This window comes from Rhodococcus sp. 14-2470-1b (assembly GCF_002259415.1).
Taxonomy (GTDB): Bacteria; Actinomycetota; Actinomycetes; order Mycobacteriales; family Mycobacteriaceae; genus Rhodococcoides.
The window spans coordinates 57,672-115,342 of record NZ_NPFY01000031.1 but is presented as its reverse complement, the minus strand read 5'-3'; the positions used below and the strand labels follow the sequence as shown (position 1 = coordinate 115,342).

Below are 57,671 nucleotides of genomic sequence, written 5' to 3'. Positions count from 1 at the left end.
GATGGACGGTGCGGTGCGCGGTGGTCTTCGAACTTACCGAGCGGTAGCGTCGCAGGAATGAAACCAGGAGATCGTGTAGAGAACTTCACGTTGCCGGACCAGAGCGGAACCCCGCAATCGCTCGACACGCTGCTGCAGAACGGGCCCGTGGTGCTGTTCTTCTACCCCGGCGCCCTCACGCCGGGCTGCACCGTCGAAGCCTGCCACTTCCGCGACCTCGCGGCCGAGTTCGCCGAGGCGGGTGCTACTCGCGTGGGAATCAGCACCGATGCAATTGCCAAGCAGGCCGAGTTCGCCGACGTGAAGTCCTTCGACTATCCGTTGCTGTCGGACGAGTCCGGCGCCGTCGCCACGCAGTTCGGGGTGCGACGCGGTCTGCTCGGCAAGCTGTCCCCGGTCAAGCGGGCCACGTTCGTCATCGACACGGACCGAACCGTACTCGATGTCTTCACCAGTGAATTCAGGTTCGAGGCACACGCCGACCACGCGCTGGAGTTCGTGCGAAACCGCTCGAAGGCATAGCTTCCGCACGGGGCGATAACGTGAACCTTCAATCGAGTGAAACACTGTGTTGACTACAACCAACTGTTCGCTCGAAAGAAGGGTTGCCCCGCGATGGCCGAGTCGGTAGACCACTCCGAACCACGCTGGCTCACCGACAGCCAACAAGAGGCCTGGCGCTCCGTGGTCGCAATCATCACCCGGCTCCCGGCTGCTCTGGACACCCAGCTCCAGCGTGACTCCTCGCTGACACACTTCGACTACTTCGTGCTGTCCGTGCTGTCCGAGGACCCGAACCGGAGAATCCAGCTGCGCGACCTCGCCAAGTTCGCCAACGCGTCTCTGTCGAGACTGTCCCACGTGGTGACCAAGCTCGAGAAGATCGGCTGGGTACGTCGCGAAAGCATCGAGGGCTCACGAGGCAGCTACGCAGTCCTCACGGACGCGGGAATGGACAAAGTCGTCGAATCGGCACCGGGCCATGTCGCAACAGTCCAAGCCCTGCTGTTCGAAGGACTCGACGACGACCAGGTCGCCGCGCTCGGCCGTCTCAGTGCCACCATCGTCACCCAACTCGACAAAGGAATTGCCGAAGGCACAGGCAAAGCCTGAGAGCTCTAGCTCAACAGCACATCGGCATCGAAGCAGGTGTGGTCGCCGGTGTGACACGCTCCGCCTTGTTGATCGACGACGAGGAGGATCGTGTCTCCGTCACAGTCGAGTCGAACTTCGTGGACGTACTGCGTGTGGCCGGACGTCTCGCCCTTCACCCAGTACTCCTGCCGCGAGCGCGAGTAGTAGGTTCCCTTGCGCGTTTCCAGCGTCCGAGCCAAGGCTTCGTCGTCCATCCAGGCGACCATCAGAACGTCACCGGATGACTTCTCCTGAGCTACGGCGCTGACGAGACCCGCCTCGTTGCGCTTGAGGCGTGCCGCGATGGCGGGATCGAGACTCATGACAACCGTTATACCTTTCGAACGTTATAGGTCTCGAATCGGCAGCGACACCCGCGGCACGACCGAAGGGTGTGTCACCTGACGACGATGCCGTCGCTGCGCATTGCGTCCTTGACCTGGGAGATCGTGAGATCACCGAAGTGGAAGACACTGGCCGCGAGGACTGCGTCCGCGCCTGCCTCGACCGCGGGGGGGAAATGCTCGACCAGTCCTGCTCCGCCGCTGGCGATCACGGGCACGTGCACAGCTGCACGAACCGCTGCGATCATCGGCAGATCGAAGCCTGCCTTGGTTCCGTCCGCGTCCATCGAGTTCAGCAGAATTTCACCGACACCCAGCTCGGCACCGCGAACTGCCCACTCGACAGCGTCGATGCCCGTGCCGCGCTTTCCACCGTGCGTCGTCACTTCCCACCCCGACGGTGTGTTCTGCCCGCCGGTCGGCACGGTCCTCGCGTCCACCGACAGCACGATGCACTGCGATCCGAACCGTTCGCTCAGTTCACGGAGAAGCTCCGGGCGCGCGATGGCGGCAGTGTTCACGCTCACCTTGTCCGCGCCTGCACGCAGCAGCCTGTCGACGTCCGCGACGGTGCGGACTCCTCCGCCGACGGTCAGCGGAATGAACACCTGCTCCGCGGTTCGGCTGACGACGTCGAGCATCGTTGCGCGGTCCGATGTGGACGCGGTGACGTCCAGGAACGTCAACTCGTCGGCACCTTGGGCGTCATAGGCCGCCGCGAGTTCCACGGGATCGCCTGCGTCGCGCAGGTTCTCGAAGTTCACGCCTTTCACGACGCGGCCTGCGTCGACATCGAGGCACGGGATGACTCGTACTGCGACGCTCATCGCACTCGTCCTTCCAGGAAATCGGCGGGATCGCCGAGGTCGGTGATGACCTTCAGCAGTTCGTCGTGTGCTCCGGGAGAGGCGGCGAGCACCGACGTCGAATCGACGGTCCACGGCTCACCCGCCAGGTCGGTGACCACACCGCCTGCTGCCTGTACCAGCAGCGCGCCCGCCGCGTTGTCCCACGCACGGTGGCCGAACACGACGCATCCGCCGAGCACTCCGCTCGCCGTGTAGGCGAGGTCGACGCCGGTGGCACCGTGCATGCGCAAGCGCGAGGACACCTTCGACAGCTCTTCGAGGATTCGCACCCGGTACAGGCCTGGCGTGCGGCCTCGGCTGGCGATGTTGAACGCACCGAACCCGATCATCGAATCCGACAGTGCGCGACTGTCCAGTCTCGGCAATGCCTCACCGTTCAGGTGCACCTGCCCGCCGGCTGCCGCTGCGAACCGATGCCCGACGAGCGGGAGCCAGGTCAACCCGAGCACCGGCACGCCGTCGTGCAGCAACGCCAACAACGTTCCGGCCGAGGGCAATCCGGCCGAGTAGTTGAACGTCCCGTCGATGGGATCGAGGACCCACACCGTGCCCGTACTCAGATCCGGCCCGCCGAACTCTTCACCGTGAACCGCAATTCCGGTGTGCTCGAACAGTTCTGCGGACAACCGCTTCTCCAGTTCGAGATCCACCGCGGTCGCGAAGTCGTCCGGCCCCTTCTGCACCGCGCTCGGAGCACCGACGCCCGCGACGAAACGGTCGTGGGTACCGTCGAGCAATCGACCGGCGATCTCCAGCAACCGTTGCGGGTCCTCGGGCAGGCTCATCGATGAAATGTCTCTCGTCTTCCGGTACTAGCGGGACACGGCCGCGAGGGCGTCGGGCAATGTGAATCGGCCCGCGTACAGCGCTTTACCGACGATCGAGCCTTCGACTCCCTCGGGTACCAGCGATGCGATTGCGCGGAGGTCCTCGATCGTGGAGACGCCTCCGGATGCGATGACCGGCTTGTCGGTCTTCTCGCACATCTGGCGAAGCAGATCGAGATTCGGTCCGGTGAGTGTGCCGTCCTTCGTCACGTCGGTGACGACGTACCGGGAGCATCCGTCGCGCTCGAGCCGCTCGAGAACCTCCCACAGATCACCGCCGTCGCTGACCCACCCGCGGCCACGCAGACGGTTCTGCCCCTCGACGATCAGCACGTCCAGTCCGACGGCGACCCTGTCACCGAACTCGCCGATCGCACGCGAGCACCACTCCGGGTCCTCCAACGCAGCGGTTCCCAGATTCACACGCGCACAGCCAGTTGCCAGCGCTGCGCGAAGGGACTCGTCGTCGCGGATTCCGCCGGACAGTTCCACCTTCACGTCGAGTTCGCCGACGACCTCGGCCAGCAATTCACGGTTGGATCCACGACCGAACGCGGCGTCGAGGTCCACGAGATGGACCCATTCAGCACCGTCGTTCTGCCATGCGAGGGCGGCGTCACGAGGCGATCCGTACTTGGTTTCGCTTCCCGCCTCTCCCTGAACGAGACGGACAGCTTCGCCGCCTGCGACATCGACAGCAGGCAATAAGACCAGGCTCACGTGCGATTATGCTACTGCCATCGACGACGCCGTCAGCGCTCAGGGTCTCCGCTGCCGTCCTCGGCCGAACCCTCTGCTCCCAGACCGCGGCGAGTAATGCGTGTCGACACCACACCCATCGCGGTGATCGCCGCAGCGATTCCGACGGCAACGATCGCGAGCCCGACTCCTGGCCCCGGTCGCACGACGGCGACGATCGCGGTGGTGACGACGAGAACCAGCGTCGCGCTCCCGAGGGAGGCGACGGCCAGGCGCCCGAACGAGAACTCCCGGTCGCTCACCTAGGCCGTGCTCACAGCGAGTCGATCCAGTTCTTCAGCAGCGCAGCCCCCGCGTCACCGGACTTCTCCGGGTGGAACTGCGTAGCGGACAACGGACCGTTCTCGACGGCGGCGAGGAAATCACCGCCGTGATCGGCCCACGTCAGCAGAGGTGCGGCAATAGTGTCGCCGACGTCCATCTCCCACTTCTGGGTTGCGTAGGAGTGCACGAAGTAGAACCGCGTGTCGGCGTCGATACCGTCGAATAGAACGCTCTTCTCCGGTGCTCGGACGGTGTTCCAGCCCATGTGCGGCAGCACGTCCGCCTGCAGTCGTTCGACGGTCCCCGGCCACTCACCGCAACCAGCGGCCGACGTTCCGAATTCAACGCCACGGTCGAACATGATCTGCATTCCGACGCAGATGCCGAGGACGGGTCGACCACCGGCGAGACGTTGACCGATGATCCGGTCACCTTTGACTCCCAGGAGGCCCTCCATGCACGCAGCGAACGCGCCAACGCCGGGCACCACCAACCCGTCGGCCGCGAGCGCGATCTTGGGATCGGCGGTGACGGTGACGTCTGCGCCCACCCGGTCGAGGGCCCGTTTCGCGGAATGCAGATTGCCCGAGCCGTAATCGAGCAGCGCGACAGACTTCATGCCGCCAGTCTATCCAGGCCTCCGCCACGAGTAGATCGCGACCACCGCGGCCATCGCGAGCGCCACCGACGCCGCCGTCGCGAATCCTGTGGCGTAACCGACCGTCCCGACGATCACCCCGAGGGCCATCGCGCCTGCCCCGGTCCCCGCGTCGAACCCGATGTTCCATGCGGCACTGGCCTGACTGAATCTCTCCGGGCCGGCTGCACGGAACGTCATCACCAGGCTGTCGTTCTGGGTCGCTCCGTAGCCGAGGCCGAACAGTACGGCCGCGGCGATGAAGACAGCCGCGGGGTTGCGTTGTGCGACGGCGACAGCGAACAACGTTCCCCCACCGAACACCAGCAGCAGCGCTGGTGCGAGAGAGCGCCCGATGCCGAGACGATCCGCCACTGCGCCCGCGCCGTAGCGTCCGATCAGCATCGAACCGCTGATCACGGCGAGGGAGACACCGATCATCGACTCCCGGCCGGGCTCGGCGATCGGCAGCAGACTGGACAACCCACCGAACGACGCAGATGCCGCCGCGACGGCAAGACACGGAATCACCAGCGCGCGTGCCGACGATCGTCCGTCGGACTTGTCCCGACGCGGCGGAGCCATCGGCCGCACCGCCGGCAGAAAAACGATCGCGAACAGCCCGCTCACCGAGACCAGCGCCCCGACGACGAACACTGCCGTCGGGGACACGGAGAACAGCACGAGGCCGAGCGGCAACGTCACCATCTGCGACAGCGCCACCGCGATGCCCTGCGCTCCGGTGGCGCGCCCCAGCAGGGCGGGCGGGGCCAACTCCGCCACCAACGCCGCACCGGCGACGGTCAACAGCCCGAAACCCACTCCGCGCACAGCGGATACAGCCAGCGCGGGCACCACGGCAGCCGACGCCACGAGGACGAGCGCAGGCACTCCGAGCAGGACGCATCCCGCCGCGAGCACCGGCCGGTGACCGAAGCGAACGAGCAGCCTGGGAACGAAAAGTTGGGTGAGAACCGTCGTTGTCATGAACAAGGCCGTGGTCGCCCCGGCCACGGCCGTGGATCCGCCTCCGACCGACACTGCCAACGGAACGACGGGCAGGAGCAGTCCCCAGCCACCGAACGCGGCCGCCCCCATGACCATCGCCGCGGGCAGCCCCTCGATCTTCAGGAGCCGAGAAGTCAAGCCGGCGTCACAGACTGCCCTTGGTGGACGGAATTCCGGTGACCCGCGGGTCGTACTCGACCGCCTGCCGAAGTGCCCGGGCAACGGCCTTGAACTCGGCCTCGGTGATGTGATGCTGATCGCGTCCGTACAGAACCCGCACGTGCAGAGCAATTCTCGCGTTCATCGCCAGAGACTCGAACACGTGACGGTTGATGACCGCGTGATACGGCACGCCCGGATACCCACCGATGACCGAATGCACCATGTAGTCCGGCTCTCCGGTGTGCACGCAGTAGGGCCTGCCGGACACGTCGACCGACGCGTGGACCTGAGTTTCGTCCATCGGAATGAAGGCGTCACCGAAGCGAGTGATGCCGGACTTGTCCCCCAGAGCCTGACCGAGCGCCTGCCCCAACACGATCGCGGTGTCCTCGACGGTGTGGTGAGCATCGATCTCCACGTCTCCCTTGGCGTGCACCGTCAGATCGAATCGGCCGTGCGTACCGAGTGCGGTCAACATGTGGTCGAAGAACGGCACACCGGTGGAGATGTCCACGATGCCCGTGCCGTCGAGGTCGAGCTCGACGGTGATGTCCGATTCCTTCGTCGTGCGCTCGATGCGCGCGATCCTCGGTGCTCGCTCTGCTGCAGTCATCGGTGTGCCTCTGCTCGGTCGGTGTTGTCCAGTTGTTCGTGCGCGAGTGCCGCGCTGACATCGAGGAATCGATCGTTCTCGGCATCGAGGCCGATCGTGGTGCGCAGGTACCCGGCGATACCGACGTCGCGAATCAACACTCCGTCGTCGAGGTACCGCTTCCACGCCGCGCCCGCGTCGGAGAACCGGCCGAACAGAACGAAGTTCGCGTCGCTGGGAACGACGTCGAATCCGAGCTCGGTCAGCCGTGCCATCACCCGATCCCGCTCCGCGGACAACTGCGCCACGCTCGCGAGGGTTTCCGGCGCATGGCGCAGCGCGGCCAGCGCGGCGGCCTGCGTGACGACCGACAAGTGATACGGCAAGCGCACCAGGAACATCGCGTCGACGATGGCGGGCGCGGCGACGAGGTAACCGAGCCGCCCACCGGCGAATGCGAAAGCCTTGCTCATCGTGCGGCTCACGACGAGTTTGGACGGATACTCGTCGATCAGACCGATTCCGCTGAGCTGTGCGGAAAACTCCGCGTACGCCTCGTCGAGAATCACGATTCCGCGTGCCGCGTCGAGAATCCGACGCAGGTCCCCGGAAGCGATACTGTGCCCGGTCGGGTTGTTGGGGCTGGTCACGAACACGACGTCCGGGTCGCGCTGGGCGATGGCGTCGACGGCACGATCGATGTCGAGCGAGAAGTCCTCGCTCCTGTGCATCTCGAGCCATTCCGTCTGTGTCCCGGACGAGATGATCGGATGCATGGAGTACGACGGCACGAAGCCCAGCGATGTCCGGCCGGGTCCGCCGAACGCCTGAAGAAGCTGCTGCAGAATCTCGTTGGACCCGTTGGCGGCCCAGACGTTGCTGACATCGACGTCGAAGCCGGTCTGACCGGTCAGGTAGTTCGCCAATGCCGTACGGAGTTCGACGGCATCGCGATCGGGATACCGATGCAGTTCGGCAGCGGCAACCCGGACGGACTCCGCGACGTCGTCGACGAGCGCCTGCGTCGGAGGATGCGGATTCTCGTTCGTGTTGAGCTGCACCGGAACCGACAGCTGCGGCGCTCCGTATGCCGTCTTGCCTCGCAGACTCTCCCGCAACGGCAACTCGTCCATCGAGACGCTCGATCCGACGACGCCGCTCACTTCGACAACCCTTCGAATCGCAACCGGACCGCCTCGCCGTGTGCCGGGAGATCCTCGGCGTTCGCGAGGGCGATCACGTGGCCTGCAACATCCTTCAACGCCGCCTCCGAGTAGTCCACGACGTGAATTCCGCGCAGGAACGTCTGCACGCTCAAACCCGACGAGTGACGCGCGCAACCCGCGGTGGGCAGAACGTGATTGGACCCGGCGCAGTAGTCACCGAGACTGACCGGCGACCAGGCACCGACGAACACTGCGCCTGCGCTGCGCACACGAGCAGCCACGGCCCGGCTGTCCTCTGTTTGGATCTCGAGGTGCTCGGCTGCGTACGTGTTCACCACGGCCAATCCCTGATCGATGTCGTCGACGAGCACGATGCCGGATTGCTTACCGGACAGCGCCGTCGCGACGCGCTCTGCGTGCGTGGTGAACTCCAGCTGGGCGTCGAGCGCACGATCCACCGCATCCGCGAGTTCGGTGCTGGTGGTCACCAGCACGCTGGCCGCCATGACGTCGTGCTCGGCCTGGCTGATCATGTCCGCCGCGACGTGCACCGGATCGGCAGTGGAATCGGCCAGCACGGCGATCTCCGTGGGACCTGCCTCGGAATCGATGCCGATCAGAGAACGGCACAGGCGCTTGGCTGCCGTGACGTAGATGTTGCCGGGACCGGTGATCAGGTCGACCGGTTCCAGTTCGGTGCCGTCCACGTCCGTGCCGCCGTACGTGAGCAAGGCGATTCCCTGGCCGCCGCCCACGGCCCACACCTCTTCGACACCGAGCAGTTGCGCGGCAGCGAGGATCGTGGGGTGTGGCAACCCACCGAACTCTTTCTGCGGTGGGGACGCGACCACCAGCGAACCGACACCTGCGGTCTGAGCCGGAACGACGTTCATCACCACCGACGAGGGGTACACCGCGTTTCCGCCGGGCACGTACAGACCGACGCGCTCGACCGGAACCCACCGTTCGGTGACCGTTCCGCCCGGAACCACCTCGGTGGCCGTGTCGGTGCGACGCTGGTCCGCGTGCACGATTCGAGTGCGCTCGATGGCCACTTCCAGCGCCGCACGAACCGCAGGGTCGAGTTCGGCCAGTGCCTTCTCCAGAGCCGCGGCGGGAACGCGCACACGCTCCGGACGAACACCGTCGAACTGTTCGGAGTACTCGAGCGCCGCCTCGACGCCGCGCTCCCGCACCGCCTCGACGACGGGACGAACCTGATGCAACACCGCATCGACATCCACTCCACCTCGTGGAAGCGCGCCGCGTAGTTCGGCGGTGGATGGAGTTCGGCCGCGTAGATCCACGCGGGCGAGCTCGATGCGGGCAGGCATAAGGACTCCTTGCGAAACGACGAGAAGTGACGGTTGTCGATCCTCAAGGATAGTGCCGGTGCCAATCGGTTATCCCCGCACGTCCTGCAGACGGTGACGAGGTGCTCGCGTCAGGCGTACTTGCGGGCAAGCTGTGCAAGCGTCGAACTGATGCCTTTCGCATTCTTCTGCGGCATCTTGAACACCTCGAGCAGCTTCGGAGCCTTCGCCGTGCTGTAGTCGAAGGACTCGGTCACAGCGGAACGACCCGGCTCGGTCTCCTCGAACTGCCAACGCCACGTGTGCCCCATCGGATGCTGCCACTCGATGACCTTGACGTCCGCGTCATCGCGAAAATCCGTGACCGTGCTGGTGATCCGATACGGAACTCCGAACTGCTTCATGCCGACGGAGAACTTCGCTCCGGGCGTCAGACGGCTCGGCCCGCGGACCGTGTCCTTCACGGTGCCGGACCCGTCCAATTCGCCGTGCCGATGCGGATCCGCGACGAGAGCGAACAACTCGGACGAAGGCGCATTCACGACGGTGCGACGAGCCACGACGCGGTCACCTTGATCGATCGTTTCGATGGAAGCCATACCGGTTCAGTACCCACGATCGCCGCAACCACTCCTGATGTTCAATAGTCCCATGAGCATGCACGTCTGGTTGGCGTTCCTCGGCGCGGCAGTAGTGATCAGCCTCTCGCCCGGCGCGGGCGCCATCGCCTCGATGTCCACCGGCCTCCGCTACGGACTGGGACGCGGTTACTGGAACATCGTCGGTCTGCAGATCGGGTTGCTGCTGCAGATCGGAATCGTCGCGGTCGGCCTCGGCGCCGTCCTCGCGGGGTCGGCGGTGGCGTTCTCGGCGATCAAGTGGTTCGGCGTCGCCTATCTCGTCTACCTCGGAATCAGGCAATGGCGGGCGGGTCCGACCGACATCGACAACGCCCCCGGCGTCGCCGACCGGGGCGTCGCGATGCTCGGACGAGGCTTCCTCGTCAACGCCTCGAACCCCAAGGCAGTGGTGTTCATGCTGGCCGTTCTCCCACAATTCCTCGACCCGGCACATCCACTTCTGCCGCAGTACATGATCATCGCTGCCACGATGGTTGCCGTGGACATGCTCGTGATGACCGGCTACACCTCACTCGCGTCGCGAGTGCTGAAGCTGATGCGCTCGCACCGTCAGCAGGTCGCCATGAACAGGACGTTCGCCGGCCTGTTCTTCGTCGCAGCCACGTTCCTGGCCACCATCCGCAGAGCCAACCCGATCTGAAGGCAGGAGTCAGCACCATGAGGAAGTACCAAGTGCTCATGAAATCACCCGACGGCGACACCGTCACGGCGCTCGGGACCTTCGACACGCTCCTCGAAGCCAACACCTGGATTCGAGACGAAGGTCACCGCGACGAACACGAACTGGGCACCTACGACGTCGCCGTGGTCGACGAGTGAGCACCACCTGCACCTGCCTCAGCGGCGACCTGCTCGACGCCTGCTGCGGGCCGTTTCTCGCAGGAATCACACACGCACCCACCGCCGAACGACTGATGCGGTCGCGGTACACCGCATTCGCCGTCCGCGACCCCGAGTACCTGCTCCGAACGTGGCACCCGACGACCAGGCCCGCCGAGCTCACCCTGGACGACGAGCAACGTTGGTACCGGCTGGACATCGACGACACCAGCTCCGGTGGATTACTCGACTCCGATGGGGTCGTGGCGTTCAGTGCCTTCTACCGGCATCCCGACGGAAACGGCGTCCTGCACGAGCGCAGCCGATTCGTTCGCGAACACGGACACTGGCTCTATCTCGACGGTGTCCTCAGCCCGTAGTCAGTTCAGCGAAGCTTCTGCAACTTCGGTCAGCGGAGCTTCTGTTCCTCTGGTCAGCGAAGCTTCTGTACCTCTGGTCAGCGGAGCTTCTGCGGCCGATTGGAGGCCGCGCGGCGGGCTTCTTCCTTCGCCTTGACGCGTTCGGCCTCGGCGCGCACTTCCTTCTGCAGCCGCTGTTCCTTCACGAGCCAGTCCGGCTTGTCGGCGAGCAACGTCTCGATCTGTTCCGACGTCAGCGCCTCGGTCACGCCGGACCTTCCCAGTCCTGCGATGGAGATCCCGAGCTTGCGCGCGATGACGTCCTTCGGGAACGGGCCGTGCTGCTGAAGGTCCGCCAACCACTGCGGCGGATTCTGCCTCAGCGCGTCGAGCTCGGAGCGGCTCACGGGAGTCGCCTGGAACTCCTGCGGAGTAGCAGGAAGGTAGATGCCGAGCTTGTTCGCCGCGGTCAGGGGCTTCATGTTCTGCTGATTCTTCTCCGGGCTCACCCGCACAGCCTATCTTCCCCACGCAGCGCCCGATGCCACCGTCCGGACACCCGCCGGTTCTCGCATAGTGTTGACCATGTGAATTTCGACGTGCAGATGCTCCGCTGGTACATCGCCGTGGCCGAGGAACTGCACTTCGCACGCGCCGCGAAGAAGCTGAACATCGCCAGGACGAAACTCAGCGCGGCTGTCATCGACATGGAAGCCGAACTGGGGTACCCACTGTTCAGTCCTGGCGTGAGCCCGACCCAGCTGTCCGCCGAAGGCCGGGAGTTTCTCGTCACCGCCCGTGCGCGCGTCGCCGAGGACGAGGTACGACTCCGCGCCGAGGCCGCGCGCACAGCCGCCCAAGCCGCCACCCTCACTGTCGGGTTCACCGAAGGCGTGACCCCGACGAAGTGGAGCCGGATCTGGGCCGAGCGATTCGAAGACATTGCCCTAGAACTCGTCCCTACCACCGTCGACACCCAACTCGACTTGCTTCGCAGCGGCGCCGTCGACGCCGGCTTCGTTCGCCTGCCGGTCGATCGTGACGGGCTGAGTGTCGTTGCACTGTACGAGGAAGTCCCTGTGGTCGTCGTCCCCAAGGATCACGCGGTGGCCGCGTTCGACCGGATCGCGGTGACCGATCTGGCCGACGAGCACCTCCTGCAGTCGCCCGAGGACATGCCGGAGTGGGCAGCCGTCGCCACCGAGATCGCCGACGGCAGGGCCCTCCCGATCCCGGACATCTCGTCCAATTCGGAACTCGTCGAATACGTCGCTGCGGGTCTGGGGCTCGCCATCGTCCCTCAGTCCATCGCGCGACTGCATTCTCGCAAGGATCTCGTGTATCGGCCGGTGGACGGGGTGGCCGGATCCACGGTCGCGCTCGCCTGGCCGAGCGAGAAGAACACCGAGAACGTCGAGGAATTCTTCGGCATCGTCCGCGGCAGGTCGACGCGCAGTTCACGAGGCAAAACAGCGGACCAGACCCGAAAGCCGAATCAGGTCAAGAAGCCCGCAGCGCCGAGCGGCAGGACGCAGAGCGGGAAAGCGCAGAGCGGGAAAGCGCAGAGCGGGAAAGCACCGCGCAAGGCGGGGCCGCGCAAGCGTCCGAAGCGCTGAACGCGGTCAGCCTCCGTGGTGGCGCTCGAGGTCCCGCACACGATCCAGGCCGCGCAGCTTGTCCAGGTCGCGCAGCTTGTCCAGGTCGCGGCGGTCCCGCTTGGTCGGCCGTCCGGCGCCTCGGTCACGTCGAGGTTGTGAGGCCAGAATTTCCTTCGGCGGCGGGGGCGGACTGCGGTCGAGCATGCATTCCGCGGCCACCGGCGCTCCGACGCGTTTGGCGATCAGGCGGGTCACCACCACGATCTTCTCCAGACCGTCCACCCGTAGTCTGACCTCGTCGTCGACGCCGATACGCAGACCGGGTTTCGCCGGAGTCCCGTTCACTCGAACATGACCCGCACGGCACGCGGCGGCCGCTGCCGACCGGGTCTTGAACAACCGGACCGCCCAGATCCAGCTGTCGAGGCGGACGCTCTGTATCTCTGACATCGGATTCGAATCTACAAGACGGCCACCGTCTACATATCCAGCCCGAGATCCAGCACCGTCACCGAATGCGTCAACCCGCCGACCGCGAGAAAGTCCACTCCGGTCTTCGCGTAGTCGCGGGCGACGTCGATCGTCAGACCACCGGAGGACTCCAACTTGGTCTGCGGAGACAGTGTGCCTCGGCGCTGGACGGCCATCTGCGTCTGCCACAGGGCGAAGTTGTCCAGCAGTACCAACTGGACGTTCTCGGCAAGTACCTGATCGAGTTGTTCGAGGCTGTCCACCTCCACCTCGCACTCGATGTCGGGCGCTGCATCACGGACGGCCTGCAACGCCGCGACGACCGACCCCGCGGCTGCGACGTGGTTGTCCTTGATCAAAGCCGCGTCACCCAAACCCATTCGATGGTTCACTCCCCCGCCTGCGCGCACCGCGTACTTCTGCAGAGACCGTAAGCCGGGCAGCGTCTTTCGGCTGTCTCTGATCTTCGTGTCGGTGTCGGCAACCTCGCCGACCCATGCTGCGGTCGCGGTCGCGATTCCGGACAGGTGACACACCAGGTTCAACATCGTGCGCTCGGCGGTCAACAGACCCCTCGTTGCCGCTGTGACGGTCAGAACCGACTGTCCGGGAACAACTTCGGTGCCGTCGGTGACGCGTTCCTCGACCGTGTACCCGCCTACGCCCAACACCTCGTCGAGGACGAGAAGACCCACGTCGATTCCCGCGACGGTGCCCAGTTGCCGGGACACCACTTTCGCCGTCGCGCGCGCGTCTGCGGGCACCGTTGCCGTCGTGGTCACATCTGGCCCGTACCTGAGATCCTCCGCCAACGCGGTGCGGACGATCGACCGGATCTCGTCGGGATCGAGTCCTTGTTCGATCAGCGCGTTCACTGTCAGCTCACCCCTGTCGTCACGTGCGAAAGGCGGGCCTCGAACGTCGATTCGAGCACGCCCTCCTCGTTCCTGGAAATTCTGAAACTGCCCAGCAGATCGTCCCGGACTTCGGGATGGTCCGCCCGCGTGTGGCACCCCCGACTCTCGGTGCGCTGGTTCGCCGCGAGAACGAGTGCCGACGCCGCCGCTGTCAGCGCCGAGTCCTCGAGCGCCCTTCCGTCGACCACGTCGCGGGTGGTGGATTCTCGAAGAACCTCTGCGGCGATGCGAAGACCACCTTCGTCACGCACCACACCGACGCGCTCGGTCATCACCTTCTGGAGTCGATCACGTGGAACCGCAGCGACGTTCGGAACGGACACGTCAACCTCGGGGGTCGGTGACCCGAGTCGTTCCACCGCTGCTCGTCCGACGCGCTCACCCACGACAAGACCCTCGAGCAGGCTGTTCGACGCGAGGCGATTGGCTCCGTGCAACCCTGTCCGCGCCACCTCACCGGCCGCGTACAGACCGGTCACCGACGTGCGCCCCCACACGTCGGTGACAAGTCCTCCGCACGAGTAGTGGGCCGCCGGTGCGACCGGAACGAGGTCGTGGGCCGGGTCGATTCCCGCGGCGAGGCACGAAGCGGTGACCGTCGGGAAACGAGCATGGAAGTCCCGAATCGTCCTGGCGTCCAGCAGAACATGGTCGGTACCGGTGGCGTGCAGTCGCTCGGCGATCGCACGCGACACGACGTCACGCGGAGCAAGATCGCCCATCGGGTGGCTTCCGGCCATGAAGCGCACACCCTCCTGATCCACCAGAACAGCACCCTCACCTCGCACGGCCTCGCTGACGAGCGGCCTGCGCCCGGTGCTGCCCGCGGCAAACAGCACCGTCGGATGGAACTGAACGAACTCCAGATCCGCCGCGTCCGCGCCGGCATCGAGACCGAGTGCGATTCCATCGGCCGTCGCACCGGCCGGGTTGGTGCTGCACGAGAACAGCTGCCCCAGACCGCCCGTCGCGAGCAGAACCGCGGGCGCGTGGACGACGCCGTAGCCTCGATCGGACAACACGAGCGCCCCGACGACGTGCTGCGACACAGTGAGAACGCGAACCACTCGTCCGGACAAGACCACGTGCCCTTCGGCTTCCCGACTCGACATCGTCAACGCTCGTTGGACCTCGGCACCCGTCGCGTCTCCCCCGGCGTGCACGATCCGCCGGACCGAATGCCCACCCTCACGTGTACGCGCAGGCAGACCGTCGGCACCGCGGTCGAACACGGCACCCCACTCCTGCAGCGTCGCAAGGGCGTCACGACCGCTCGCGACGATGGACCGGACGGCCTCGACGTCACACAGTCCGCCGCCCGCGTCGCATGTGTCGCGCACGTGCGAGTCGATCGCTCCTTGCCCGTCCGCTCCGGGAACGGCTATTCCGCCCTGCGCGTACTGGGTCGCGGTCCCGGGCGGGCCGTCCTTGGCGATCGTGAGCACACGTAGGCCGCGCCTGCTCGCCGACAGTGCCGCACTGAGACCCGCGACGCCGCCCCCCACGACGACGAGGTCCGCCGAGGCCTCCCAGGACCCGATGTCGGCAGAGGCCTCCCAGGACCCGATGTCGGCAGAGGCCTCCCAGGACCCGATGTCGGCCGAGGCCTCCCATGCAACCCCCGAGGGTGTCGTCACTCGCCGCCGCCCGGCGTGCCGATCTCGATCATCCGCTGGACGGACTTGCTCGCCACGTGCGCCGTGTCGAGGTCGACGTGCACCTCGTCCTTCCCTTCGACGAGGCAGCGCAGCAACGCGGCAGGAGTGATCATCTTCATGTAACCGCACGATGCCCGGTCGTTGACCGCCTGGAAGTCGACTTCCGGTGCAGCGCGACGCAACTGATGCAGCATGCCGATCTCGGTGGCCACCAGAACCTGCTTGGCGCCGGTTGTACGGGCGGCGTCCAGCATGCCACCCGTGGACAGGATCTTGACCTTGTCCTCGGTGACGAAGCCTTCACCCGCGAGGTACAGAGCCGACGTGGCGCAACCGCACTCGGGGTGAACGTACAACTCGGCGTCGGGGTGAGCCCTGGACTTCTCCGCCAGTTCGTCACCGTTGATGCCCGCGTGTACGTGGCACTCACCTGCCCAGACGTGCAAGTTGTCACGCTTGGTCACCCGCTTGACGTGAGCTCCGAGGAACTGATCGGGCAGGAACAGAATCTCGCGACTCGGATCGATGGACTCGACCACCTCGACGGCATTCGACGACGTGCAGCAGATATCGGTGAGGGCCTTGATCTCGGCCGTGGTGTTGACGTAGGACACGACGACGGCGTGGGGGTAATCGGCTTTCCACTCGCGAAGCTGGTCTGCGGTGATGGAGTCGGCCAGCGAGCATCCGGCACGCTGATCCGGAATGAGCACCGTCTTCGAAGGGCTGAGGATTTTCGCAGTCTCGGCCATGAAGTGGACACCGCAGAAGATGATCTCCTCTTCGGGAACCTCGGCGGCCATCCGAGACAGCGCAAGGGAGTCACCGACGTGGTCCGCGACATCCTGGATGGCAGGAAGCTGGTAGTTGTGCGCAAGAATCGTCGCACCGCGTTGCTTCGCCAGACGCTTCACCTCGGCCGCCCACTCCTCGGTGGGTTCCACGCCGCTGTAGCCGCCGGGGCCGTCGACTATGCCGGCAGCGCCTGCCCACAGAGCCCTGGTGGCGGTGGCATCCATCACGGCAGAATTCATCGCTGCCGAATCCGTCACTGCCGAATCCATCACTGCCGAACCACTGGCCCCGAGCCCGTTCGTCCTGCTCGCCATGGCGGTACTCCTTCATCGATCGTCCGGCCGAGGTGGTGCCGCCGGTGTTTCCGGCGAACGTGTCGGTCCGGCGTACTTCGTCCGGTTTTACTTGGTTCAGGTTTTCGACTTACAATCGAAAACATGCATCATCGTAGCACCGTCCACGAAGTTCTCATCGCGGTATTCCAGGTTCGGAGCTTTGCCGCAGGCCAGGCACCCGAGCTGGCAGTACTGCTGTGGCAACGAGCTCTCGATCCGCAGAAAGGTTCGTGGTCGCTTCCGGGCGGCGTGCTGAGCGATGACGAAGACCTCCCCACCTCGGCGCGAAGGCAACTCGCCGAGAAGGTCGACGTGCGCACGGTGGCGCACCTCGAGCAACTGTCGGTGTTCAGCGACCCGGAGCGCGTACCGGGCGACAGGCGGATCGCATCCAACTTCCTCGGACTTGTCCCGATCGTGTCCGACCCCCGACTGCCGCCGGATACCGCATGGCACCCCGTGGCCCGTCTACCGGAGACCTCGTTCGACCACGGCACCGTCGTCCGACACGCTCGCAATCGACTCGTCGCCAAGCTGTCCTACACGAACATCGGCTTCGCCTTGGCGCCGGTCGAATTCGCGATGTCCACGCTGCGCGAGATCTACACCGCAGCACTCGGATACAACGTCGACGCCACCAATCTCCAGCGCGTACTCGGCCGACGCAAAGTGATCGAACCGACCGGACGAACGTCACCGTCCGGCCGAACGGGGGGTCGTCCTCCCGCCCTGTTCCGGTTTGCGGAGTCGTCCATACGAGTCACGGACGAATTCGCGGCCTTACGGCCGCCTACCTGATCTCAGGCTCGATCGCGCTCGAGGAGGAAATCGCTCTCGGAAGTCCCGGCCGGGTCGCCGCTGCCCTCGCTGCCGTCGGGGTCGCCGTCGTGATCCAGTGGAGTGAACCTGAGATTGTCGTGCGGGTTCATCGCAACCAACAGGAGCACGACCAACGACGCCACGAGCGGCTGCACCACCAGCAGCAACGGCGTTTCGAATCCCGGTGCGACGGCGACGACGGAGCCCGTCGCCGGATCGTCGGGTCTGGGATGAACCCACCGTGCGACAGCGATGCCGACGCCGAGCATCGCCCCTGATCCGAGAATCGAACCGATGAGGATTCCCGCGAATTGCAGCGGACCTCGAGCTGCCGTCCACGCCCAGACGGCAACAGGCAGAACGATTCCCGCAGCAACCGCCGCACAGGCCGCCATCGCCAGCGCATCGAATCGATGAAGGCTCTCACCGGTGAGCGCGGCTCCGCGGCCCGGTGCAACCACGACGAACCTCTCGGCCGGAGCAAGCAACGCCCAGACGATCCCGACGAGGACACCGACTGCGACCGACACCGCAATCGGAGCACCGAGCACCCGCCACCTCGCAGTCGTCGGCACGTCGGGCCCGCCCGTCACGGTCAACGCCTGCCCAGCAACGTCGAATCGGTGACACCGTGCCGGGAGCATTCCGCGGTCCATCCGTCGGGCACCACCTGGACCACCATTCGACGCCCGCACTCCACGCAGAATCGCGGGGGCTCGAGGCCGAGGGCGACCGCCGGCGAGAGCGCGGGTGAGACACCCGGCACCACAGGCCGCCCGGTGTAGGCGTCGAACTGCGCGGCACTGATCACCCCGTCCACCTTAGATGGTCGAGTTCAGTGCCTTGATCGGCATCTGCAGCGAATCGAGAAGGTCGAGATCCTGTTCGGCCGGTCGGCCGAGGGTGGTCAGATAATTGCCCACGATCACCGCATTGATTCCGCCGAGAATCCCCTGCTGCGCTCCCAGGTCGCCCAGAGTGATCTCGCGACCACCGGCAAACCGCAGAATCGTCCTCGGTAGAGCAAGACGGAACGCGGCAACGGCACGCAGCGCCTCGGACGCAGGGAGTACGTCGAGATGTCCGAACGGGGTGCCCGGACGCGGGTTGAGAAAATTCAACGGAACCTCGTCGGGCTCCAGTGCCGCAAGATCGGCGGTGAACTCGGCCCGCTGTTCCAGCGACTCCCCCATCCCGAGAATCCCACCGCAGCAGACCTCCATCCCCGCGGCGCGAACCATGCGCAGTGTCTCCCAGCGTTCCTCCCAGGTATGCGTCGTCACCACGTTGGGAAAATACGACCGCGACGTCTCGAGATTGTGGTTGTAGCGGTGAACCCCCATACCGGCCAACTGATCGACCTGACCCTGGGTCAGCATGCCCAGCGAGCACGCGATGTCGATGTCGACCTCGTTCCTGATGGCCTCGATCCCTGCGGCGACCTGCGCCAGCAGCCTTTCGTCCGGCCCGCGGACCGCGGCGACGATGCAGAACTCGGTCGCGCCCGTCTTCGCGGTCTGCTTCGCCGCCTCGACCAGACTCGGAATGTCCAGCCGTGCCGCGCGAACCGGCGACTCGAACAATCCGCTCTGCGAACAGAAGTGGCAGTCCTCGGGGCAACCACCCGTCTTGAGGCTGATGATTCCTTCGACCTCGACCTCCGGTCCGCACCACTTCATTCGGACGTCGTGCGCGAGAGCAAGAAGGTCTTCCAACTGCGATTCCGGCAGTCGCAGAATCTCGAGCACCTGAGCTTGCCCCAACCCGATACCGTCTCGCAGCACCTGCATCCGCGCGGTCTCCAGAACGTCCGTCCTACCGGATGACTCCTGCAGTCTCGACCCCGCGCCTACCGAATCGTGCGTCATGAGCAACTCCTGAGGTTCGTCGACTGAAGCTCGAACAGTGCCCTTGAACACTGTTCAAGTTGAACGGCGTTCAAGCTATACTCGGCGTCGATTACTGTCAAAGTCGAGCGGACCGACAAGGAGTGAAGAGTGCAACTGCGCAGAGCGGACGTCCTCGACGGTGCCATCGCAATCCTCGACGAATACGGCCTGGGCGATCTCACGATGCGTCGCCTCGCGACTTCACTTCACGTGCAGCCGGGCGCGCTGTACTGGCACTTCAAGGACAAGCAGACTCTGCTCGGCGCCATCGCCGACACCCTGCTCGCCGACGTCGACGCCGTGACGAACGCCGGCGTCTGGGACGACCAACTTCGAGAACTGGCCCATCGCCTACGCGACGCGCTGCTCTCGCACCGCGACGGTGCGGAGTTGGTCGCCGCGACGTACGCGTCGCGGTTGGTCACCAACCGCATCCGCGAACGCATAGCAGCGGTGTGCATCCGGGCCGGACTGCGTCGGGGTGAATCCGAATTGGCCGCGGACACCGTGCTGTACTACGTGCTCGGCCAGACCGTCGACGAACAGGCCCGCATGCAGATGGACTCGGCCGGAGCGCTCACCGAATCCGCATCACCACTCTTCGAAAGCCCGGACCCGACAAGTCGTTTCGACTTCGGACTGACTCTGTTCGTCGACGGCGTCCGAGCACGCTTGGGAGACCGAGCGCGACTGTCCTAGCCGCCGAAGATCGGGCCGAGTCCCGCGCTGTTCGCAGTGTTGCCGGCGAACGGGTTGTCGTGAACCATGTACGTCCACGTCGAGGACGGTCGGGCAAGTCCACTCTTGCCGAGATCGATGCCGTTCTCGGTGATCTCGGCCGACTCGAACGTCGCACGAGCATGCTCGATAGCCTTGTCGGACACCTCCCTGAATGCATCCACTGCGATCCGGTGATACTCGTCGAGCGGATTCTCACGCCCGAGCGCGCGCAGATGGATACTTTCGCGCACGTCGGCGAGATGAGCGAGGTACTCGGACCACGACCGATCGAGATGGAAGAGCACGATGCGGCGTGCTGCAACCGTCAACACGTCCTCCGGCACCGTCTCGCGTAGTTCGGCCGCTCGATCCGGCGCTGCGGATTCGAGTAGTTCGAGCGCCTCGCCGGTAGTCAGCAACGACGCTCTCCGACGATCCAGAATGTCGCGGTGCTGCGCCGTCAACTGGTTGTAACGCCATGTCCGCGAGTGCACTTCCAGCATCGCCCCCTCGGCGATGCGTTGCGCATGATCGATCTTCGCCGCCACACCGTTCGCCGTGACGAGTCCGGTGTCGTCGGTCTTCTTCGGCTGATCCTTCGGACCGAGGTTCGCCGTCACGACCTCGTCCTCCCAACTGGAGAAGAACACCGAGCGGCCAGGGTCGCCCTGGCGCCCGGCTCGGCCCCGCAACTGGTTGTCGAGCCGTTCGGTCGTGTGTCGACCGGTGCCGACCACCAGCAGACCACCGAGTTCGGCTACCTCGTCCTTGTCCTTTCCCCCGCCGGAGGGACCACCGAGCTTGATATCGGTCCCGCGCCCGGCGATCTGAGTGGACACCGTCACTGCCGACCGCTCACCGGCACGCGCGACGACGGCAGCCTCCTCGGCGTCGTTCTTGGCGTTGAGCACGACGTGGGGCACACCTGCGGTGTCCAGCAGATCGGAGAAGACCTCGGACTCGGCGACATCGTGCGTACCGATCAGAATCGGTTGACCTGTCTCGTGGGCTTGTTCGACGAACGCGACGACGGCGGCATTGCGGTTCTCGGACGTGTCGTACACACGATCGGCTTCGTCGATACGAACGTTGGGTTGATTCGGCGGAACGACGGACACGCCGAGCGAGTAGAACTTCTTGAGCTGCTCGCCCGCAGCGAGCGCGGTGCCGGTCATTCCGCACACCGTTGCGTATCGACCGATCAAAGCCTGGACGGTGATGGTGTCCAGAATCTCGCCGGTCTCGGTCGGTGTCAGGCCCTCCTTGATCTCCACGGCTGCCTGCAGACCGTCGGGCCACCGCTGCAACTCCGCGACCCGTCCGCGAGATGCGTTGATCAGCTGTACTCGACCGTCGCGCACGATGTAGTGGACGTCGCGCTTGACGAGAACCTGGGCATGAAGAGCAACGTTGACTGCGACGAGGGTGGATCCGACGTGGTTCTCCGCGTACAGGTCGATGTCGCCGAGTTCCTTCTCCAACTTCTCCGCACCGGCATCGGTCAGAAAGACGTTGCGCCCGTCGGCGTCGGTGTCGTAATCGGCTCGACTCTGCAGAAGCTTCACAGCGTCGAAGACACGATCGGAAGGAACGTCGCCCTGCACCGAACCGGCAAGCACGAGTGGAACCAACGCCTCGTCGACCAACACCGAATCCGCTTCGTCGATCAACGCCACGTCGGGTGCGGGCGTGACCAGATCGCCGGCGTCGTCCACGAGGTGATCGCGAAGGACGTCGAAGCCGATCTCGTTGACCGACGCGTACGTGACGTCGCATGCGTATGCGGCTCTACGGTCGGCCGCGGACGAGCCCTCGGAGATCCAACCGACCGTGAGGCCCAGTGCTTCGTACAGTGGCCCCATCCACTCGGCGTCACGCCGAGCCAGAAAATCGTTGATGGTCACGACGTGAACGCGGCGCCCGGCCATCACGTAGCCGACCGCAGCGAGGGCCCCGGACAACGTCTTGCCTTCGCCCGTGGACATCTCCACCACATCGCCTGCGAGCATGCGCACCGCAGCCAGGAGTTGAACGTCGAACGGTTCCAGATCCAGCGCGCGCGACGATGCCTCACGGACCAATGCGAGGTAGCGCGGAACGTCGAGCTTGGCTACGTCCGAGACAGTGACGTCGGCAACCGCGGCTTTCAAATCCGTCTCCGACAGCCCTTTCGCCCATTCGGAGTGTCCGACTGCGTTGTCGACGCTGGACCGTGACCGGGCCTGGCCTTTCTGCGCGGAACGCCCCAGAATTTTCCAGAACCGATCAGAACCCGATGCCATCTTCGTTTCGTCCCTACTGCCGGATGCCGGTGGGCGTGAACCCTTGCCGCGGCCAGCCTACTGAACCCGCGACGAGGACTCGGGCAGCGGAATATCGACAGGTGAGCGTTGTTGACTCATGGTGTGGCCGTGACGGCCGACGGTGACAGCAGGAAGGACACCGATGACACGTTCCTACGCCAAGGATTCCGAGCAGTTGAAGAACCTGACGGCTGAGCAGTACCGAGTGACGCAGAAGGAAGGCACCGAGCGCGCGTTCGACAACGAGTACTGGGACAACCACGAGCCGGGCCTCTACGTCGACGTCGTGACCGGGCAACCGTTGTTCTCCTCGCTCGACAAGTTCGAGAGCCACTCGGGATGGCCGAGTTTCACCAGGCCCGTCGACTCGACATCGGTAGTGCAGAAGCGCGACTTCAGCCATCTGATGGTGCGCACGGAAGTCCGTTCCTCCGGTGGCGACTCACACCTGGGCCACCTGTTCAAGGACGGTCCGAAGGACCAGGGCGGCCTTCGCTACTGCATGAACTCCGCCGCTCTGCGGTTCGTGCCGGTGGATCGCCTCGAAGCCGAGGGCTACGGTGAATATCGCGCACAGTTCCACACGACGACACAGTCGGACAACACACAGTCGGACAGCGCGCAGTCGGACAGCGCACAGTCGGACACAGCATCGACGCCAGATGAAGGAGCGCAGTAGTGAGCACAACCACCGAGACCGCCATCCTCGCCGGAGGGTGCTTCTGGGGAGCCCAGGAACTGATCAGGCACCGGCCGGGTGTCCTGTCGACTCGGGTCGGTTACTCCGGCGGCGACGTGGACAACGCGACGTACCGCAATCACGGCACGCACGCCGAAGCCGTCGAAATCGTCTTCGATCCGAGCCTGATCTCGTACCGCGACCTCCTGGAGTTCTTCTTCCAGATTCACGATCCGTCGACGAAGAACCGCCAGGGGAACGACGTCGGACTGAGTTATCGCTCGGCGATCTACTTCACGTCCGACGAGCAGAAGCGCGTCGCATTGGACACGATTGCCGACGTCGACGCTTCCGGCTTGTGGCCGGGCAAGGTCGTCACCGAGGTCGAGCCGGCAGGCCCGTTCTGGGAAGCAGAACCGGAGCACCAGGACTACCTGCAGAATTACCCGACCGGGTACACCTGCCACTTCGTTCGCCCGGGCTGGAAGTTGCCGCACCGAGCGGACGCCGTCAGCTGATCGAAGGTCGAACGACCTGATATCGGTCCCGAGCGTCAATGGTCCCGAGCGTCATGCTCGGGACCATTGTCATGCCCGGGACCATTGTCATGCCCGGGACGATCGTGCGATGTGGCGCCCACACCGACTACTTTTTCGCGCTCCGCTCGACTGACATGAGGGACGGTTGTCGTCCGGGCGGGGCGCTGTGTCAGACCTGAACCATCGCGCGCTGACGCTGCAGCCGGGTGGCCACCACGAGCACGACCACAGCGGCCACGGTGATGATCGCGCCTGCCCAGATCGGCGAGGTGTATCCCAGCCCTGCAGTGATCGTCACTCCGCCGATCCATGCACCGAGAGCATTCCCGAGATTGAAGGCCGCGATGTTCGCTCCCGACGCCATGGTCGGTGCGTCGTCGGCGAAGGCCATCACGCGCATCTGCAGACCGGGGACCGTGGCGAAGCCGAACACGCCCATCAAGAACAGAGACACCACGGTTGCGATCTGGCTTTCCGCGGTGAAAGCGAAGAACACCAGCACAGCGGTCAGCGCTGCGAGCAACGTCAGCAACGTCGCGGTGAGGTTGCGATCCGCGGCCTTACCACCGAGGTAATTGCCGATGAACAGTCCGACGCCGAACAGAATCAGTAACCACGGCACCGAACCGGAGGCGAAACCGCTGACCTCGGTGAGTGTGAAGGCGATATAGGTGAAGGCTCCGAACATGCCGCCGTAACCGAGGACTGTGATCGCGATCGACAGCCACACCTGCAGGCGTCCGAACGCTCGGAGCTCGGACCTCAGATGCCCTGGAGTCTCGGAGTCCGTCGTCGCCGGAACAAGTGTGATGGTGCCGGCCAACGCCACGATCCCGATGACAGTGATGGCCCAGAATGTCGAACGCCAGCCGTAGGTCTGCCCCAGCAGGGTTCCGAAGGGGACTCCCAAAACGTTGGCTGCGGTCAGACCGGCGAACATCATCGCGATGGCGCCTGCCTTCTTCGCGGGCTCGACGAGACTTGCGGCGACGACGGCTCCGATTCCGAAGAATGCACCGTGACACAGTGCTGCCACGACGCGGCCGAGCATCATTGCCTCGTACGATCCGGCGATCGCGGACAAAAGGTTGCCCGCGATGAACAGTCCCATCAATGCGACCAGAACGTTCTTGCGCGGAAACCGGGTCACGAGTGCCGTCACGCCGAGGGCACCCACGACGACGCTGAGCGCGTAGCCGGTGATGAGCCAGCCGGCCACGGCCTCGGTGACCCCGAAGTCCGCGGCAACTTCCGGCAGCAGCCCCATGATCACGAATTCGGTGAGGCCGATACCGAACCCTCCGATTGCGAGTGCGAGCAGTCCGAGCGGCATGCAATTTCTCCTTGATCGATGCGTTCGCCGATAGCTAGCGTGTGCACTTAGTTGCAGACGCGTCGTAAATAGTTGCACACGCCCTATAACTGCGCAAGCTGCTAAGCTCGGATCGAATGTTCGAGAGGCTTCGAGGAGGACCCAGTGGGAATCGCCGACGATTCATCCCTCATCCGCGCTCAGGGATGGCGAACACTCGCTGCGCTTCACGCGCACATCGAGGCCGAACTCGAACGTGCGCTGCAGGCCCAGCACACCCTCTCGGTGGTGGAGTACGCAGTTCTCGACGCCCTCGGCCGACAGGACGGATGGCACATGCGAATGCAGCAACTGGCGCGTGCAACCGCTCTGAGCAGCAGCGCCACCACTCGCTTGGTCAATCGACTCGAAGATCGAGGGATCCTCACACGAGTGTTGTGCAAGGACGACCGTCGAGGCATCTACACGGAGTTGACCACCGATGGCCGAGCGTTGCTGGAACGGGCACGCCCCACGCACGACGAGGTTCTGGAAAGCTCACTGTCGTCGGCAGAGCAGATTCCCGAGTTGGCTCCACTCGTCGACGCGATCCACCGGTTGCCCGCACCCGCTGGCTGATTGTTCACCCGGGGTTCAGGCACAGTATCGTTTGCCTCGAGAACTGCACTGCGTCCCCGAATTCGTCGACCGTCGGAGCTTTCACCCTCTTATGCACGCCCAGTACCAACCTGCCGGCACTTCCGTGCCCGACGCTCCCCCAGTTCGGACGGCCGATGCGCGCCCGGCGGTGCGGCAGGATCTCAACGGTCTACGCGGCGTCGCCATTGCGTTGGTAGTCGTCTTCCATATCTGGATGGGCCGCGTCTCCGGCGGCGTCGACGTGTTCCTTACCTTGACGGGCTTCTTCTTCACCGCTTCGCTGATTCGCACCGTACAGTCGGGCGGATCTGTCAATCCGTTTCGTCGAGTCGCCCGAATTCTGCGCAGGCTCGGCCCACCGCTGATTCTCGTCCTGACCGGAGTGGCCGTCGCAACGGTCGTTCTGCTACCGCGAACACGGTGGATCGACATCGGAAATCAGCTTGTCTCGGGCGTCTTCTTCTTCGCCAACTGGGAGTTGGCCTGGACGTCACAGGACTACCTGGCTGCCGACCCGACCGTCAGCCCGGTCCAACATCTGTGGTCCGTAGCGGTCCAGTTCCAGTTCTATCTCGTCGCCATCGCCGTGGTCTTCGGGCTCGCCTGGATTCTCCGCAGGTCACGCGGAGCATCGCGTACCAGCCCTGATCCTCGCGTGTACCTGGTGCTGTTCGGCGGCGCAGCAGTGCTGTCCTTCGTGTACGCCACCGACGGCACGTCGCGGCTTCAATCCTGGAACTATTACGACACCGCCGCACGGCTGTGGGAGATCCTGCTGGGGGCTGCCGTCGCCGCGTTGTACGCCGCGAAACCACCGGTCCACGACGCGACCGATACATCGTGGCCGTCGAAGATCGCCCGCACGGCACTGGCGGTGGCCGGGTTGACTGCGATCGTCGCCTGCGGGTTCATCTTCGACGGTGTGCAGGAGTTCCCGGGCCCCTGGGCACTGTTTCCCGTGCTCGCGACACTCGCGTTGGTCCTCGCGGGGCCCGGCACACCAGTCGCGGCTCTGCTCAGCACGCGATTCGGGCTGTGGCTCGGCTCGATAGCCTTTCCTCTCTATCTCTGGCACTGGCCGATTCTGATCTTCACCCTCGCGTACACGGGCGAGCAGACCGCGGACCTCGTCACCGGTGCCTGCATCATCGGCGCCTCCGTGCTACTGGCGATGCTGACCGTCCGCCTCGTCGAGAAACCGGTGCAGGCGCCCGCCCGATCCATTCCGCGCCTTGCGGTGACGGGCACTGCCGCACTCCTTGCTCTCGCACTCGTGACCGGTTCCGCCGGGTGGAATTACTACATCCAAAGATCGGTCGCGGACCTGCAAGCCAGCGACACCGTCGACCCGATCACTCATCCGGGCGCTCTCGAACTCACCGACGGCATCGTCGCCGAGGACGCACCGGTGAGTCCCGCGCTGTTCTCGGCACCGGAAGATCTGCCGATCACGACCGTCGAAGGGTGCATCGCGGACTTCGAGACGCGTGATGCCATCAGCTGCGTCTACGGCGACACGAACGCGACCCGCACCGTTGCACTTGCCGGTAGCTCCCACGCGGAGCACTGGATCACCGCACTCGATCTACTCGGCCGCGAACACGGATTCCGCGTCGTGACCTACCTGAAGATGGGGTGCCCACTCACCCTGGGCACGATGCCCATGCTCGGCGACAGCGAGTACCCGGACTGCTTGGACTGGACCGAGACAGTGCTCGCCGACCTCGCGCAGACTCGACCCGACTATGTGTTCACCACCGCCACGCGGCCGAGTGACGACGGCCCGGGCGACGTCACCCCCGACTGGTACGTGCAGGTGTGGAACGAACTCTCGTCCTACGGCATCCCCGTCCTCGGTGTCCGCGACAACCCTTGGCTCGAACGTGACGGCATCGCGTACCGGGCCATCGACTGCCTGGCCGAAGGCGGCAACGCGACATCGTGTGGCATGGAGCGAGGCAGTGCGCTCGGGCCGATCAATCCAGCTCTCGCTGCGTCCTTCCGGCTTCCGACGGTGTACCCGCTGGATCTCTCGAACGCTCTGTGCGACGGTCCGGTCTGCCGCGTCATCGAGGGCAACGTGCTGATCTACCGCGACGAACATCACCTCACCGCGACCTATGTGCGCACTCTGACCAGCGAATTGGGCCGGCAGATGGCGTCGGCGACAGGTTGGTGGTGAGCCGGTTCGATCCGGCCACAGTAGGGTTTCCTTCATGTCTGTCGAAGCACCCAACGAATCACCCGCGATCGAAGTCTGGCCCGGGTCCGCCTATCCGCTGGGAGCCACCTACGACGGTGTAGGTACCAATTTCGCGTTGTTCTCCGAGGTTGCCGAAGCCGTGGATCTGTGCCTCATCGCCGACGACGGCACCGAGACTCGTATCCGTTTCGAGGAGTCGGACGGTTACGTCTGGCACGCGTACCTTCCGTCGGTGATTCCCGGTCAGAAGTACGGTTACCGGGTACACGGTCCGTGGGATCCGGCGTCGGGTCATCGGTGTGATCCGAGCAAGCTGCTTCTGGACCCGTACGGCAAAGCGTTCGAGGGTGACTTCGACGGTGACCGTTCGCTGTTCTCCTACAGCCTCGACGTTCCCGAACCCGAGGAGGCCGCGGCTCCGGACGAGAAGCCGTACGAGGACGACGAGGATCTGGCGGATCCTTCCCTCGAGGTCGTCGAGCCGGATCCCGTCGCGCACGACGAGGCACCACGCGACGATTTTCCGCAGCACGATTCCCTCGGCCACACGATGACCACAGTGGTCATCAATCCGTTCTTCGACTGGCAGAACGACCGCGCACCGCGCCGGCCGTACCACGAGACGGTGATCTACGAGGCGCACGTCAAAGGCATGACGATCACGCATCCCGACGTTCCGGAATCGTTGCGCGGAACCTACGCGGGGCTCGCCCACCCGGCGATCATCGACCACCTGCTGAATCTGGGAATCACCGCGATCGAGCTGATGCCCGTGCACCAGTTCATGCAGGATCAGACGCTGCTGAACAAGGGGCTACGGAACTACTGGGGTTACAACACCTTCGGTTTCCTCGCCCCCCATGCCGACTACTCGTCGAACCCGACGGCGGGCGCGGCCGTGACCGAGTTCAAGGCGATGGTCCGTGCGTTCCACGCGGCCGGTATCGAAGTGATTCTCGATGTGGTCTACAACCACACCGCCGAGGGCAATCACATGGGCCCGACCATCAGCTTCCGCGGTATCGACAACGCTGCGTACTACCGTCTGGTCGACGGCGATTCGGCCCACTACATGGACTACACCGGCACGGGTAACAGCCTCAACGCCCGCCACCCGCACACGCTGCAGCTCATCATGGACTCGCTGCGGTACTGGGTCACCGAGATGCACGTCGACGGCTTCCGCTTCGACCTGGCGTCTACGCTGGCTCGTGAACTGCACGACGTGGACCGGCTGAGCGCCTTCTTCGATCTGGTCCAACAGGATCCGGTCGTCAGCCAGGTCAAGCTGATCGCCGAGCCGTGGGACGTCGGCGAGGGCGGCTACCAGGTCGGTAACTTCCCCGGACTGTGGACGGAGTGGAACGGTAAATACCGCGACACCGTCCGTGACTACTGGCGAGGCGAGCCCGCCACACTCGGTGAGTTCGCATCACGACTCACCGGTTCCTCCGACCTGTACGAGGCCACCGGTCGTCGCCCCGGTGCGAGTATCAACTTCGTGATCGCGCACGACGGGTTCACGTTGCACGACCTGGTGTCCTACAACGAGAAACACAACGACGCCAACGGCGAGGACAACAACGACGGCGAAAGCCACAACCGTTCGTGGAACTGCGGTGTCGAAGGCCCGACGGACGACCCCGAGATACTCGACCTGCGCGCCCGTCAGATCCGCAACATCATGGCGACTCTGCTGCTGAGTCAGGGCACGCCGATGATCGCGCACGGTGACGAACTGGGTCGAACCCAGCAGGGAAACAACAACGTCTACTGCCAGGATTCGGAACTGGCCTGGATGGATTGGTCACTCGCCGAGACCAACGCGGACTTGATCGAGTTCACCAAGAACGCGATCGCGCTGCGCAACGACCATCCGGTGTTTCGTCGCCGCAGGTTCTTCGAGGGCCGGCCGATCCGCACCGGCGAGCAGGCCCGCGACATCGCCTGGTTGACCCCGGCCGGTGAGGAAATGACGCCCGAGGACTGGGACAGCGGATTCGGCAAGAGCCTCACCGTCTTCCTGAACGGCGAAGGCATTCCCGAGCCGAATCAGCGAGGCGAGCGCGTCGTCGACGACTCGTTTCTGTTGTGCTTCAACGCTCATCACGAAACCATCGAGTTCCTGACCCCCGACGGCGAGTATGCGAAGGAGTGGACGGTCGCACTCGACACCGCAATCCTCACCGGGGTGAGTGAAAATGTCATAGAAGCGGGTACACCGGTCGAGGTGGCCGCCCGGTCACTTCTCGTTCTACGAAAGACGGACTGACACCAGTGTCCCATCCCCCGCGGCCGATTCCCTCGAGTACGTATCGACTTCAACTGCGAGGGGACGGGTTCACCTTCGCCGACGCCCGCCGAATCGTCGACTACCTCGACGATCTCGGCGTGAGCCATGCGTACCTGTCGCCGATCCTCGAAGCCACCGACGGCTCGACCCACGGGTACGACGTCATCGACCCCACCTCGGTGTCCGCACCGCTCGGTGGGCGCGAGGGCTTCGAAGCGCTGGTCGCCGAACTGCATTCGCGCGGCATGGGCGTGATCGTCGACATCGTGCCCAACCACGTAGGCGTCGACGATCCGCGGCAGAACGCGTGGTGGTGGGACGTGCTGTCCAAGGGGACGGCTTCCGAATACGCCTCGTACTTCGACATCGACTGGTCGTCGGACAACGGAGCCGACGGAAAGATCGCGTTGCCCGTCCTCGGATCGGCCGACGACACCGCGGCCCTGACGATCGATCGAACCGGGGACACGCCGTTGCTCGCGTACTACGAACACCGGTTCCCCATCGCCGCCGGCACCATCCCTGACGGAGTCGACACAAGCACTGACGGAGTCGACACAAGCACTGACGGAGTCGACTCCGATGACGCCGAGGCAGTCCATGCCGCGCAGGCGTACCGACTCGTCGACTGGAAGTCCGGCCTCGTCGGGTATCGGCGATTCTTCTCCGTCAACGGCCTCGCCGGTCTTCGCCAGGAGGACTTCGACGTCTTCACCGCGTCGCACGTCCAGGTTGCCAGTTGGATCACCGACGAGCTGGTCGACGGTCTCCGCGTGGACCATCCCGACGGATTGGCCGATCCCGCCGGCTACCTCACCGAGCTCCGCGAACTCATCGGCCCCGATCGTTGGCTGGTGATCGAGAAGATATTGGCGCGCGGCGAGCCACTGGATCCCGCGTTGCCGGTGCACGGAACCACCGGATACGACGCTCTGGCCGATCTCGGCGGTGTCTTCGTCGATCCGTCGGGTGCCGAGGCCCTCACCGAGCTGTCTCGTTCGCGGGGCGGAGCGCCGGGAGACGCGCAGTGGTTGCATGCCGCGGAGCGCGACTTGAAAACTGCTGTCGCCGAGGGCGATCTGGCTCCGGAGGTCCGGCGACTGGCGCGCGCTGTCGTGCGTGAGTCCGGTTCGGACGCACCGTTCGAGTCGATCACCGCGGCGATCGTGGCCGTGGTGGCCCGGATGCCGTACTACCGGTCGGACTACGGGCCGCTGGCCGGGACGGTCGGCCGAGTCGTCGGCGACGTCGGGGGCGCCGAATCCGCCCTTGTCGACGCACTGGACGCGGTGACCGCTGCGCTGATCGCCGACGGCGAATCGGCAGTGCGATTCGAGCAGGTGTGCGGCGCGGTCACGGCGAAAGGTGTCGAGGACTGCTTGTTCTACCGCGCCGCTCGGTTGATCTCGCTGCAGGAGGTCGGCGGTGACCCGGCGGAGTTCGGGATCTCCCCCGCTCAGTTCCATCTTGCGAATGCGGAGCGAGCGGCTCGGTGGCCCGCGGCGATGACGACACTGTCCACCCACGACACCAAACGCGGCGAGGACGTGCGGGCCCGAATCGGGGTGCTGTCGCAGACACCGGAACTGTGGTCGCGGTGCATCTCGGATTGGGAGGAGGTCGCGCCAGGTCCGGACGGGGCGACCGGACTGTTCCTGTGGCAGAACCTGTTCGGAGTGTGGCCTGCCGACGGCGTCGTCTCCGCCGAATTACGCGAGCGCGTCCACGCGTATGCGGAGAAGGCGATGCGTGAAGCCGGCACCCGAACGGGATGGACCGACGTCGACGAGTCGTTCGAAGCGTCGGTTCATTCGTGGCTCGACTCGGTGATGACCGGTTCGGTGGCCGACTCGGTGACCATGCTGGTCGCTCGGCTCGACCCACACGGACGAAGCGACGCGCTCGGCCAGAAACTGCTGCACCTGCTCGGACCTGGAGTCCCCGATGTATACCAGGGCACCGAACTCTGGGAGGACTCGCTCGTCGACCCGGACAACCGTCGGTTCGTCGACTACGACGTTCGTCGTCAGCACCTGTCCGCACCGTCGTCGACGGTGATGGACTCGTCCGGATCGGCCAAATTCGCGGTCGTTCGGGAGTCACTGCATCTGCGCCGTGAACGCCCGGACAGCTTCGTCGGCGGGACGTATGCGCCGGTGTACGCCCAGGGCACAGCCGCAGCGCACCTCGTGGGATTCGCCCGAGGCCCCGTCGCGGGATCCGCAGACGTCATCGCCCTCGCCACCAGATATTCGCTCGGCCTCGCTACGCAGGGCTGGGGGTCGACGACACTCACACTGCCGGCGGGCCGGTGGCGAGATCGGCTGACCGACAACGAGTACCACGGCGAGGTCGCGGTGGACGCTCTGCTGTCCGCCTCACCCGTTGCTGTGCTCGTGCGTGACATCACAGTGAGCGACACGTCAGGAGAACGCGACGCATGACCCACCGATTCGAAGTCTGGGCCCCAACTCCCACCACGGTAGGCGTCGACGTCGACGGCACCGTCCATGCGATGAGCAAGAGTCACGGCGGCTGGTGGTACGCCGACATAGACGCCTCCCCCGATGCTCGGTACGGGTTCGTGCTCGACGACGATCCGTCGGTGATTCCCGATCCCCGCTCGCCGCGGCAGCCGGACGGGGTACACGCCCCGTCCCAGCTCCACGCGCTCGATCCGTCCGGTTGGACGGACTCGTCGTGGACCGGGCGTCAATTGCCGGGTGGGGTGATCTACGAACTGCATATCGGAACGTTCACGTCCGAGGGCACGTTCGACGCGGCGATCGAACGGCTCGACCACCTCGTGGACCTCGGTGTGACATTCGTCGAGGTCATGCCGGTGAACGGATTCAACGGTACCCACAACTGGGGGTACGACGGTGTGCTCTGGTACACCGTTCACGAAGGATACGACGGCCCCGACGGTCTGCAGCGCTTCGTCGACGCCTGCCATGCTCGCGGTCTCGCGGTGGTGCTGGACGTGGTGTACAACCATCTCGGTCCGTCGGGCAATTACCTGGAACGGTTCGGCCCGTACATGACTCAGGGCGCCAACACCTGGGGTCAGTCCATCAACTACGCGGAATCCCAGTCCGGTGTGGTGCGTCGATACGCCATCGACAATGCGCTGCGCTGGTTCTCCGAGTTCCACATCGACGGATTACGGCTCGACGCCGTGCACGCCATCGTCGATCACACCGCCGTCCATCTCCTGGAAGAACTGGCCGTCGACACCCGTCGACTCTCGGCGCATCTCGGCCGGCCGCTGACGTTGATCGCGGAGAGCGATCTCAACGATCCCACTCTGGTGACCGCACGTTCCGGCGGCGGGTACGGGCTCGATGCGCAGTGGGACGACGACATCCACCACGCTGTCCACGCTGCGGTCTCCGGTGAACGTCAGGGGTACTACGGCGACTTCGGTTCGTTGAAGGGACTTGCGAACACGTTGCGCCAGGGCTTCTTCCACGCCGGGACGTTCTCGACGTTCCGGGGTCGAACCCACGGCAGGCCTCTCGACACGCGCCGAATCCCGGCGAGCTCGTTCGTCACGTACACCACCACGCACGATCAGGTGGGCAACCGAGCCGTCGGTGACCGGCCCGGTTTCTACCTCACCCCGGGTCAGCTGGCCGTGAAGGCGGCACTGGTTCTCACCTCTCCGTACACACCCATGCTGTTCATGGGTGAGGAATGGGGCGCATCGACCCCGTTCCAGTTCTTCACCTCGCATCCGGAACCCGAGCTGGGCGAAGCGACGGCCGAGGGCCGAAAATCCGAGTTCGCCGAGCATGGTTGGGATAAGGAAGACATCCCGGATCCGCAGGACCCGGAGACGTTCCTCCGGTCCAAGTTGGAGTGGACAGAACTGGGCAGCGGAGATCATGCCCGGCTGTTGACCGTCTACCGGGATCTGTTGTCGCTGCGGCGTGCGCGGCCCGAACTCACCGATCCGTGGCTTCCGAATCTGAAGGTCGACTACGACGAGGACCAGCAGTGGATCGTGCTGCACCGTGGGTCGCTCGCCGTCGTGTGCAACCTGTCCGATTCCACGGTGATCGTTCCGGTCGGGGGTCGCACAGTGTTGTCGTGGGAAGAGCCGACGTCGAACGACACCGGCTCCGCCACACGCATTCCAGGTCACTCGTTCGCGGTGCTCGAAACGTCCTGAGCACCGCGGCCGAGGCTCGGTTGTCACGTCCGGCGGAGCCGAGCTTGTTTCTACTTCCGGCGGAGCCGAAGGACGACGTAGACGGCGGTCGCTGCCAGGACGGCGGCCGTCGCCAACGACGCCGTGTGCATGCCCTGAACGAAGGCTGCATGCGCCGACTCGGTCAGGGCCGTTCCCAGCTCCGCCGGGAGGTCACGAGCAACCGAGGCGGCACCGCCGAGTGTCTCCTGGGCCGACGCCGCGTGGTCGGAATCGAGGCCGGAGACGTCGAGCCCGCGGCGGAAGTAGGACATGACCACGGTGCCGAGAACGGCCACGCCCAGCGCGATCCCCAACTCGTACGCCGTTTCCGACACGGCGGACGCCGCACCGGCGCGTTCGGGTCGGACGGAACTGACGACGAGGTCCGACGTCAACGTCAGTGCCGTGCCCGCGCCCGCTCCGACGAGAACGAACCCGATGATGAACAGCGCCGGGCCGCTGTCGACGCGTAGCCCGAACAGCACGGCAGCACCGACAGCCGCAGCGGCAAGTCCTGCGCCGAGCACCGTTGCCGGAGACCAGATACGGACGAGGTACGCGGCCACCAGAGAGGTCACTATGCTCGACGCCGTGCCCGGCAGCAGCAGCAAGCCCGCTTCGAGTGGGCTGTTGCCCAGAACGAGCTGAAGATACTGGGCGCCGAAGAAGAGCACGCCTGCCAGAGCGAACACGGACAGGAAGTTCGTGAACACCGCTGTCGAGAACGCGGGGTTGGAGAACAGCTGTAGGTCGATCATCGGGTCGTCGAGCCGCCGCTGCCGCCGGACGAACAGAATGCCTGCACCGATACCGACCAGTGCCGCGCCGACGTTGACGACGGATATGCCATGGGCCGCGGTCTCTTTGACCGCGTAGACCAACGGAACCAGAGCGGCCATCGACAATCCCGAGCTGATCAGGTCGAACGTGCCGGGGTTCGGATCCTTCGATTCCGGGATCACGAGAGGACCGAATGCGATCAACGCGAGCATCACCGGGATGTTGATCAGGAACACCGAGCCCCACCAGAAGTGCTCGAGCAACCATCCGCCGACCAGTGGTCCGGCCGCTGCGCCGCCGCCTGCCATTGCGCCCCACACACCGATCGCCACGACACGTTGGCGGGGATCGGTGAAGATCGTCCTGATCAGACCGAGAGTGGCGGGCATCAAGGTCGCGCCCGAGACACCTTGCAGCACGCGAGCGGCGATCAGCATTTCCGGGCTGGTGGCAAATGCCGCGACGACCGATGCGATTCCGAATCCGGCTGCACCGATGAGCAGGAGTTTCCGTCGTCCGATCCGGTCCCCGAGGGTGCCCATCGTGATGAGCAGGCCGGCCAGCACGAACGAATAGACGTCGATGATCCACAGCAGTTGGTTGCTCGACGGCGACAGATCCGAACTGATGAACGGCAGCGCCAGGTCCAGGACCGTACCGTCGACCGCGATCAGAAGAACCGCGAACGCCAGCACGACGAGACCGAGCCAGTCTTTCGGCGTCGCCCGCTGGGTCTGCGCCTGCGCGGCGGGTCCGACGCTGATGTCTTTCACTTCGTCACTCCTCGATGCTCACCCTTGACTGAACCGTCCAGCCGGTACAGTCACAGAGGCTAGCAGTGAACCGTCCAGCCGGTAAAGCTGTTTTCGGTAGGGTGACGCACATGGCATCCGACACACGCGATCGCATTCTCGACGCCCTCGAAGAGATGCTCCTCGACCAAGGCGTCACGAAAGTCACCCTGGAAAGCGTCGCAGCCAGGGCCGACGTGTCCAAAGGCGGCCTTCTCTACCACTTCAAAACCAAGGACGCGATGATCGCCGCCATGGTGCGACGCCTCGGCGAGCAGGCCGATCTACAACGCGCCGAGGCCGAGCGAGGCGGTACCACCGTCGCGCGATGGTATTTGCAACCGCCCGAGGGCATCGCCGAGCACGAGGTGGCGCTGTACAGATCTACCCTTGCCGCCCTCCGCAGCGTCGACGGGAACCCCGGCGAGATCCATCAAGCGGTCATCGACATGATGCGACTGTGGGACGAGAGCCTGCGCACCGAGATACCCGACGAGGTGCACGCCGAGATCGTGCGCCTGGTCGGCGACGGAATCTACCTCGGCGCCCTGCTCGAACTTCCGCCGGTCGACGCCGACCTCCACCGGAAAGTGGTCGAGCGCCTGCTCGGGTCGGATCAGGTCAAGTAGCGATACGCGGGCGACCCCGGCTCCAGCTGCTCCACGGTCAAACCGGAGGCCCGCATCCGTTCGAGCAGCGCACTCAAGCCGGTAGCCACGCCCAGCTCGATGCCGACCAACGCAGCGCCCGTCTCTCTGTTGTTCCGCTTCACGTACTCGAACAACGTGATGTCGTCGTCGGGACCCAGGACTTCGTCGAGAAAACGGCGCAATGCACCGGGCTCCTGGGGAAAGTCGACGAGGAAGTAATGCTTCAGACCGAGGTGAACGAGTGAGCGTTCGAGGATCTCGCCGTATCGCGAGACGTCGTTGTTGCCGCCCGATATCAGGCAGACGACGGTGCTCCCCGGCTCCACCGAGATCTGGGTCAACGCAGCCACACTGAGAGCTCCGGCCGGCTCGGCGATCACGCCCTCGTTCTGGTACAGCTCGAGCATCGCCGTGCAGATCGCACCCTCGTCGATCTGTGTCATCAGAAATGGGCCTGCACCCTCGTCACGCGACGGGAACGTCGGCATCGCCACCAACGGCAACGACGCGTGCGACACGACTTCGGCGCCGAGGGAACGCAGCGCCTCGAACGGGACATCACCGATCCGGCGCACGGCGGCGCCGTCGACGAACGGGTCGATGTCGGACAACGTCACCGGCCCCCCGGCCACCAACGCCGCCGTCATCGACGCTGCGCCCGACGGCTCGACGCCGACGAGAGCCGTACCCGGTGCACGTTCACGCAGATAGGTCGAGATCCCGGCGATGCATCCGCCGCCACCGACCGGCATGACGACGGTATCCGGTGCGGAACCCAATTGTTCGACGATCTCCGCGGCGATCGTGCCCTGCCCGGCCACCGTCCGCTCGTCGTCGAAGGGCGGAACCATGGTTGCTCCGGTGCGCACGACATCCTCGGCGGCAGCAGCCGCAGCGGCGTCGAACGTGTCACCGGTGACGATCAACTCGACGAAATCGCCGCCGTGCACCCGAATGCGATCCCGCTTCTGCTTGGGGGTGTTGGCGGGCACGTAGATTCGGCCGCGCACCTGCATCGCCCGGCACGCGAACGCAACACCCTGAGCGTGGTTGCCTGCACTCGCCGTCACGACTCCGACTGCGAGCTCCTCGGGTGTCAGCTGAGCCATCAGGTTGTAGGCACCGCGGATCTTGTAGGACCGGACGATCTGCTGATCCTCGCGCTTGAGGTAAACGACGGCACCGGTCTCCCGGGACAGCCGCTCGCAGTACTGCAACGGCGTCGTGTCCACGACGTTCGAAATACGCTGCGCAGCGATGTCGATGTCATCCGCGGTCACGGAGAACGAACCGATGCTGGGCGCGAAAACGTCAGGCGAGTTGGACACCCACCTATGCTGCCACCAGCGGCAGGCGCTCTACCAATCGGGACTAGCCTCGCGGCGAGAACTGAGACGGCAACGGCACGTTCCGAAGATTCGACTTCGCCATCTGCACGGCTTCCCCGACGCCTCCGTTCATCACCATCCGCGACATCGCGAGAGCGAACCCCTTGACCTGTTCACCGGTGATGGTCGGGGGTAGAGACAACGCATTCGGGTCGGTGACGATGTCCACCAGGGCAGGGCCGTCGTGCTCGAGCGCAGCGCGAAGGCCTGCTTCCAGATCACCCGGGTCGACGATCCTCTTCGAGAAGATCCCCAGCGCTGCCGCGACCGCTGCGTAGTCGACCGCAGGCACGTCGACGCCGAAGTCCGGGATACCGTCGACGAGCATCTCGAGCTTCACCATGCCGAGCGTCGAGTTGTCGAACACGACGATCTTGACCGGCAGCTTGTACATCGCCACCGTCACCAGTTCGCCCAGCAACATCGACAATCCGCCGTCGCCCGACACCGACACGACCTGGCGCGTCGGGAACGCCACCTGCGCACCGATTGCGTGCGGTAGAGCGTTGGCCATCGAACCGTGCAACGCCGAGGAGATGAAGCGTCGCTGCCCGTTCGGATTCAGGTAGCGGGCAGTCCAGACGTTGCACATGCCGGTATCGGCGGTGAAGATCGTGTCGTCGGCAGCGAGGTCGTCCAGAATGGACGCCGCGTACTCCGGGTGAATCGGAGTGCGTTGGCCCACCGGCTTGGTGTACGCGCCCACGACCTTCGTCATCAGCTTGCGGTGACGCTCCAGAGTACGGTTCAGAAACGCGCGGTCGTCCTTGCGCTGCACCAGCGGCAGTAACGCAGCCAACGTGCTCTTCGCGTCACCGTGCACGGCCAGATCCACACTGGTTCGGCGTCCGAGATTCTCCGCGGCGCTGTCGATCTGGGCGGTGCGGACCTCGTCCGGTAGGAACTGGTCGTACGGAAAATCCGTTCCGATCAGAAGCAGCAGATCGGCGTCGTGGATACCGTCGTGGGCGGCGCCGTACCCCAGAAGTCCGGTCATTCCGATGTCGAAGGGGTTGTCGTACTGAACGAACTCCTTGCCGCGCAGCGAGTGCCCCATCGGAGCACCCAGCTTCTCGGCGAGCTCGAGCAACTCCGGCCGTGCATCCCGGACCCCCGCTCCGGCGAAGATCGCGACCGTGTCGGCTGCGTCGATGGCGTCGGCCAGGGCTCGAACGTCCTCGTCCGCGGGCACAAGCGCGGGGCTACCGGTGCGTACGTATGCGGGCGCCGAGCGCGCGGCAGGTTCGTCGGCGATGTCCCCTGGCAGCGTCACCACCGCGACGCCCGACCTGCCGACGGCATGCTGCAGCGCCGAATGAACCACTCGCGGAGCCTGTTCGGGCGTACTGACCAACTCCGCGTACACGGAACACTCCACGAACAGCCGGTCCGGATGCGTCTCCTGGAAGAACCCGGAGCCGATCTGCACGCTGGGGATGTGCGACGCGATGGCCAGCACCGGCGCGCCCGATCGGTTCGCGTCGTACAAGCCGTTGATGAGGTGCAGGTTGCCCGGGCCGCACGAGCCGGCACAGACTGCCAGCTTGCCGGTCAACTGCGCCTCGGCGGCCGCGGCGAACGCGGCGGCTTCCTCGTGGCGAACGTGAATCCAGTCGATGCCGCCCGCCTTCGAACCGCCACTGCGTCGAACCGAATCGACAATGGGGTTGAGACTGTCACCGACAATTCCGTAGATGCGCTGGACACCGGCCTCGATCAGTTGGCCGACTATCTGATCGGCGACAGTCTCGGTACTCAATTTCTTCGGACTCCTTCTAGGCTCTCGACAGTACGAACACGGGAATCTCGCGGTCGGTCTTCGTCTGGTACTCCGCATAATCGGGGAACGCCTGAACGGCGCGTTCCCACCACACGGCCTTCTCCTCCCCCGTCACTTCACGGGCGATGTAGTCGGCACGGTCGGTTCCGTCCTGAAGCTCCACCAGCGGCTCGGCTTTCACGTTGTAGTACCAGACCGGGTTCTTCGGCGCGCCGCCCAGCGAGGCAACGGCGGCGTACTCCCCGTCGTGTTCGACGCGCATCAGCGGCGTCTTTCTCAGCTTGCCGGACTTGTTGCCCTTCGTCGTCAGCAAGATGACTGGCATTCCCTTCAACGTAGTGCCCGCGGTTCCACCGGATCCCTCGAGGAGTTCGGCTTGCTCGCGTGCCCAATCGGATGTGCTGGGTTCGTACTCTCCTGTCAATGGCATGCACTCGAGTCAACACCTGTCCCGCCCGACGCGCCACCGGCCGGGTACACACCACGTTCAACCTATAAGTTCGGTGGACCGAATCCTGCCGTACGTATACCCTGACGTAGGTACGCAGCACTGCCGAAGGAGTCACCGACATGACCTACGCACTTTCCAGCACCACCCCGCGTCGGCGCACCCATGTCGGTACCGTCGACATCGCTGGGACCGCCTGGCCGGTCTACAAAGTCGAAGCTCTCGTGCTCGGAGTTCTGGTGTTCCTCGGCGCTCTCGCACTCACCACGTCCCTGCAGGTAGCGGTGCTGACCAGCGCCGCCGCCACCGTCGTCGTGTGGTGGACGCTACTGTTCGTCGAACGCCGCGGGACCGTCCGCCGCTGACAACGGCGCATCCTTCACTGAGTTCACCTGCTGACCCCGTGATCACGCACGCACGGTGACGGGATGTGACCTTCCGTCACCGTCCGAGCATTCCTCAGCCCGCCAAGCAGCCTGGTCCGAGCAGCGCCTTCAGGTCACCCATCAGGGCCGATGTAGGCGTGACACGAAGACTGTCGTCCAGCTTCATCGCCGTCACCTTGTCGCCGCTGACCAGCCTGAGATGCACGTCGGACGTACCCGGGTGGCTCTTCAGAATCCGCTTCAGTGCACCGACCTTGTCGGCCGTGCACTGACGGGTCGGAAGGCTGACGGCGAGCGGCTTCGCAACACCGACAGCAGAGAGGTCCGGCACAGCAAGGTCGTTGGCGATCAGGGAGATTCGATCATCACGCACCGACACGCGGCCCTTGACCAGGACCACCGAGTCCTCGGTCACGTCGGCGCCGAACACCGAGTACGACTGCGGGAAGAACAGAACCTCGATGCCGCCGACGAGGTCCTCGAGTTGAGCCGACGCCCAGGTGAGACCGTTCTTGTTGATCCGGCGGTTCACCGACGCGAGAATGCCGCCGATGGTGACCTGCGTACCGTCCTTGACGTCGCCTTCGAGAATGGCAGGAATGTTGGTGTCCGACTGGGCGGCGAGCATGTGCTCGACGCCGAGCAACGGGTGGCCGGACACGTACAGGCCGAGCATCTCACGCTCGAGCGCCAGCCGATGCTTCGATTCCCACTCGTCTTCGGGGACACGAACATTGAACACCGCGGAGATCGACTCGTCGGCGTCCTCTCCGCCGAACAGATCGAACTGTCCGATGGCCTCGGCCTTCTTCGTGCCCATGACCGAGTCGATGGCGTCGGCGTGAATGAGCATCAAGCCCTTGCGCGGATGATTCAGCGAATCGAACGCACCCGACTTGATGAGCGACTCTGTGACCTTCTTGCTGCAGGCCGTCGCGTCGATCTTGTTCAGGTAATCCGAGAAGTCCGTGTACTTGCTCTTCTCCTCGCGTGCCCTGATGATCGACGCCACCACGTTGGTTCCGACGTTGCGGACCGCGCCGAGACCGAAGCGAATGTCCTTGCCGACGGATGCGAAGTTGAGCTCGGATTCGTTGACGTCCGGGGGCAGGACGGTGATACCGAGCTTGCGACAGTCCGCGAGGTAGATGGCCGACTTGTCCTTGTCGTCGGACACGCTGGTGAGTAGACCTGCCATGTACTCACCCGGGTAGTTGGCCTTGAGGTACCCGGTCCAGTAGGAGACCAGACCGTATCCGGCTGCGTGCGACTTGTTGAACGCGTATCCGGCGAACGGAAGAATGGTGTCCCACAGAGCCTTGATCGCGGGCTCGGAGAAGTTGTTGGCCAGCATTCCCTCACGGAACCCTGCGTAGGCCTCTTCGAGCACGGACAACTTCTTCTTACCCATGGCGCGACGCAGAATGTCGGCCTGCCCGAGCGAATACCCGGCGACCTTCTGCGCGATCTGCATGATCTGCTCCTGGTACACGATGAGGCCGTACGTGTCCTTGAGGATCTCCGCGAGCGGTTCTTCCAACTCGGGGTGGATCGGCTTGACCTCTTGGCGACCGTTCTTGCGGTCGGCGTAGTCGTTGTGCGCGTTCATTCCCATCGGGCCCGGTCGATACAGAGCCAGAACGGCGACGATGTCCTCGAAGCCGGTGGGCTGCATCCGACGCAGAAGATCACGCATCGCGCTGCCGTCGAGCTGGAACACGCCGAGAGTGTCTCCCCGAGCGAGCAATTCGTATGTCGCGGGGTCGTCGAGTCCCAGAGTGTCGAGGTCGAGTTCGATCCCGCGGTTGCTCTTGATGTTGTCGATGGCGTCACCGATGACGGTGAGGTTGCGCAGGCCGAGGAAGTCCATCTTGAGCAGACCGATGGCCTCGCACGAGGGATAGTCCCACCCGGTGATGATCGCGCCGTCCTGCGCGCGCTTCCACACCGGAATCGCATCGGTCAGCGGCTCCGAGGACATGATGACCGCGCAGGCATGGACGCCGGCGTTACGGATCAGCCCTTCCAGGCCGCGTGCGGTCTTGTAGATCGTCGCGACATCGGGATTGGAGTCGATGAGTGCACGAACCTCGGTTGCTTCCTTGTACCGCTCGTGCGCCGGATCGGTGATGCCCGCGACCGAGATGTCCTTGGCCATGATCGGCGGCGGCAACGCCTTGGTGATCTGATCGGCGATCGCGAATCCGGGCTGCCCGAACTGGACGCGGGCCGAGTCCTTGATGGCGGCCTTGGTCTTGATGGTGCCGAACGTGATGACCTGAGCGACACGGTCGCTTCCCCACTTCTCCGTCGCGTACCGCACCATCTCACCGCGACGGCGATCATCGAAGTCGATATCGATATCGGGCATCGACACACGCTCGGGGTTGAGGAACCGCTCGAACAGCAGACCATGCGGCAGCGGATCGATATTGGTGATGCCCATCGCGTACGCAACGAGCGAACCCGCGGCCGAGCCTCGGCCGGGACCGACGCGAATACCGACGTCGCGGGCGTGTGCGATGAGGTCACCGACGACGAGGAAGTACGCCGGGAAGCCCATCTCCAGAATCACGCTGATCTCGTACTTGGCGCGATCACGGTACTCCTGGGGCACACCGCCGGGGAACCGCCACTCGAGACCCTTGTCGACCTCCTTGGCCAACCACGTACCCTGCGTCTCCCCTTCCGGCACAGGGAAGATCGGCATCCGGTCACGGTGGGCCCACACATCGTCGTACGGCTGGACGCGCTCGGCGATGAGCAGAGTACTGTCGCACGCACCCGGCACCTGATCGTCCCAGAGGGCACGCATCTCGGCGGCGGACTTGAGGTAGTAACCGTCGCCGTCGAACTTGAACCGGGTGGGATCGCTGAGCGTCTTACCGGTCTGGATGCACAGCAACGCCTCGTGGTTCTCCGCGGCATCCTTGGTCACATAATGGCAATCGTTGGTGGCGAGCGGCGGAATCTGCAGCTTCTTACCGATCTCGAGCAGACCCTCACGGACCCGACGCTCGATCGACAAACCGTGATCCATGAGCTCGAGGAAGAAGTTCTCCGGACCCCAGATCTCACGCCACTTCGCTGCCGCTTCGAGCGCCTCACGATCCTGACCGAGACGCAGACGCGTCTGCACCTCACCCGACGGGCACCCCGTCGTCGCGATGATCCCCTCCGCGTGCGCGGCGATGATCTCCTCGTCCATCCGGGCCCACTTACCCAACTGCCCCTCGATCGACGCGAGAGAGGACAGCTTGAACAGGTTGCGCACACCCGTCGCGTTCTCCGCGACCATCGTCATGTGCGTGTACGCGCCGCTACCGGAGACATCGTCGGACTTCTGACTGCGGTCACCCCACAGCACACGCTTCTTGTTGAACCGAGACTCCGGGGCGATGTACGCCTCGATGCCGATGATCGGCTTGATGCCGGCCTTCTTCGCCTCGTTGTAGAACTCGCTCGCGCCGTACATGTTGCCGTGGTCGGTCATACCGACCGCCGTCATCTCCAACCGACTCGCCTCTGCGAACAACGGCGCAATCTTGGCCGCTCCGTCGAGCATCGAATACTCGGTGTGGTTGTGCAGATGTACGAACGAGTCAGTCACGAAGATGTCTCCTACTGGGTCGAGCTAGATCGAGCCGGGTCGTACGGGCCGAGATGTCCGCGCGCGAAGTGCACCTGATTCTAAGCGCTCGAACCGACAGAGCATTCCTGGCTCTCGGTGTGTCCGACCCCCGCGCGTGTCGGCCCAGGCCCGACGCTGCGACGGTGTCACCGCACCTGTCCCTGCAGCCGAACGGGCTTGGTTCACGGAGCAGGAACGGGCCCGTCGTCCGGCAGCGGCCCGACGACGTCCACGTAGTCAGGAAGGAGAGCGCGCACGGCGAATCGGCCCGCGATCGCGTCCGGGGGCAAGGCTTCCACCGCCCGAACCCCATTGCCGGTGTCCACAGTCCTGAGTTGCCCGCCGGAGCCGCGGACTATCAGGCCGACGACACACTCGCACCCCTCGACCAGGCGTGCGGAGGACACCGCATCGATCTGTGCTTGGCGATCCCACTGCCCGGTCGAACCATGAAGCCTCGATCCCGCCACGGCCGCCGACCCCAGGACCGACGCCTCGGTTCCCGGCACTCCGACGGTGATCACCTGGGTCTGGACGCGCTCGATCGGAACTCGGAGCAGAACCTGCGCGATCCGTACGTTCCGCGCCGCGTCGTACGCACGAGCGGGCGAAACCTCGGCGTCGAACGACACCAGCGCCCAGTGCATCTCGGAATCGCTTCCAGCCGAGTCCGGGTCGGTCGAGTCCACCGCGAGCGACTCCTCTGCCCGCGCCACGTACTCGGCCACTGCTTCTCCGGTGTCCGGGCCGAGGGTGTCGGTGTTCACACCCGGCCGGGGCACCGGATTCGCGATGCCGACGGCGAACAGCAGAACCACCGCTGCCAGGGCTGACGCCGCGGCCGGGGCCGCACCCGACATCCGAGTCATGCCGCGCGCAGCACCTCGAGTGCGTGCTCGAGGTCGGCCGGATACTTGCTCTCGATCTCGATCCACCGGCCGTCCGACGGATGCGCGAATCCGAGTGTTTTCGCGTGCAGCCATTGACGTTCCAGGCCGAGACGATCGGCGAGCTTCGGGTCGGCGCCATAGGTGAGGTCACCGCAACACGGGTGCCGCAACGCGGAGAAATGAACGCGAATCTGATGAGTCCGACCGGTCTCGAGGTGAACGTCGAGCAAGCTCGCCGCTTGGAACGCCTCGATGGTGTCGTAGTGCGTGATGCTCGCTTTGCCGTCGGCTCGCACTGCGAACTTCCAGTCGTTGCTACCGTGCCTACCGATCGGTGCGTCGATGGTGCCACTGCTCGGATCCGGGTGGCCCTGCACGAGCGCGTGATAACGCTTCTCGATCGTGCGCTGCTTGAACGCCCGCTTCAGCACCGTGTAGGCACGCTCGCTCGTGGCGACGACCATCACGCCCGACGTCCCGACATCGAGCCGGTGCACGATGCCCTGCCGCTCGTGCGCACCGGACGTGGAAATCCGGAAACCCGCTGCGGCAAGCCCACCGATCACCGTTGGCCCCGTCCATCCAACGCTCGCGTGCGCCGCGACCCCGACCGGCTTGTCGACCGCGACGATGTCGTCGTCCGCATAGAGAATCTCCATGCCCTCGACCGGCTCCGCTTCGATGGTCAACGCGCGAGCAGGTTCGGGAAGCAGCACCTCCAAGTACGCACCCGCCGACAACCGATCCGACTTCCCCATGGCCGAACCGTCGACGGAGACGGACCCTTCCTCGGCGAGAGTCGCCGCGACCGTCCGGGACAGACCCAGCAGACGCGAGACACCCGCATCGACCCGCATGCCGTCCAAGCCGTCGGGAATCGGCATGGAACGCGATTCCCTCATTGCTGTCCTGCCGTTCCCGCGTCGGTACTCGCTTGGGCCTTCTTCTTCGATGTGGCCACCCGCTCACCGTTCGGTTCGAATCCGAACAGGCTCAGGGCGACCAGCAGGATCGCCCCACAGACGATGGACGAGTCCGCGACGTTGAACACGGGCCACCATCCGATGGACACGAAATCGACGACGTGTCCCTGCAGCGGTCCGGGCGATCGAAAGAACCGATCGATGAGATTTCCGAGAGCCCCGCCGAGCACGAGCCCGAGGCCGAGAGCCCACCACGGCGAGCGAAGGGTGCGGCCGATCCGGATCACACCGATGACGACGCATACCGCGACGATCGTCAGAAGCCACGTCATACCGGTGGCCATCGAGAACGCTGCGCCGGGGTTGCGCACCATTCGAAGTGTCACGACATCGCCGATGATCTCCACCGGGTTACCTGGCTTGATCCAGTGCACGGCCGCGATCTTGGTGACCAGGTCGAAGGCGAGGACGACAACGGCGATCAGGACCAGCATCGTGGTGCGCAACCGCTTCGGTGCAGCGCCCGCGGCAGGATCGACATCGGTACCGGACACCACTGTGTCGTCCGGTCCGGTCTCCCGGTCTCGGTTCGGGTCGGAGCTCGTCGAATCGGTCGGGCGGTCGTCACTCACCCCCCTATCATGTCGCATCGCCCCGGCACCGCCGAATCCCGGATCGACACCGAGAGGTCCGAGGGCGGACCGCACGCGCACAGCTTCGCTGACGGTGTCCGGTGAAGTGGACGGAGTGTGTCCGTAGCCTGGTCCCGTGATCTCGCCTTCCCGAAACCCGATTCGACGTATCCGAGTTCTCGCCGTGGCCGTCGCCGCCACCACTCTGTGGGCGGGGTGCGGGTCGTCCGACGACGAGGCACCGTCGGCGACGGACACCTCCGCCACCACGTCGAGTGTGTCGCTGCCGGTGACTCCGGTCACAACTACCCTCGTCGACGCCGGGGCCGAGCCCCGGGCCGCGATGACGCGAAACATCTCCGGCGAACAGTCGGTCCAGCTGACGACGCGGTCGACCGTCACGCAGCAGATCGACGACCAGGCCGTGCAGGATTTCTCGACGCCGAACCTGACCATCCCGCTGACAGCACGAGCCGCGGAGCCACGCGGCAACGAGGTCGATCTCACGGTCGGGGTCGCGACGTCCGCAGATCAGCGTCTGACCGATGATCTCGCCGCGGCCGACGGTTCGGGTGCCGGATTGACCGTGGCCGACGGCGGGGCCGTCACCGCGCTGTCCATCACGCCCGCGGACGCAGCACAGGATGCGGCACGGGCGGCGATCGAACAGGCGTTGAATCAGGCGGTGTACCGGTCGATTTCCTTCCCCGAGGACGATCTGGGAATCGGCGCTGTCTGGACGGCTCAGCAGCAGGTCATCAGTGGTCTGACACTCAACCAGACGACCACCGCGACTCTCCGTGCGAGGGACGGCGACGTCCTGACGATCGATCTGCGTATCGACCAGACGCCGGAGTCCACGACTCTGGAACTTCCCGACGACGCCGGCCAACTCGCGATCGACAGCTACACGATGTCCGGCACCGGCAGTCTGCGAATCGACCTGACGAAACCGCTCCCGGTCTCCGGTGAGGTGACCGTCGGTGGCAGTCAGCAGTACAGCGACACCGACGGGACGACGGTCCTGCGTCAGGACATCAGTGACACCCTGGAATGGGCTTCGGAGTGAGGTCCGCAGCGAAATCGGTGCTTAGCGCAGCGCTGTGCGCGGGGGCACTTCTGATCCTCGGCGCGTGCGGTGGAACGGACGACGCCGCCACCATCGATGCCGGCACCGACTCGCCCCCGGCTGCTCCGGTCACGGTCGTCGACGGCCCTGACGTCCTCTCCGGGTCCGTCATCACCGACTCCGCAGATCTGCAAGCCCGCATGCTGACGCCCAGCGACCTTCCCGACGGGTATGCGGTGGTGCCGGATCCGGTGCGTGATCTCGGGCTGGACCCGGCTCCGGAGTACGACTCGCCTGATCGGTCTAGCACTGAACCGCAGGAGTGCGCCGACGTTCTCGCGGCTGTGGGGATGCAGTCGGCGGGCGCATCGGCAATGGCGGACGTCCGCTACTCGGGACCGAATTTCTCGTCCATCGACGAGGACGCCGCCAGTTACGCAGGCGGCGAGGACGGTGTCGGAGGCGCTGGAGAGGCGTTCCGCACCGTGCAGAACACGCTCGTCGGCTGCACCGAGTACTCGGGCACGGACGCCGACGGGATCGACGTCGACTTCTCGCTGTCGGCTCGTGATCAATCCCCGGTGGGTGACGCCTCGACGTCGTTTCGGCTCGCGACCACCAGCGAAGGGTTCACGCTGGTGTCCGACGTCGTGATCTCCGTCGTCGACCACACCGTGTTCCAACTGTCCGTCACCAGCCAGGAAGGCGTCGACGCGGCATCGTTCACCGCACTCGCCGAAACAGCGGCTGAGCGAATCCGCGGTGACCTCGGGTCCTGACCGTGACGGAAGCACACGAAAGCCGGTGCCGCACTCCGAACGAGGAGCACGGCACCGGCTTAGAGATACTGCGGCTTCGAGATACTGCGTAAAGCTAGGTGACTACGCGCACGCAGGCGAGGACAGCTGCGCCAGCTGGACGAGACCACATGCGTTCTCCTTGGACAGCTTCCATGCGCCGTCCTCGGCAACGAAGATGAAGTTGCCCGGGTTCGCCTGACCGTTGATGGTCAAGGTCGCGCCCGTGTTCAGAGTGCCGTCGCCGAGGTCGTCGACACTGGTGATCTCGACGGTGGCGCCGTTCTGCACAGCAGCGGCCGCGACCTGCTCGATGAGGCCCGGATCTTCCTCGGCGCCCTGGATGAGGGCGGCCTTCTCCTCGACCGGGACAGCCGGGTCGAGACCGCGAGCGAGTTCGGCGTTGAGCTCTTCAGCCGTGGGCACAGGTGGGTAATCGCCCGATGCCTCCGGTGCCGCCGACGCCGAGGACGTCGTCGAAGCGGCCGACGTCGTGGTCGTCGTGTCGCCACCGTCGTCCGAGCTACATGCGGTCATCGTCAGCGCCGCAGCGATCGCCACGCCGGCGACTACGGCCTTTCGGGTGTTACGGAGCTTCAAGTGCTTATCCCTTCGGTTGTACTGCTCAGTCGTTCACGTGAACCGGACATAGAGGCCGGTCTCGGCTGTTCCACTATGCCATTGGAGGCCTCGGGCGGAAAGAAGCGTCGCTACTCGCCGGTAGCCGAGAGCGTCATTTCAGGACGGGTCACTGTCATTTCAAACTGTCAAGTGGATCCGCCACAACGAGCTGCTCGTCCCCCTCTGCGAAAGTACGGGCTCGACCCGGTCCGGTGGACCGTGTCTCGAACCGAACCGTCACCACGGAGTGGCCTGCCCCTTGCACCCATCCGTGTCCGTGTTCAGGATGCCTCACGTCCATGCCCGGATGCCACCTCTGCTGCGGTTCTCTTACCGAAGGCACAATTTCGCCCGTAGTCGTGGGCGACGTGGACGTGTCCTCCGGTTCGTGATCGAGTTCGGGAAACAGCGACCCTTGCTGCACGGTGGACAGCCCGGCGAGGCCGACACCGACCAGCCGGATCGGACCGAGTTCCACCGGGTCCAGCACCTGACGCTGAGCCGTCGCGACGATGGTCTGCTTGTCCACGGTCGCATACGGCAACGTCGCGGACCGGGTCACGATGCTCATGTCCGATTTTCTCAGCTTCAGCACCACCGTGCGTGCGCCGCGCCCGTCCTTCATCAGGCGCCGGTGCGCCGCTTCCGCACTCTTTTCCACCGCAGACCTCAGTTGCGCCATTGTCACCAGATCGTGTGCGAACGTCGTCTCGGCGCTCACCTGCTTCGCCTCGGCGCGCTCGGCCACGGCTCGATCGTCGATCCCTCGCGCCAGCTTGTGCAACCCCGGGCCCACCGTCGCGCCGAGGATCGACGCCACTTCCGACTCCGGTGTCGCGACGAACTTGCCGATCGTGTCGATTCCGAGTTTGCGAAGTTTCTCGTCGGCGACCGGCCCGATCCCCCATAATTTCCGCACCGGCAACGCGGCCATGAGAGCACTTTGTTCTGCCGGCGCGACCACAGTCACGCCGTCCGGCTTCGCGAGGCCGGACGCGATCTTGGCGATCTGCTTACCGGAACCGGCACCCAACGACGCCACGAGGCCAGTCCGCTCCATGACAAGTGCCCGCAGCATTTCGCAGAACTCCGCTACCTCGGCCGCAGTGGCGCCGACAAGTTCGACGGGTTCACCGAACGCCTCGTCCATCGACAACTGCTCGAGGACAGGCATCCTCGTGCGTAAACCGTCGAACACAGTCCGACTGACGCTCTGGTAGAGCGCACCGCGCGGCGGCAGTACGATCGCGCCGCCGCCCACCAATCTGCGAGCCTGATGCATCGGCATGGCGGACCGGGCACCGAAGACACGCGCTTCGTAGCTGCAGCCGGCGACGACACCGCGACCGCCTGCTCCGCCGACCAGCACGGGGCGTCCGCGCAAGGTGGGCCGGGTGAGCTGCTCGACCGACGCGAAGAACGCGTCCATGTCGAGATGCAGCACCCATCGCCTACTGCTGCGAGCGTCGGTCACGACCGAAAGATACTCCGGAACGCAGACAGCACAGTCCGTGCCTCACGAGTTGCCGACACGACGGTCGGAAGACACGTCACGATGCGTCGCCTCGGCCGGTAACGAGGTCGAAGCCGAGCCCTGCAGCCGCACGTCCGGGCGTCGGATCGGCCCACAGATCGGCATACACGTCGTTCGCCGACAGCGACCGAGTCACCGCCCTGTCGATGTAGACCGTCCCGTCGAGATGATCGGTCTCGTGCGCCACGATCCGCGCGGGCCATCCGCCGAACTCCTCGTCGACCACGGCACCGTGCAGGTCGGTGCACCGAAGCCGAACCGACGCTGCCCGGGAGACGACCGCTTGGTAACCGGGCATGCTCAGGCATCCCTCGTAGAAGCTTCGACGAGCCGGCCCGATGTCGTCGTAGCGCGGGTTGACAATCACTCGGAACGGCAACGGCGTGCGCTCCCGCTGCGTGGCGACCTCCTCGGACACCGGGTACATGTCCTCGATCACCGCGATTCGCAGCGGGACGCCGATCTGCGGCGCAGCGAGACCGACACCGGGCGCGTCGTGCATCGTGGCCCGCATGACCTCGACGAGGTATTCGAGCGTGCGCGGCTCGAGCTGATCGGTCAACGCGGCCGCCACTGTGCGCAGCACCGGATCACCGACCGTGACGATGGGAAGGACGCCGTCGCGCGCGTCGGACAGAAGCTCACGAACGGCACCCTCCATCGCGTCGCGGGTCATCGCGAACGGGTGACCGATACGCGGGTACCTTCCCCGAGCTCGACGGCGTCGTCGCCCGGATCACCGTCGACCAAGCTGAGCGCCAGAACCTCGCCGGCGATCAACGAGCGGTGCGTGTCGAGCCATTCGCGGCGTTCGGCCGGAACCTCGATGACGATGTCGATGCGATCGGACACGTCGAGGCCCAACGTACGTCGCGCCTCCTGGAGTTCACGGATACGGTCCTTCGCCCACCCTTCGGCCTCCAGCTCTGCAGTCACCTTGGAATCGAGCACGACCAGACCGGCGTTGCCCGGCAAAGCAGCAGTGGAATCCGGTTCGGCCGCAACCAACTTACGGGTGTATTCCGTCGGAAGCAGTTCGATGCCCGCGGCACTGACCACGCCCGTGGCATCCTCGCTCCACTCCCCTGCCTTGACGGCCTTGATGACCTTCTGGACGTCCTTGCCGATCCGTGGACCCGCCGCACGCGCGTTCACGACCAGTTCGAACTTGCCGTGCACGGCAACATCGTCGGTGAGGTCGACCTTCTTGACGTTGACCTCGTCGGCGATGATGTCGGCGTACGGACGCAGTCGCTCCGCATCCTCGGCGGCGACGGTCACCTCGGGGAGCGGCAACCGCACCCGAAGGTTCTGGGCCTTCCGCAGTCCGAGTACCGCGCCGCACACCGAACGCACCTCGTCCATCGAACCGACCAACTCCGGATCGGCAGGCAACTCGGCCTTCGCCGGCCAGTCCGCGAGGTGGACCGACCGCCCACCGGTCAAGCCGCGCCACACCACTTCACTGACCAACGGCAACAGCGGCGCAGCAAGACGCGTCACGACCTCGAGCACCGTGTGCAACGTGTCGATCGCGTCTGAGTCCTCGCTCCAGAACCGCGAACGCGACCGTCGCACATACCAATTGGTCAACGCGTCGCAGAACGTCCGCAGCTCGTCGCAAGCACCAGCGATGTCGTGGACCTCGAGCGCATCGGTGATCGCGTCCCGAGTCGCCGCCAGCTTGGCCAGGACGTACCTGTCCAGCACATTCGGCGAATCCGTTCGCCAGGTACCCGGCTTGCCTGCGTACAACTGCAGGAAACTCCACGCGTTCCAGATCGGCAACAACGCCTGGCGGACGCCCTCACGGATGCCCTGCTCGGTGACGATCAGGTTTCCACCCCGCAGGATCGGCGACGACATCAGGAACCAGCGCATCGCATCGCTGCCGTCCCGATCGAACACCTCTTTGACGTCGGGGTAGTTGCCCTTGGACTTGCTCATCTTCAGGCCGTCGTCGCCCAGCACGATGCCGTGCGCCGCAACGGTCTTGAATGCAGGACGGTCGAACAACGCGGTCGCGAGCACGTGCAGCGTGTAGAACCAGCCACGGGTCTGACCGTTGTACTCGACGATGAAATCGCCCGGGTTGTGCGCTGTGACATCCCCCGTCGTCCCGCTCGCCCCGGAAAACCACTCTGCATTCTCGAACGGGAAATGCACCTGCGCGTACGGCATCGACCCGGATTCGAACCAGCAATCGAGCACCTCGGGAACCCGCCGCATCGTGGACTTGCCCGACGGATCGTCCGGGTTGGGACGCGTCAGATCGTCGATGTACGGACGATGAAGGTCGTCCGGACGCACGCCGAAATCACGCTCGAGCTCGTCGCGGCTGCCGTACACGTCGATACGTGGGTACTCGGGATCATCGGATGTCCACACCGGGATCGGGCTGCCCCAGTATCGGTTTCGACTGATGTTCCAGTCGCGTGCTCCCTCGAGCCACTTGCCGAACTGCCCGTCCTTGATGTGCTCGGGCACCCAGGTGATCTCCTGGTTGAGCTCCACCATGCGATCACGGAACTTCGTCACTGCCACGAACCACGACGGAACCGCCATGTAGATCAGCGGCTGCCCGCTGCGCCAGCTGTGCGGGTAGGAGTGCTCGATGGTCTCGTGACGCAGCAACCGACCGGACGCCTTCAAGTCCTTGATGATGACCGGGTTGGCGTCGAACACCATCAGGCCCTCGTACGGCGGCACGAGCGACGTGAACTTGCCACCGGGATCGAGCGGCTGAACGACCTCGATGCCGTTCGCCGTCGCGACGTCCATGTCCTCTTCACCGAAAGCCGGGGCGAGGTGCACGATTCCGGTACCCGAGTCGGTGGTGACGTAGTCCGCCTGCAGAACACGATGCGAATTGGCGTGTCCCAGAAAGAAATCGAACGGCGGAGTGTAGGTGAGGCCGACGAGGTCCGCGCCGGTGTGCTCGGACAACACCTCGGGCTCGTCCCCGAGTTCGCGGGCGTAGTGCGCGAGCCGTTCCGCAGCCAACACGTAGCGTTCACCGTCGGTTCCGCGGACCTGCACATAGCGAACATCGGGATGCACGGCGATCGCCAGGTTCGACGGCAGGGTCCAGGGCGTCGTCGTCCAGATCAGTGCGCCTGCACCGTCGAGAGGCGACCCGGGTGCCGTCAGCGGCATCGTGACGGTGACCGCCGGGTCCTGACGCATCTTGTAGGCGTCGTCGAGCCGAGTTTCCTGGTTGGACAACGGGGTCTGTTCGTACCAGGAATACGGAAGGACTCGATAACCCTGATAGATCAGGCCCTTGTCGTACAACTCCTTGAACGCCCACATGACCGACTCCATGAAGTCGACGTCGAGCGTCTTGTAATCGTTGTCGAAATCCACCCAGCGGGCTTGACGGGTGACGTAGTCGCGCCACTCGTCCGTGTACCGCAGAACCGACTGCCTGCAGTAATCGTTGAACTTGGCGAGACCCATCTCGTCGATCTCGGATTTGTCCTTGATGCCCAACTGCTTCTCGGCTTCGAGCTCGGCGGGCAACCCGTGGCAGTCCCACCCGAACCGGCGCTCTACCTTCTTTCCGCGCATCGTCTGAAAGCGCGGAACGAGGTCTTTGACGTACCCGGTCAGCAGGTGACCGTAATGGGGAAGGCCGTTGGCGAACGGCGGGCCGTCGTAGAAGACGAACTCGTCCGCACCTTCGCGTCTGTCGACGCTGGCGCGGAACGTTCCGTCCTCGGCCCAGAAATCGAGCACTCTGCGCTCGAGGTCGGGGAACGACACACCCGCGGATTTCGAACCCACCATGTCGACCAACGGGTACTTGTCACCGTCGGTCCTCGCGACATCGCCGCTCTTCGAATCTTCGGTACTCATGACGGACGCTCCTGCCGTGCCGACCCCGTCGCTTCTGCGACGGCGGTAGTTTCCTCGGCACGGGGACGACGATCGACGTGTGGGACGTCGACTACCGCGGTACCACCCCGCTTGCTTCGACGGCGACGGAAACCGAATTTCCAGGCCGGCGAAGCCTCTCGCACTGCTGTGACGGGCTTACCCGTTCGGTTCTACTGAGCCGACGCGACCTCGACGGTCGATTCGGCCGTTCTTCCGAATGCTCCCCGGGGATGACCGGATCAACGCGTTGTTCTCTACATTCGTTGTTCTGGACAGTCGTTGTTCGGAACAGTTGTTGTTCTCGACGTTCGTGATGACGACATCGGACACCCGAGGGTAACCGACACGTCCACACAATTCCTTCTCGGGTGGCGCCTACTTCTCGAGTGACGCCTACTTCTCGAGTGACGCCTACTTCTCGAGTGGCGCCTACTTCTCGGGTGGCGACCTTCGGCCGGTCAGCGCACCCGCCAACAAAAGAATCGCACCGACGATACAGACACCGATACATCCGTACGCCCAGACGACCGACCCGGTCGTCAGGGCGATGACCAGCAGCGCGAACCCGACTCCCGCCGCGCACAGCGTCAAGACGAGCACTGTGCGCCTCGCTTCGCGCGAGCCGGCTCACGCCGGTCGGGTGTCACGCCCGCGGCCGTGCAGAACGGACTGGGCAAGGATGCGTCAGTTGTTGCCCTTGGCATACGACTGGCTGTAGCCCGACGACTGCTCGTTCTGGTTGAAGCTGTCCGACCCGTTGTCCACCGGCAGGGCCGAGGAACGGTTCTCGAGCTCTTCGAGCTGAGATTCCAGGTAGGACTTGAGCCGGACGCGGTACTCACGCTCGAACGTCTTGAGCTGCTCGATACGACCCTCGAGCACCGAACGCTGCTCGTTGATGGTCGCCATGATCTCGGTGTGCTTGCGCTCGGCGTCCGCCTGAAGAGCATCGGCCTTCTCCTTGGCCTGACGAAGCTGAGTCTCGGACCGCGTCTGAGCGTCGGACAACAGCGATTCCGACTTCTGACGTGCGTCGGTGACCATTGCCTCGGAGCGGGTCCGTGCGTCGGTGACGAGACGCTCTGCGTTGGTGCGGGCGTTCCCCAGCAGCTGCTCGGACTCGGTCTTGGCGTCACTGGTGAGCCTGTCGGCCATCTCCTGCGCAAGTCCGAGAATCTTGGCGGCCTGCATGTTGGAGTCGCCACCCTGCGTCGGCGCCGCCGCAGCGACCGGAGCAGGCGCCACCACAGGGGCAGGCTTGGGGGGCTCGACGGGGCGCTGAGGCTCCGGAGCCTTCTGCTGAACCGGAGCGGGCTGAGCCGGACCGGACTGGCGAGCAGACTTGGCGTCCGACAGTTCTTGATCGAGCTCGCCCACGCGCTGGCGCAGGTCTGCATTTTCCTCGATCAGTCGCGACAGCTCTTGCTCGACGAGATCGAGGAAAGCATCCACCTCGTCTTCGTTGTAACCGCGCTTACCGATAGGCGGCTTGCTGAAAGCGACATTGTGCACATCAGCTGGAGTCAGCGGCATGGAAGGATCCCTTCACGCGTCTTGAGGCGGTAGAGCAAGCATTCAGTTATATCCCATTCCGCACTTGCCGGAACAATCAAACTGTAACTGGCGTCCATTCTGTCACATCGGTTGCGCAGGTCGCGCCTGTCCCCGATGTCTTTCATCAAAGTTCGGTCAGTTCACGATCCCAGACTCCGCACAACGGACATCAGGATGAAAACGCCGAACAACAACACCATGATCGACAAGTCGAGTCGAACTCCCCCGAGATTCACGGGGGGAATCACTCTTCTCAACAGCTTGACCGGTGGATCGGTCACGGTGAATATCGCCTCGAGCAATACAACGACGATTCCCGACGGCCGCCATTCCCTGGCGAACGTCCGGATGAATTCGACGATGATGCGGCCGATGAGAAGAAGCCAGAAAATGAACAGTATGAAGTAGATCACCGCGAACAAGGCCACAGGTCATACTCTGCCCGAAAAGGTCGGCTCGATCAAAGCGAGCAGGTCAGAGGCCTGTTCGGATCGATCGAGCCGAGGTAGCGCGCCAGTGTTGTCGTTTGTCATTGCTGACTGTAGAAGCCCGTCTCGGCGATGCGACGCCGTTCCTGGGGCGACACGTCGATATCTGCGGGCGAAAGAAGGAATACCTTCGTCGCGACCTTGTCGAAGGAGCCGCGAAGAGCGAAGGCGAGTCCTGCAGCGAAGTCGACGAGACGCTTGGCGTCCGCATTGCTCATCTCGACGAGATCCATGATGACCGGCGTTCCGTCACGGAAACGCTCGCCGATCGTCCTGGCCTCGCTGTAGTCGCGGGGACGCAGGGTGGTGATCTTCGACAGCGCACTGCCGTCGTCCACCACCGGGCTACGGCGAGTTTCAGCGCGGGTCATCGGGTCGCTCCGCAGGCTGCGCTCCTGCGCGTCCATGCGGGTGTCCACGGCGAGGTTGCCGCGAGTGGACACACCCCGGCCAGCCCCGGCCGACCGCGACGAGCGACCGCCGATGGGAGCCAGGGTCGGCGCCGAGCGAGGGGCCTCGTAGTCGTCGTAGTCGTCGTCCAGGTCCTCGATCTCGGCACGGGACGAACGGCGCGAGGAGAACGACGGCTTGGCGAACTCCCGGTCGTCGTCCGCGTACGGATCGCGACCACGGGCGGAGTGCCGTGATTCCGGCTCGTCGAGGTAGTCGTCTTCGTAGTCCGCAAGAGGAACCATGCCGAAGTACGCCTTGAACTTGTGCAGGGTACTCATTGATGCAGCCTTCCGTGCCGGGTACTTCGTTGCCGGTCTCCAGGTTCGCAAGTGTCAGGTGTGACTGATGTGATCCGTGGACTGTACTGGCGAGGTTATCGGCCGAGAGCCGAGTATTGCGGTACCGACACGCACGCACGTCGATCCGTGTAGAACGGCCGACTCCAGATCGCCCGTCATCCCCGCGGACAACTCGACGGCATCCGGGTGCTGCCCGAGCAACCGCTGGTGTACGGCCGCCAGATCGGCGAATGCGCGATCCGGATCCGAGTCCACCGGCGGAACGGCCATCACTCCGGACAGGGTGAGCCCGTCGGTGTCGGCCACCAGATCGGCCAGCTCGAGCAGATGCTCTCGCTCGACTCCACCGCGATGGACGTCCCCGTCCAGACTCACCTGAATCAGGACCTCGAGCGGAGTGGACCTGGCCCCGTCGGACA

The 57,671-nt window shown here is 64.8% G+C and carries 57 protein-coding genes (1 of these 57 only partly in view); 19 read left to right on the top strand and 38 right to left on the bottom strand.

Going from position 1 to position 57,671, the window contains the following annotated elements; translation table 11 throughout:
• Positions 1-57: 57 nt before the first annotated feature.
• Positions 58-522 carry a peroxiredoxin gene (locus CH293_RS22080; protein ID WP_037107683.1) on the top strand — a complete coding sequence of 155 codons (465 nt, stop codon included), beginning with the start codon at positions 58-60 and terminating at the stop codon, positions 520-522.
• A 93-nt stretch (positions 523-615) separates the two neighbouring features.
• Positions 616-1,113: a MarR family winged helix-turn-helix transcriptional regulator gene (locus tag CH293_RS22075; RefSeq protein ID WP_037107681.1), complete on the top strand. Its 498-nt coding sequence runs from the start codon at positions 616-618 to the stop codon at positions 1,111-1,113.
• Positions 1,114-1,118: 5 nt separating this feature from the next.
• Here the strand turns inward: CH293_RS22075 and hisI are convergent, their stop codons facing one another.
• From hisI to CH293_RS22020, 11 genes are all read right to left on the bottom strand, one after another.
• Entirely contained in the window at positions 1,119-1,457 is a 339-nt protein-coding gene (gene hisI, locus CH293_RS22070) for a phosphoribosyl-AMP cyclohydrolase (RefSeq protein WP_094721502.1), read from the bottom strand.
• 74 nt (positions 1,458-1,531) lie between these two features.
• The gene (gene hisF / locus CH293_RS22065) at positions 1,532-2,305 is read right to left on the bottom strand and encodes an imidazole glycerol phosphate synthase subunit HisF (protein WP_037107675.1); all 774 of its coding nucleotides are present in this window, start codon (positions 2,303-2,305) and stop codon (positions 1,532-1,534) included.
• Entirely contained in the window at positions 2,302-3,132 is an 831-nt protein-coding gene (locus CH293_RS22060; RefSeq protein ID WP_037107673.1) for an inositol monophosphatase, read from the bottom strand. Before CH293_RS22060 ends, hisF begins: the two co-directional genes overlap by 4 nt.
• Before the next feature lie 27 nt (positions 3,133-3,159).
• Complete coding sequence (gene priA / locus CH293_RS22055; protein WP_026347902.1) at positions 3,160-3,894, bottom strand: bifunctional 1-(5-phosphoribosyl)-5-((5-phosphoribosylamino)methylideneamino)imidazole-4-carboxamide isomerase/phosphoribosylanthranilate isomerase PriA; 735 nt, start codon at positions 3,892-3,894, stop codon at positions 3,160-3,162.
• Between the two features lie 32 nt (positions 3,895-3,926).
• Entirely contained in the window at positions 3,927-4,175 is a 249-nt protein-coding gene (locus CH293_RS22050) for a hypothetical protein (RefSeq protein ID WP_037107670.1), read from the bottom strand.
• A gap of 11 nt (positions 4,176-4,186) precedes the next feature.
• A complete protein-coding gene (gene hisH, locus CH293_RS22045; protein WP_019665867.1) occupies positions 4,187-4,816 on the bottom strand; it encodes an imidazole glycerol phosphate synthase subunit HisH in 630 nt (209 codons plus the stop codon).
• Between the two features lie 9 nt (positions 4,817-4,825).
• Positions 4,826-5,938 carry an MFS transporter gene (locus CH293_RS22040; RefSeq protein WP_037109044.1) on the bottom strand — a complete coding sequence of 371 codons (1,113 nt, stop codon included), beginning with the start codon at positions 5,936-5,938 and terminating at the stop codon, positions 4,826-4,828.
• 49 nt (positions 5,939-5,987) lie between these two features.
• On the bottom strand, positions 5,988-6,617 hold the full coding sequence (hisB, locus tag CH293_RS22035) for an imidazoleglycerol-phosphate dehydratase HisB (protein ID WP_037109046.1): 630 nt from the start codon (positions 6,615-6,617) through the stop codon (positions 5,988-5,990).
• Positions 6,614-7,759 carry a histidinol-phosphate transaminase gene (locus tag CH293_RS22030; protein WP_094721501.1) on the bottom strand — a complete coding sequence of 382 codons (1,146 nt, stop codon included), beginning with the start codon at positions 7,757-7,759 and terminating at the stop codon, positions 6,614-6,616. Before CH293_RS22030 ends, hisB begins: the two co-directional genes overlap by 4 nt.
• Positions 7,756-9,096: a histidinol dehydrogenase gene (gene hisD / locus CH293_RS22025; RefSeq protein WP_033188584.1), complete on the bottom strand. Its 1,341-nt coding sequence runs from the start codon at positions 9,094-9,096 to the stop codon at positions 7,756-7,758. The genes CH293_RS22030 and hisD overlap by 4 nt, the downstream gene beginning before the upstream one ends.
• A gap of 110 nt (positions 9,097-9,206) precedes the next feature.
• Entirely contained in the window at positions 9,207-9,674 is a 468-nt protein-coding gene (locus CH293_RS22020) for an SRPBCC family protein (protein ID WP_033188583.1), read from the bottom strand.
• A 52-nt stretch (positions 9,675-9,726) separates the two neighbouring features.
• Between CH293_RS22020 and CH293_RS22015 the strand changes: the two genes are divergently transcribed.
• Genes CH293_RS22015 through CH293_RS22010 form a run of 3 tightly spaced genes read left to right on the top strand, consistent with a single transcriptional unit; the run spans position 9,727 to position 10,915 of the window.
• Positions 9,727-10,356, top strand: a complete 630-nt coding sequence (locus CH293_RS22015) for a LysE family transporter (protein WP_019665873.1) — start codon at positions 9,727-9,729, stop codon at positions 10,354-10,356.
• Between the two features lie 17 nt (positions 10,357-10,373).
• Positions 10,374-10,535, top strand: coding sequence for a hypothetical protein (locus tag CH293_RS28275; RefSeq protein ID WP_176460087.1), 162 nt, complete (start codon positions 10,374-10,376; stop codon positions 10,533-10,535).
• Positions 10,532-10,915 (top strand): YchJ family protein, encoded by a 384-nt coding sequence (locus CH293_RS22010; protein WP_094721500.1) that lies wholly within the window; start codon positions 10,532-10,534, stop codon positions 10,913-10,915. Before CH293_RS28275 ends, CH293_RS22010 begins: the two co-directional genes overlap by 4 nt.
• A gap of 77 nt (positions 10,916-10,992) precedes the next feature.
• Here CH293_RS22010 and CH293_RS22005 read toward each other — a convergent pair whose 3' ends face one another.
• Positions 10,993-11,403 (bottom strand): DUF5997 family protein, encoded by a 411-nt coding sequence (locus CH293_RS22005; RefSeq protein ID WP_037109052.1) that lies wholly within the window; start codon positions 11,401-11,403, stop codon positions 10,993-10,995.
• 78 nt (positions 11,404-11,481) lie between these two features.
• Between CH293_RS22005 and CH293_RS22000 the strand changes: the two genes are divergently transcribed.
• Positions 11,482-12,510 (top strand): LysR family transcriptional regulator, encoded by a 1,029-nt coding sequence (locus CH293_RS22000; RefSeq protein WP_094721499.1) that lies wholly within the window; start codon positions 11,482-11,484, stop codon positions 12,508-12,510.
• Positions 12,511-12,516: 6 nt separating this feature from the next.
• Here the strand turns inward: CH293_RS22000 and CH293_RS21995 are convergent, their stop codons facing one another.
• From CH293_RS21995 to nadA, 4 genes are all read right to left on the bottom strand, one after another.
• Complete coding sequence (locus CH293_RS21995) at positions 12,517-12,942, bottom strand: RNA-binding S4 domain-containing protein (protein ID WP_094721498.1); 426 nt, start codon at positions 12,940-12,942, stop codon at positions 12,517-12,519.
• Between the two features lie 29 nt (positions 12,943-12,971).
• On the bottom strand, positions 12,972-13,838 hold the full coding sequence (nadC, locus tag CH293_RS21990) for a carboxylating nicotinate-nucleotide diphosphorylase (RefSeq protein WP_094721497.1): 867 nt from the start codon (positions 13,836-13,838) through the stop codon (positions 12,972-12,974).
• Positions 13,839-13,840: 2 nt separating this feature from the next.
• Positions 13,841-15,421 (bottom strand): L-aspartate oxidase, encoded by a 1,581-nt coding sequence (locus tag CH293_RS21985; RefSeq protein ID WP_255122956.1) that lies wholly within the window; start codon positions 15,419-15,421, stop codon positions 13,841-13,843.
• Positions 15,422-15,513: 92 nt separating this feature from the next.
• Positions 15,514-16,557 carry a quinolinate synthase NadA gene (nadA, locus tag CH293_RS21980; RefSeq protein WP_094721533.1) on the bottom strand — a complete coding sequence of 348 codons (1,044 nt, stop codon included), beginning with the start codon at positions 16,555-16,557 and terminating at the stop codon, positions 15,514-15,516.
• Positions 16,558-16,770: 213 nt separating this feature from the next.
• Between nadA and CH293_RS21975 the strand changes: the two genes are divergently transcribed.
• The gene (locus CH293_RS21975; RefSeq protein ID WP_094721496.1) at positions 16,771-17,466 is read left to right on the top strand and encodes an NUDIX domain-containing protein; all 696 of its coding nucleotides are present in this window, start codon (positions 16,771-16,773) and stop codon (positions 17,464-17,466) included.
• 2 nt (positions 17,467-17,468) lie between these two features.
• On the opposite strand, the gene CH293_RS21970 is transcribed toward CH293_RS21975, so the two are convergent.
• From CH293_RS21970 to bioB, 3 genes are read right to left on the bottom strand one after another with little or no spacing between them, the layout of a single operon-like run.
• Positions 17,469-18,080: a DUF2567 domain-containing protein gene (locus CH293_RS21970; RefSeq protein WP_255122953.1), complete on the bottom strand. Its 612-nt coding sequence runs from the start codon at positions 18,078-18,080 to the stop codon at positions 17,469-17,471.
• A 2-nt stretch (positions 18,081-18,082) separates the two neighbouring features.
• Complete coding sequence (locus CH293_RS21965; RefSeq protein ID WP_037109283.1) at positions 18,083-18,298, bottom strand: hypothetical protein; 216 nt, start codon at positions 18,296-18,298, stop codon at positions 18,083-18,085.
• Between the two features lie 10 nt (positions 18,299-18,308).
• Positions 18,309-19,355 carry a biotin synthase BioB gene (gene bioB / locus CH293_RS21960; RefSeq protein ID WP_094721532.1) on the bottom strand — a complete coding sequence of 349 codons (1,047 nt, stop codon included), beginning with the start codon at positions 19,353-19,355 and terminating at the stop codon, positions 18,309-18,311.
• Positions 19,356-19,484: 129 nt separating this feature from the next.
• Between bioB and CH293_RS21955 the strand changes: the two genes are divergently transcribed.
• Positions 19,485-20,075, top strand: a complete 591-nt coding sequence (locus tag CH293_RS21955) for a TetR/AcrR family transcriptional regulator C-terminal domain-containing protein (RefSeq protein ID WP_094721494.1) — start codon at positions 19,485-19,487, stop codon at positions 20,073-20,075.
• On the opposite strand, the gene secA2 is transcribed toward CH293_RS21955, so the two are convergent.
• On the bottom strand, positions 20,072-22,378 hold the full coding sequence (secA2, locus tag CH293_RS21950) for an accessory Sec system translocase SecA2 (protein ID WP_094721493.1): 2,307 nt from the start codon (positions 22,376-22,378) through the stop codon (positions 20,072-20,074). The genes CH293_RS21955 and secA2 overlap by 4 nt on opposite strands.
• Before the next feature lie 163 nt (positions 22,379-22,541).
• Between secA2 and msrB the strand changes: the two genes are divergently transcribed.
• A complete protein-coding gene (msrB, locus tag CH293_RS21945; RefSeq protein WP_094721492.1) occupies positions 22,542-23,078 on the top strand; it encodes a peptide-methionine (R)-S-oxide reductase MsrB in 537 nt (178 codons plus the stop codon).
• Complete coding sequence (gene msrA, locus CH293_RS21940; RefSeq protein WP_037109069.1) at positions 23,078-23,596, top strand: peptide-methionine (S)-S-oxide reductase MsrA; 519 nt, start codon at positions 23,078-23,080, stop codon at positions 23,594-23,596. The genes msrB and msrA overlap by 1 nt, the downstream gene beginning before the upstream one ends.
• 190 nt (positions 23,597-23,786) lie before the next feature.
• Here msrA and CH293_RS21935 read toward each other — a convergent pair whose 3' ends face one another.
• On the bottom strand, positions 23,787-24,950 hold the full coding sequence (locus CH293_RS21935; protein ID WP_094721491.1) for an MFS transporter: 1,164 nt from the start codon (positions 24,948-24,950) through the stop codon (positions 23,787-23,789).
• A gap of 144 nt (positions 24,951-25,094) precedes the next feature.
• Here CH293_RS21935 and CH293_RS21930 point away from each other — a divergent pair, with 144 nt between their 5' ends.
• From CH293_RS21930 to treZ, 5 genes are all read left to right on the top strand, one after another.
• Positions 25,095-25,547: a MarR family winged helix-turn-helix transcriptional regulator gene (locus CH293_RS21930; RefSeq protein ID WP_037109074.1), complete on the top strand. Its 453-nt coding sequence runs from the start codon at positions 25,095-25,097 to the stop codon at positions 25,545-25,547.
• Between the two features lie 91 nt (positions 25,548-25,638).
• Complete coding sequence (locus CH293_RS21925) at positions 25,639-27,750, top strand: acyltransferase family protein (RefSeq protein WP_094721490.1); 2,112 nt, start codon at positions 25,639-25,641, stop codon at positions 27,748-27,750.
• Between the two features lie 34 nt (positions 27,751-27,784).
• On the top strand, positions 27,785-30,043 hold the full coding sequence (gene glgX / locus CH293_RS21920) for a glycogen debranching protein GlgX (RefSeq protein ID WP_094721489.1): 2,259 nt from the start codon (positions 27,785-27,787) through the stop codon (positions 30,041-30,043).
• A 5-nt stretch (positions 30,044-30,048) separates the two neighbouring features.
• A complete protein-coding gene (treY, locus tag CH293_RS21915) occupies positions 30,049-32,508 on the top strand; it encodes a malto-oligosyltrehalose synthase (protein ID WP_094721488.1) in 2,460 nt (819 codons plus the stop codon).
• Positions 32,505-34,238: a malto-oligosyltrehalose trehalohydrolase gene (gene treZ / locus CH293_RS21910; protein WP_094721487.1), complete on the top strand. Its 1,734-nt coding sequence runs from the start codon at positions 32,505-32,507 to the stop codon at positions 34,236-34,238. Before treY ends, treZ begins: the two co-directional genes overlap by 4 nt.
• Before the next feature lie 50 nt (positions 34,239-34,288).
• Here treZ and CH293_RS21905 read toward each other — a convergent pair whose 3' ends face one another.
• On the bottom strand, positions 34,289-35,812 hold the full coding sequence (locus tag CH293_RS21905) for an MFS transporter (protein ID WP_094721486.1): 1,524 nt from the start codon (positions 35,810-35,812) through the stop codon (positions 34,289-34,291).
• 110 nt (positions 35,813-35,922) lie between these two features.
• On the opposite strand from CH293_RS21905, the gene CH293_RS21900 reads away from it, so the two are divergent.
• Entirely contained in the window at positions 35,923-36,459 is a 537-nt protein-coding gene (locus tag CH293_RS21900) for a TetR/AcrR family transcriptional regulator (protein WP_037109087.1), read from the top strand.
• Here the strand turns inward: CH293_RS21900 and ilvA are convergent.
• From ilvA to CH293_RS21885, 3 genes are read right to left on the bottom strand one after another with little or no spacing between them, the layout of a single operon-like run.
• Positions 36,447-37,808 carry a threonine ammonia-lyase IlvA gene (gene ilvA, locus CH293_RS21895; RefSeq protein WP_037109089.1) on the bottom strand — a complete coding sequence of 454 codons (1,362 nt, stop codon included), beginning with the start codon at positions 37,806-37,808 and terminating at the stop codon, positions 36,447-36,449. The two genes, CH293_RS21900 and ilvA, sit on opposite strands and share 13 nt — an antisense overlap.
• Positions 37,809-37,851: 43 nt before the next feature.
• Positions 37,852-39,627 (bottom strand): pyruvate dehydrogenase, encoded by a 1,776-nt coding sequence (locus tag CH293_RS21890; RefSeq protein WP_094721485.1) that lies wholly within the window; start codon positions 39,625-39,627, stop codon positions 37,852-37,854.
• Between the two features lie 16 nt (positions 39,628-39,643).
• Positions 39,644-40,078: a nitroreductase family deazaflavin-dependent oxidoreductase gene (locus tag CH293_RS21885; RefSeq protein ID WP_037109093.1), complete on the bottom strand. Its 435-nt coding sequence runs from the start codon at positions 40,076-40,078 to the stop codon at positions 39,644-39,646.
• A 140-nt stretch (positions 40,079-40,218) separates the two neighbouring features.
• Here CH293_RS21885 and CH293_RS21880 point away from each other — a divergent pair, with 140 nt between their 5' ends.
• On the top strand, positions 40,219-40,461 hold the full coding sequence (locus tag CH293_RS21880) for a hypothetical protein (RefSeq protein ID WP_037109095.1): 243 nt from the start codon (positions 40,219-40,221) through the stop codon (positions 40,459-40,461).
• Positions 40,462-40,555: 94 nt separating this feature from the next.
• On the opposite strand, the gene dnaE is transcribed toward CH293_RS21880, so the two are convergent.
• The 4 genes from dnaE to lspA form a co-directional block, all read right to left on the bottom strand.
• A complete protein-coding gene (dnaE, locus tag CH293_RS21875; RefSeq protein WP_094721484.1) occupies positions 40,556-44,092 on the bottom strand; it encodes a DNA polymerase III subunit alpha in 3,537 nt (1,178 codons plus the stop codon).
• Between the two features lie 203 nt (positions 44,093-44,295).
• Positions 44,296-44,982, bottom strand: a complete 687-nt coding sequence (locus CH293_RS21870; protein ID WP_094721483.1) for a hypothetical protein — start codon at positions 44,980-44,982, stop codon at positions 44,296-44,298.
• Positions 44,979-45,905, bottom strand: coding sequence for an RluA family pseudouridine synthase (locus CH293_RS21865; RefSeq protein ID WP_037109100.1), 927 nt, complete (start codon positions 45,903-45,905; stop codon positions 44,979-44,981). Before CH293_RS21865 ends, CH293_RS21870 begins: the two co-directional genes overlap by 4 nt.
• Positions 45,902-46,576: a signal peptidase II gene (lspA, locus tag CH293_RS21860; RefSeq protein WP_176460086.1), complete on the bottom strand. Its 675-nt coding sequence runs from the start codon at positions 46,574-46,576 to the stop codon at positions 45,902-45,904. The genes CH293_RS21865 and lspA overlap by 4 nt, the downstream gene beginning before the upstream one ends.
• 166 nt (positions 46,577-46,742) lie before the next feature.
• Between lspA and CH293_RS21855 the strand changes: the two genes are divergently transcribed.
• Both CH293_RS21855 and CH293_RS21850 read left to right on the top strand, forming a co-directional pair.
• Positions 46,743-47,627 carry a hypothetical protein gene (locus CH293_RS21855; RefSeq protein ID WP_094721481.1) on the top strand — a complete coding sequence of 295 codons (885 nt, stop codon included), beginning with the start codon at positions 46,743-46,745 and terminating at the stop codon, positions 47,625-47,627.
• A 17-nt stretch (positions 47,628-47,644) separates the two neighbouring features.
• A complete protein-coding gene (locus CH293_RS21850) occupies positions 47,645-48,406 on the top strand; it encodes a hypothetical protein (protein WP_255122952.1) in 762 nt (253 codons plus the stop codon).
• A 102-nt stretch (positions 48,407-48,508) separates the two neighbouring features.
• Here CH293_RS21850 and CH293_RS21845 read toward each other — a convergent pair whose 3' ends face one another.
• The 9 genes from CH293_RS21845 to CH293_RS21810 all read right to left on the bottom strand — a co-directional run.
• A complete protein-coding gene (locus tag CH293_RS21845) occupies positions 48,509-49,024 on the bottom strand; it encodes a hypothetical protein (RefSeq protein WP_094721479.1) in 516 nt (171 codons plus the stop codon).
• 154 nt (positions 49,025-49,178) lie between these two features.
• Entirely contained in the window at positions 49,179-50,489 is a 1,311-nt protein-coding gene (locus CH293_RS21840) for a DNA polymerase IV (RefSeq protein ID WP_094721478.1), read from the bottom strand.
• Positions 50,490-50,595: 106 nt separating this feature from the next.
• Positions 50,596-51,255 carry a peptide deformylase gene (locus CH293_RS21835; RefSeq protein WP_094721477.1) on the bottom strand — a complete coding sequence of 220 codons (660 nt, stop codon included), beginning with the start codon at positions 51,253-51,255 and terminating at the stop codon, positions 50,596-50,598.
• Positions 51,252-54,437 (bottom strand): isoleucine--tRNA ligase, encoded by a 3,186-nt coding sequence (ileS, locus tag CH293_RS21830; protein ID WP_094721476.1) that lies wholly within the window; start codon positions 54,435-54,437, stop codon positions 51,252-51,254. The genes CH293_RS21835 and ileS overlap by 4 nt, the downstream gene beginning before the upstream one ends.
• Positions 54,438-54,887: 450 nt before the next feature.
• Positions 54,888-55,058, bottom strand: coding sequence for a hypothetical protein (locus CH293_RS28270; RefSeq protein WP_019665913.1), 171 nt, complete (start codon positions 55,056-55,058; stop codon positions 54,888-54,890).
• A gap of 84 nt (positions 55,059-55,142) precedes the next feature.
• A complete protein-coding gene (locus tag CH293_RS21825) occupies positions 55,143-55,991 on the bottom strand; it encodes a DivIVA domain-containing protein (protein WP_037109113.1) in 849 nt (282 codons plus the stop codon).
• Between the two features lie 161 nt (positions 55,992-56,152).
• Positions 56,153-56,440 (bottom strand): YggT family protein, encoded by a 288-nt coding sequence (locus tag CH293_RS21820; RefSeq protein WP_094721475.1) that lies wholly within the window; start codon positions 56,438-56,440, stop codon positions 56,153-56,155.
• 101 nt (positions 56,441-56,541) lie between these two features.
• Positions 56,542-57,231, bottom strand: coding sequence for a cell division protein SepF (locus CH293_RS21815; RefSeq protein WP_037109115.1), 690 nt, complete (start codon positions 57,229-57,231; stop codon positions 56,542-56,544).
• A gap of 54 nt (positions 57,232-57,285) precedes the next feature.
• Positions 57,286-57,671, bottom strand: the 3' portion of a protein-coding gene (locus CH293_RS21810) for a YggS family pyridoxal phosphate-dependent enzyme (protein WP_094721474.1). It continues 376 nt past the right edge of the window; the window shows 386 of its 762 coding nt (coding positions 377-762); its start codon lies beyond the right edge, outside the window — the gene reads right to left on this strand; the stop codon is at positions 57,286-57,288.

Excerpts from the sequence above, each read along its gene's own strand:
- CH293_RS21885 (WP_037109093.1), bottom strand. The coding sequence starts at position 40,078 with ATGCCATTGACAGGAGAGTACGAACCCAGCACATCCGATTGGGCACGC.
- treZ (WP_094721487.1), top strand. The coding sequence starts at position 32,505 with ATGACCCACCGATTCGAAGTCTGGGCCCCAACTCCCACCACGGTAGGC.
- hisI (WP_094721502.1), bottom strand. The coding sequence starts at position 1,457 with ATGAGTCTCGATCCCGCCATCGCGGCACGCCTCAAGCGCAACGAGGCG.
- hisH (WP_019665867.1), bottom strand. The coding sequence starts at position 4,816 with ATGAAGTCTGTCGCGCTGCTCGATTACGGCTCGGGCAATCTGCATTCC.
- CH293_RS21825 (WP_037109113.1), bottom strand. The coding sequence starts at position 55,991 with ATGCCGCTGACTCCAGCTGATGTGCACAATGTCGCTTTCAGCAAGCCG.
- CH293_RS21925 (WP_094721490.1), top strand. The coding sequence starts at position 25,639 with ATGCACGCCCAGTACCAACCTGCCGGCACTTCCGTGCCCGACGCTCCC.
- CH293_RS21975 (WP_094721496.1), top strand. The coding sequence starts at position 16,771 with ATGCATCATCGTAGCACCGTCCACGAAGTTCTCATCGCGGTATTCCAG.
- CH293_RS22060 (WP_037107673.1), bottom strand. The coding sequence starts at position 3,132 with ATGAGCCTGCCCGAGGACCCGCAACGGTTGCTGGAGATCGCCGGTCGA.
- CH293_RS21880 (WP_037109095.1), top strand. The coding sequence starts at position 40,219 with ATGACCTACGCACTTTCCAGCACCACCCCGCGTCGGCGCACCCATGTC.
- hisF (WP_037107675.1), bottom strand. The coding sequence starts at position 2,305 with ATGAGCGTCGCAGTACGAGTCATCCCGTGCCTCGATGTCGACGCAGGC.
- CH293_RS21870 (WP_094721483.1), bottom strand. The coding sequence starts at position 44,982 with ATGACTCGGATGTCGGGTGCGGCCCCGGCCGCGGCGTCAGCCCTGGCA.
- CH293_RS22040 (WP_037109044.1), bottom strand. The coding sequence starts at position 5,938 with ATGGTCATGGGGGCGGCCGCGTTCGGTGGCTGGGGACTGCTCCTGCCC.
- CH293_RS22015 (WP_019665873.1), top strand. The coding sequence starts at position 9,727 with ATGAGCATGCACGTCTGGTTGGCGTTCCTCGGCGCGGCAGTAGTGATC.
- CH293_RS22020 (WP_033188583.1), bottom strand. The coding sequence starts at position 9,674 with ATGGCTTCCATCGAAACGATCGATCAAGGTGACCGCGTCGTGGCTCGT.
- hisB (WP_037109046.1), bottom strand. The coding sequence starts at position 6,617 with ATGACTGCAGCAGAGCGAGCACCGAGGATCGCGCGCATCGAGCGCACG.
- CH293_RS28275 (WP_176460087.1), top strand. The coding sequence starts at position 10,374 with ATGAGGAAGTACCAAGTGCTCATGAAATCACCCGACGGCGACACCGTC.
- hisD (WP_033188584.1), bottom strand. The coding sequence starts at position 9,096 with ATGCCTGCCCGCATCGAGCTCGCCCGCGTGGATCTACGCGGCCGAACT.
- bioB (WP_094721532.1), bottom strand. The coding sequence starts at position 19,355 with ATGACGCACGATTCGGTAGGCGCGGGGTCGAGACTGCAGGAGTCATCC.
- msrB (WP_094721492.1), top strand. The coding sequence starts at position 22,542 with ATGACACGTTCCTACGCCAAGGATTCCGAGCAGTTGAAGAACCTGACG.
- CH293_RS22080 (WP_037107683.1), top strand. The coding sequence starts at position 58 with ATGAAACCAGGAGATCGTGTAGAGAACTTCACGTTGCCGGACCAGAGC.
- CH293_RS22075 (WP_037107681.1), top strand. The coding sequence starts at position 616 with ATGGCCGAGTCGGTAGACCACTCCGAACCACGCTGGCTCACCGACAGC.
- glgX (WP_094721489.1), top strand. The coding sequence starts at position 27,785 with ATGTCTGTCGAAGCACCCAACGAATCACCCGCGATCGAAGTCTGGCCC.
- nadA (WP_094721533.1), bottom strand. The coding sequence starts at position 16,557 with ATGGATGCCACCGCCACCAGGGCTCTGTGGGCAGGCGCTGCCGGCATA.
- lspA (WP_176460086.1), bottom strand. The coding sequence starts at position 46,576 with ATGCGACATGATAGGGGGGTGAGTGACGACCGCCCGACCGATTCGACG.
- CH293_RS21815 (WP_037109115.1), bottom strand. The coding sequence starts at position 57,231 with ATGAGTACCCTGCACAAGTTCAAGGCGTACTTCGGCATGGTTCCTCTT.
- secA2 (WP_094721493.1), bottom strand. The coding sequence starts at position 22,378 with ATGGCATCGGGTTCTGATCGGTTCTGGAAAATTCTGGGGCGTTCCGCG.
- CH293_RS21995 (WP_094721498.1), bottom strand. The coding sequence starts at position 12,942 with ATGTCAGAGATACAGAGCGTCCGCCTCGACAGCTGGATCTGGGCGGTC.
- CH293_RS21900 (WP_037109087.1), top strand. The coding sequence starts at position 35,923 with ATGGCATCCGACACACGCGATCGCATTCTCGACGCCCTCGAAGAGATG.
- CH293_RS21935 (WP_094721491.1), bottom strand. The coding sequence starts at position 24,950 with ATGCCGCTCGGACTGCTCGCACTCGCAATCGGAGGGTTCGGTATCGGC.
- ileS (WP_094721476.1), bottom strand. The coding sequence starts at position 54,437 with ATGAGTACCGAAGATTCGAAGAGCGGCGATGTCGCGAGGACCGACGGT.
- CH293_RS21865 (WP_037109100.1), bottom strand. The coding sequence starts at position 45,905 with ATGAGGGAATCGCGTTCCATGCCGATTCCCGACGGCTTGGACGGCATG.
- CH293_RS21835 (WP_094721477.1), bottom strand. The coding sequence starts at position 51,255 with ATGACCCGCGACGCGATGGAGGGTGCCGTTCGTGAGCTTCTGTCCGAC.